Raw genomic sequence first — 57,671 nt, 5'->3', positions numbered from 1 at the left:
TTATCTGGCTCCATAATACCGCCAAATACACTCATTGGCCATAACCACGATGAAAACCAAGTATCTAAAACATCGGCATCTTGTCTTAAGTCACTTTCTTTTAAATCTGACTTACCTGATTTCTCTTTTGCCAGTTTTAATGCATCTTCTACATTAGCCGCTACAACAAAATCTTCTTGTCCGTCACCAAAATAAAATGCTGGTATTTGTTGTCCCCACCATAGTTGTCTAGAAATATTCCAATCCCGAACATTCTCCATCCAATGACGGTATGTGTTTTCAAATTTCTTTGGATGCAACTTTACATCACCACTCTCCATAACCGCTTCTAAAGCAGGTTTTGCCAAATCTTCCATTTTCAGGAACCATTGATCAGATAATTTAGGTTCAATAACAGCCTTGGTTCTTTCTGAAGTACCTACTTTATTAATATGGGTCTCGGTCTTAACCAGAATACCTAAATCTTCTAATTCTTTAGAAATCTCTTTTCTTACTACGAAACGATCTTTACCCTCGTAATGCAATCCAAAACTATTTAAGGTTGCATTATCATTAAAAATATCGATAGTTTCTAGGTTATGTTTTTCTCCTAATACTTTGTCGTTGATATCATGTGCAGGCGTTACTTTTAAACATCCTGTACCAAATTCCACATCTACATATTCATCTTCTATAATAGGAATTACTCTATTACAGATAGGAACAATTACTTTTTTACCTTTTAGATGTGTAAAACGCTCATCGTTCGGATTTATGCAAATTGCGGTATCCCCTAATATAGTTTCAGGTCTTGTGGTTGCAATGGTTACTTTTTCGTCTGATCCTTCTATAGCATAAGACAAATAATATAAAAGACCTTGTTTTTCTTCATAGATAACTTCTTCATCAGACAAGGTTGTTTGTGCTTCAGGGTCCCAATTCACCATTCTATACCCACGGTATATCAACCCTTTGTTATAGAGATCAATAAACACCTTAATAACACTATCATAACGCTCTTGATCCATGGTGAACGCAGTACGGTCCCAATCGCAAGAACAACCCAGTTTTTTCAACTGTTCTAAAATGATTCCGCCATATTCATTTGTCCAATCCCACGCATGTTTTAAAAACTCATCTCTGGTAAGATCGTTTTTATTGATGCCTTGCTCTTTTAATTTCGCAACTACCTTTGCCTCGGTTGCAATAGAGGCATGATCCGTACCTGGTACCCAACATGCATTTTTTCCTAAAAGACGGGCTCTTCTTATGAGTACATCTTGTATTGTATTGTTCAACATATGCCCCATATGCAAAATACCAGTTACGTTTGGTGGTGGTATTACGATACTATATGGTTCTCTTTCATCTGGTTCTGAGTGAAAGTAGCCGTTTTTCATCCAGTAATCATACCATTGTGATTCTGTGGCCTGCGGATTATATTTTGAAGGAATTTCCATTTTTTGGAACAGTTTTTGAATAATAATAAACTGGGTTATTAAAAATTAAAGCCGAACTGACATTCTAACGGTCATTTCAGCTAAATTTCACCCAAAGATAAATACGAAACAAAAATAAGTAACGTTAGAGTATAACAAAAGGATTTTGAGGTTGATCTGAAAAGATTTAATTTTGACATCCACCCAAAATTATAAATGATGAAAAAAATAGTACTTGTATTATTTGTTGGCTTACTAGGTTTTAGCTTAACTGCACAGGACGCAGCTGCCAAAATAGAGTTTAAATCTGAAACTGTGGATTACGGCGAAATCGCTAAAGGATCTGACGGAGTAAGAGTTTTTGAATTTACAAACACAGGAACTGCGCCACTAATTGTGAGCAAAGTAAGTTCTAGTTGTGGTTGTACAATTCCAAAAAAACCAGAAGATCCAATTTTACCAGGTAAAACAGGTGAAATTCAAGTGAAATATGATACTAATAGAGTTGGTCCTATCCGTAAAGCAATTACGGTTATTTCTAACGCTGACACTCCTACCAAGGTTTTAAAAATCAAAGGAGAAGTTCAAGCTACCACTGGTACCAAATAAAAGAACTTTTTAAAAATTAAAAGCCCAACTAAAAAGTTGGGCTTTTTTTATGCTTTACTGTTCGTCAAATAAAGGTTTTAACACAAAACTAAAGAGCAGATCGCTGTCATACCTTTCTACCAAAACCTTAATTTTTTTGTCCTTTTTAAAATTAAGCATATGCATAATCTCTTGTAATTTATATCGATGGATTCGCTTACCGTTCACTGCCAGAATGACATCGCCTTCTCGTAAGCCCGCCGAATGTGCCGGACTCCCCTGGCGTATGCCCGATACTATAATCTCTGGCACCAAACTTAACCTTGTAGCACCTTGAAGTATAATTTGCACATCGCCATACGTTTTGGCACTGCTATTTAGCACACCGTTTGTATCGGTAATTCGTTCTGAAACATAACGCATACCCGCATGCTGCAAATCAATACCGCTAATATTGTATTGAAATAGTTTACCGAAATTGGCGTTCTTGGTCATTATCAATTTTTCATTTCTATAATCGAATACCACATTAAAACGCTTTATCACCTCACCGCCCAAGCTTCCGTTTCTACCTCCAAAGTCAGAAATTGTAGTGAACGTCTCCATATCAGGAAAAGCCGCCTTTGCATCACTCAGCACAAAATCTGCAATCTTTAAATGACTGATTTTTGTTCGCTTCCCAAAAATATCACCAGCCAACCCTTTTCCTAAAAAATCTTGATAATGCTTTTCGGGCAATTGAATTCTTTCATCTTCAAATAGCCATACTGCATCGCTACTACCCGTATCCATTAACATTTTTACAGGTATTTCCTCATCCTTACTTATCATCACAAATGCATCTACATATGCCTTCTTTCTAATAACCGACATATCTACAACTCTAGAATTCTTAGATTTTTTGTACCTATAAAGTTCAGGGTCATGAAATTTTATGGTTTGCTTTACATAGTTTATATCAACTACAAAATCTCTAAATAGATTATATCCAATTATACCATGCACAGGCACACCAAGGCTTGGCGAGAAGTTAATACCAGCATCCATTACTACATAAATGTTTTGGGAAGTATTCTTGACATTACCTAACTGCACAAAATTTCCGGTAGATTTTAATGCATTGATTGGGTCTCCCTTCCCTAGCCCATTAATTGTAATTTCGGTTACATTATTTAATTGAATAGAATCTTGATCCGCCAAATTGAATAAAATTGGAGTGCCAACACCAGAATCTAACACAAAAGATAACTCCGTGCCATTGACTTCAATAGGTATGACCATGAGATTATTAATCAATTGAAACTTGACTTTGTGAAATTTCTTTCCTGCTGGCAAATAGTACTTTTGTGCCATTCCTGAAAAGGATAAACAACAACACAAAAGAATCAATAGCATCCTATATGTACGTAACATAATCTATATGAATTAGTTAACCCTTTTTAAGATACTGAATAATTTGTTATTAAACCTAAATTTAACACTATGGGCAAATCCAAATAAAAGCTTAATTACTTTGTAAGAACCATAATCATTTATCACTTTTGTGAAAAATTCAAATAATATGCCATCTGTATCAAATAAGGGGCTTACCATGCCTCAATCACCTATAAGAAAGTTAGTTCCGTTTGCTGAAAATGCAAAAAAGAGAGGAGTTAATGTCATTCATTTGAACATAGGGCAACCAGATATTAAGACTCCGCAGCAAGCTTTAGACGCTGTGAAAAATAATGATATAAATGTATTGGAATACAGCCGTACCGAAGGTTCTGAGACCTTTAGGACCAAAATTGCGCAGTACTACCTTAAAAACGACATTCAAGTAAGCCCTACAGATATCATTGTTACTACCGGTGGATCAGAAGCCTTGTCTTTTGCAATGAACACCATTGCAGATACAGATGATGAAATCATCATCCCTGAACCTTTTTACGCCAATTACAACGGATTTGCTACTGCATGTGGCGTAACCGTAGTACCTGTAGTTTCTAAATTAGAAGATAATTTTGCACTACCTCCTATTGAGGATTTCGAAAAACTAATTACACCTAAAACCAAGGCTATATTAATATGTAACCCTGGTAACCCTACAGGATATTTATATAGCAAGGAAGAAATTCAAAAATTAGCTACCCTAGTTAAAAAACACAACATTTATCTAGTTGCAGATGAAGTATACAGAGAATTCACATATGACAATAAAACCCATGCTTCCATTTTAAAAGAAGAAGGATTGGAGGAACATGCTATAGTTATAGATTCGGTTTCTAAAAGATATAGTATGTGTGGCGCTAGAATTGGATACTTGGTATCAAAGAACAAAGAGTTTATTGCTACGGCAATGAAATTTGCACAGGCTAGACTATCACCACCTACATATGCGCAAATTGCAAGTGAAGCGGCTTTGGATACACCAGATAGCTATTTTACTGAAGTAAAGACGGAATATGTTGCAAGAAGGAATCTGCTTATTGCGGAATTAGAAAAAATTGAAGGTATTAAAATTGCTAAACCGCAAGGTGCTTTTTACTGTATAGCAGAACTACCTATTAAAGATGCCGATCACTTTGCTCAATGGTTGCTAGAGGAATTTAACATAGACAATGAAACTGTTATGGTAGCACCCGCAGCAGGGTTTTACGCTACAGAAGGACTAGGCAAAAATCAAATTAGAATTGCATATGTTCTTGACCAAGATAGTTTAAAAAGAGCTGTTCAAATTTTAAAAGAAGCACTTAAAAGTTACAAAGGTTAATGATCGTACATGAACACTTTTCCCTAAAAAACTATAATACTTTTGGTATTGATGCTACAGCAAGATTCTTTGTTGAAGTTACATCTATTGAAGAATTACAGGATATTCTTGGTAATCATGATTATGACAGAAAAATCATTATAGGTGGCGGTAGCAATATGCTGCTTTCAGATTATATTGAAGCATTGTTTATTCATGTAGATTTAAAGGGAAAGAAAATTGTATCAGAATCTGCCAACAGCGCACAAGTGAAGGTGATGGCAGGCGAAAACTGGCATGATATGGTCATGTGGACCCTTGAAAATAATTTTGGAGGACTGGAGAACATGTCCTTAATACCTGGAAATACCGGTACCGCACCTATTCAAAATATTGGCGCATATGGTGTTGAATTAAAAGATTGTTTTGTTAGTTGTGAAGCGATTAGAATAGAAGACCAAGAATTAATTACCTTAACCAAAGAGGAATGTAAATTTGGCTACAGAGATTCATTTTTTAAAAATGAAGGAAAAGATCAATTTGTAATTACGTCGGTAACTTTTTCCTTTACCAAAAAAAACCACAAAATTAACTCTGGCTACGGAGCAATTGAACAACAATTAGAAAAAGAAGCGATAACCAACCCTACTATAAAAGATATTTCCAATGCGGTTATTGCTATTAGACAAAGTAAACTACCTGACCCAAAAGTTTTAGGTAATAGTGGTAGCTTCTTTAAAAATCCGATAGTTGATAAAGAAGTATTTGAAGAATTTACGCGTAAAAACCCTGAAGCTCCTTTTTATAAAGTTTCAGATGAATTTTATAAAATTCCGGCAGGTTGGCTAATTGAGCAATGCGGATTTAAAGGAAAACGTTTTGGTGATGCAGGTGTTCACAAAAATCAAGCTTTAGTACTTGTAAATTATGACAATGCAACCGGAAAAGATATTTTAGATCTAGCAGCAAATATTATTGATGCCGTAAAAACAAAGTTTCATATTGAAATAAGTCCTGAGGTTAATTTAATAAAATAACCCCTGTAAAAATTACAGGGGTTATTACCAAACCAAACCAACCAAAAACAAAGTGGGCAGTTACCAGCTGACCACTTATTCAATATATATTTTTAGAAAACGCTTCCTTAACAATCAATTTTATAATTTAGCGTTTAATCATATACGGTTCAATGTTAGCATTTGGATGTCCATCATAAAAAAATATGTACATCTTTTAAATTATGAGCACTCTATTAGAAAACCATATTGTTGAATTACTACAGGAAAGAAACGAAAAAGCGATTTCTCTCTTGTACGATAATTATGCCGACACCCTATTAGGTGTTGCTAATAAGGTAGTGCGTGATCCTGACCTAGCACAAGATGTTGTTCAAGAATCTTTTGTGAAGATTTGGAAAAAAGCTGACTCTTATGACCCTAAGAAAGCGAAACTGTTTACTTGGCTTTTTAGAATTACACGTAACACTGCCATTGACAAATTAAGAAGTGTCAACACAAAATCAGATAAAGAAATCCAAATAGACGTTTCTGACGTATATACTTTAGGCGTAGAAAGTACAAGGCCAGAGTTAATGGATGTAAGAGAACATCTAGATAAAATTGAAGATAAATATCAAATTGTTTTAGAAGCTCTTTTCTTTCAAGGCATGACCCAACAAGAAGCTAGTGATGAGTTGGATATACCTTTAGGAACTATTAAATCTAGACTTAAAATTGGATTACGCGAATTAGGCAAAATCTATGGCCCAGCCGTAGTTGCCATGTTATTAAATTTCGTATTATGAAAGACAAAATAAGAATTTTCCTTGATTCTGATTTATTAGAAAAGTATCTTTTGGGTACAACTACCGAATTGGAAAGCCTTCAGGTAGAGCGCTATATTGCCATGTACCCAGAGGTTAGGGAAACATATAGCGAATTACAGAATAATCTTGAAATCTTCGCTAAACTACATGCTATCGAAGCACCACAAGGTTTAAAGGATAAAATCAACTCTAGAATAAAAGCTGAACGTAAGGGCAGAAAAAGATTCTATAGTTATGCCATTGCAGCAAGTATTACCGCTATCATGTTCATAGGTATCTCTACTTTTTTCTGGAATCAAAACCAGAGTTTACAAGAAGAGAACAGCGTTGTTAGCAATAAAATAAAATTGCTTGAAGAGAACATGAAAGAGCAGTTAGAAGATGTACGTAATCAGTTCATTGTTCTAAACAATCCACAAACTAAAAAGTACAATGTTAAGGGGAATCAGAAAGCTAAAGATTTGAAAGCTGTGGCCTATATAAACCCTGTTAAAAAATTATCATATATCAATGTGAGCAAATTACCTCATATTCCAGAAAGCCAATGTTTTCAAATGTGGGCAGAGGTTAACGGTAAAATGATAAACTTAGGTATTATCGAAGAAGCTGGCGATCAAGAAAAGTTGTTGGCATTACCATACGCTGAAAATGCCGTTGGTTATATTACCATAGAACAAAAAGGTGGTAACCAAGCCCCTAATGTAGAAAATATAGTAGCGAACATAGCATACTAAGCTTTCGCACATAAAGTATTCTTAAAGCCCCATTTTTGGGGCTTTATTTTTTATCTTTGTTTAAAATTTAGCACATGAAACTAGTATTATTGACCATTGGGCTGTTAGCATTGGCTTTTGCAGGTATTGCAATTAAAATATGGTCTAAAAAAGATGGGGAATTTGCAGGAACTTGCGCAAGCCAAAGTCCTTTTTTAAATCAAGACGGACAAGCTTGTGGTATGTGCGGTAAAATGCCGAACGAACAAGATTGTAAAAAAGATTTAATCTCAGAATAAGCTTAGTACTTAATCAAAAACTTACGCTTACCAAAATTAATATTTGAATAACAGAGACACTTTAGAAGAAACAATCATTAAAGCGAAGCAAGGCAAACAGATTGCCTTTAGTCGTTTGTTAGATATGTTTTGGAACGATGTTTATGGATTTCAATTAAAGCGCACGGAAAATGAAAACGATTCTGAAGATATAACCATTCAGACATTTTCAAAGGCGTTCGATAAGATAAATACCTATAACGAGTCTTACGTATTTAAAACTTGGCTAATAGCCATTTCAAAGAATATACATATTGATCTGGTTAGAAAGCGTAAAAAGAATTTGTTAGATTCTAGCAGCAATTCTGATGCTATTACCAGCGCTTTAGACGCTTCGCCTTCTATGGAAGATCAATTGATACAAGAACAGAATTTAGCCGATTTACTCAGGGATATTAAGAAACTAAAGCCCCATTACCAAGCAGTCATCAACCTAAGGTATTTTAATGAGTTAAGCTATGCTGATATTGCCACACAATTAAACGAGCCCATAAACAGTGTCAAAGTAAAACTTCTAAGGGCTAAAAAATTACTTTCAGAAATTATCAAGGAACGAAAGTAATCAACAAACGAATAGTAAATTTCTCATTATTTAGAACTCATTTGTGTAGGATGTAATTCTACTTTACCCACACTTTATTAGTTCGTATATTTGTAATAAAATTGAAAGCATGTCTACAGTTTTAAAAGAAAATGTTGCTCCACCAAAAGGCAAACCGAAATGGCTAAGGGTAAAATTACCTACAGGTAAAAAATACACTCAACTTAGAGGTTTGGTAGATAAGTATGACCTACATACTATTTGCACCAGCGGAAGTTGCCCTAATATGGGGGAATGCTGGGGAGAAGGTACAGCAACTTTTATGATATTAGGTAATGTATGCACCAGATCATGTGGTTTTTGCGGCGTTAAAACCGGAAGACCAGAGAACGTTGACTGGGCAGAACCTGAAAAAGTAGCTAGATCCATAAAAATTATGGGTATTAAGCATGCTGTTATTACTTCTGTAGATAGAGATGACCTTAAAGATATGGGGTCTATCATTTGGGCAGAAACCGTAAAGGCCATACGCAGAATGAACCCAACTACTACTCTAGAGACTTTAATTCCCGATTTTCAAGGTATAGAAAAGCATTTAGATAGAATTGTTGCTGTTTCTCCTGAAGTTGTTTCTCACAACATGGAAACTGTTAAAAGACTAACTAGAGAGGTGCGTATACAAGCAAAATACGAACGTAGCCTAGAAGCCTTGAACTACTTGAAAAAACAAGGTATCAACAGAACCAAATCTGGTATTATGCTAGGTCTTGGTGAACATGAAGATGAAGTAATTACTACGTTGGCAGATTTGCGAAATGCAGATGTTGATGTTGTAACTATAGGTCAGTACTTACAGCCATCTAAAAAACATCTTCCTGTTAAAGAGTTTATTACTCCTGAGCAGTTTAAGAAATATGAAGATATAGGTCTTGAAATGGGTTTTAGACATGTTGAAAGTGGTGCCTTGGTGAGATCTTCTTACAAGGCACACAAGCATATTCTATAAAAATTCAAGAACATACTTCTTGCTACTACGCTAACATAATTGGATGGTTCTAATTTATTGGAATTATCCGTATTAACTGAACACATTCATCAGCAACCAATGCAAAAACTAAACATAGGCATTAATGGTTTTGGAAGAATAGGTAGAACGCTATTTCGACTTATGCAAGCACATGAAAATTTAAATGTGGTTGCCATTAATGACTTGGCAGATACCCGTACTCTTTCGCATCTATTAAAATATGATAGTATTCACGGTACTTCTCCGCTTAATATCTCTCATGACAATAAGCACATTATAGTTAATGATAAAGCCATAGCACTATTTAATGAATCTCATCCGTCTAAAATAAATTGGTCTTCTTCTGCAGTTGATTTAGTTGTTGAATGTACCGGTAAATTCAAGGACAGGGAAGCCTTATCTTTCCATCTTAAAAATGGTGCCAAAAAAGTCATTTTGTCCGTGCCGCCTACTGAAGATGATATTAAAATGATTGTCTTTGGCATTAATGAAAATACCTTGACCACATCTGACGATATTATATCTAATGCATCATGTACTACGAACAATGCTGCACCCATGATAAAAATAGTCAATGACCTATGTGGTATTGAGCAGGCATATATTACAACCATACATTCTTATACTACAGATCAAAGTTTGCATGATCAACCGCATAGAGACTTAAGAAGAGCACGAGCAGCATCACAATCTATAGTACCTACTACAACCGGAGCGGCAAAAGCATTGACCAAAATATTTCCTGAGCTAGCAGATACTATTGGTGGTTGTGGCATTAGAGTTCCTGTACCAAATGGCTCATTAACAGACATTACGCTTAATGTAAAAAGAGAAACAAGTATTGAAGAAATAAACTCTACTTTTGAAAAAGCGTCTAAAAACCAGTTTAAAAATATAGTACATTATACTAACGACCCAATAGTTTCCATTGATATAAACAATAGTTGTTATTCTTGTACGTTTGATTCTTTGATGACCTCTGTAATAGGAAAAATGGTTAAAATTATTGGCTGGTACGATAACGAAACCGGTTATAGCAGTAGAATCATTGATTTGATTAATTTTATAAGTACTAAAAATTATATTTGAAGATTTTATTTTTAAATAAAGCACTTAAAATTTTGCTAGTCCCCATTCTAATTTTGGCGGCTACCACCAACCTATACCCACAGAACACGGTTGCACAGAAAGATATACAACCCTATTTTGACCAAGCTAGAAAATTCAGAAATCAAGATAAAATCGACCTTGCTTTAGAAACACTTAATACAGCCGCAAACGAAGCCGAAAAAAGCGAAGATGTAAAAGGTCTTATCGATAGCCTTCACGAACTAGCATTATTGTATTTAAAAATAGATAAAGAAGGGGACACCGAATTTTATTGGGATCGCGCAAGTGTTCTGCTGAAAGACATTGAATACCCTTACGGCGACGGTATGCATAAATATATAGAGGCTATTCTTTTACATAGAAGTAATAGAAACTTTCAAGCGCTGTTTATGCTTAACGAAGCCAAACAGCTAAATAACGACCGTAATTTTTACAATAATTTATTATTGACAGAAGCAAAAGTATATCTCAGTTTAGAGAAATATGATAGCGCTACAAAAAACTTGAATTCACTTATTGTAAATACCGATCAATACGAAAAAGAATATCTTACTACGCAAGCCTATTTAACACTTGCTGAATTAAATTTAAAAAACGATAATTTATCCGAAGCTGCCAAAAATGGTGAAAATGCGTTGGCTCTCGCTCTTGATAATGGATTTTTAGAAGACATTAAAAAATCAAACACCTTATTATCATCTGTTTACGAGAAACTTGGTCTTTATCAGAAATCACTAGTAAATACTCAAAATCTGGTGAAATTAAAAGATTCCATATTTAATATCGATAAAAATATTATTGAAGCTAAAACAGCTGATAAAATAAGGGATGATTACAAAACGGAGGAGATTGCACGCCAAGAAAAGAAAATAGAAGAACTTACAGAATCTCAAAACAGATCTGAACTTACGGCGATTTTAACTTCTGCATTTTTAATTATTATTTCATTACTGGCAGTTACATTATATAGAAATAACCAGATAAAATTAAAAACCAACGATCTTTTACAGACCAAGAACAAAGAGCTACAAATTGCTCGTGATGGTGCCGTACAGGCAATGGAAGCAAAAACAAACTTTCTGTCTACCGTAAGTCATGAACTTAGAACTCCGCTATATGCGGTTACTGGGCTTACCCATCTACTGCTTGAGGAAAATCCTGAAGAGCACCAGAAAGAACATTTAAAGGCATTAAAATTCTCAGGTGATTATCTTCTTAATTTCATTAATGACATTTTACACATCAACAAAATTGATGCGAATAAATTAGAACCCCTGAACATGGAGTTCAACCTTAACAAGGTTATTAACGAGGTTATCAATTCTCTTGGTCAAAGTGCCAAAACCAATAAAACCAACCTGATTTTAGAATACGATTCAAATATACCAAATAGCTTATTGAGCGATCCATTGAAACTCTCTCAAATTTTCATGAATTTAATTGGTAATTCTATCAAGTTCACCAAAGGAGGCGAGGTAAAGGTCATTGTAAAATTATTGAACAAAGTAGAAGATGATATCACCATCTATTTTGAAGTTAAAGATAATGGCATCGGTATCTCAAAAGAGAAGCAAAAAAGTATTTTTGAAGGTTTTGAACAAGGCTCTATTCAAATTAATAGAGAATATGGTGGTACCGGTCTAGGTCTTACTATTGTTAAAAGTTTATTGAGCTTATTTGAAAGCAAAATTGAGCTTGAGAGTGAATTGGGCGAGGGAAGCTCTTTCTTCTTTGAAGTTAAAATGAAGAGTCTTGAAAGTGAATCAGAAGATGTATCATTTGAGATTACGCCTAAAGATTATGACTTTAAAGGGTTACACTTGTTAATTGTTGAAGACAATAAAATTAACCAAGTCATCACCAAAAAAATGCTTTCTAAACGAGATATGACCAGTGATATAGCCAATAATGGTCATGAGGCAGTAACAGCCGCTCAAGAAAATGTATACGATGCTATACTAATGGATATTCATATGCCAGGTATTAGTGGTGAGGAAGCTACTATACAAATTAGAAAGTTCAATCAAGACACACCTATAATTGCATTAACGGCTATTTCTTTAGATGATAGCTTAGAAAGTTTTTATGCCGCAGGTTGTGATGATGTGGTTACTAAACCTTTTAAACCAGATGTTTTTTACCAAAAGATAGGTGAGAATATTTTTGATAAAAGAGCTAAGAAATCGTTGTAATAAATTTTAATAATTCATTCTTCATGAGTTCGCCGGTATTATCAAAAAACTCATGTTTTACCTCTATATAACTTAAGCTCGTTAGCTTAGTTTCTAAACGCACGAAATCCTTCTCTGTAGTAAGAATACATTCTTTTTCTTTTAAAATATCGATTTCTTGATCTGTAAAGAAATGGTGGTCTTTGTATTTTAAATGCTCAAACGTAATTCCTTCCGAATTTAAAAACTTTACTAACGGAGCAGGATTGGCAATACCGGTTACCAAAGTCACATTTTTTTCTTTCAGCGTATCTAAAGTCAAGATATCACCCTTTAGTTCTTTATTATAAGACAAATAGCTGAACAATACTTTTTGATGGGGTTTAGGATGTATACTTTTCCTAATCTTGTTTTTTTCTGATGGCGACAAGTTAGCAGGGCATTTAGTTACTATAATTACATCTGCCCTACCCGCCTCTCTTTTTGAGTCTCTTAAATCTCCCGTTGGCAGGTACCAATCTTTTGTATACAAATTATCATAGGAAGTCAACAAAATTGAAAACCCGGCTTTTACTTTTCTATGTTGAAAAGCATCATCGAGCAATATAACATCTAGATCAATCAATTTCTCCAGCTGACTAATTCCGTTTCTTCTATCCGCATCAACTGCAACAGTAATTTTAGGGAATTTGGTTTTTATCTGAAATGGTTCATCACCCAATTCTTCAACAGTGGTTTGTTCATTTGACAGCAAAAATCCTTCTGACTTCCTTTTATAGCCTCTACTTAAAATAGCGACATTATAATTCTCAGAAAGCTCCCGTATCAATAGCTCGATCATTGGCGTCTTACCTGTACCGCCTACACTTAGGTTACCTACACAAATAGTTTTTACGGCAAATGATCGAGAAGAGAAAATACCCATATCATACAAGCGATTTCTAAGAAAGACAATCAGTCCGTAAATTAATGAAATAGGAAAAAGAAGTTTTCGTAACACCTGCATTAGAACGAAATTATAATAATTTATCTTTGAATATCTTATTTTCTTATAAAATGACCGTAAAAGACATTACCCTAATATTAGAAGAATTTGCCCCATTAACTTATGCCGAAGATTTTGACAATGTAGGTTTACTAGTTGGTAACGCTTCAAATGAAGTAAGCGGAGTATTAGTTACATTAGACACTTTAGAAAATGTGGTAGAAGAAGCCATTGCTAAAAAGTGTAACATGATCGTTAGCTTTCACCCAATTATTTTTGGTGGATTGAAGAAAATAACGGGAAAAAATTACGTGGAGCGTGTAGTTATCAAAGCAATCAAAAACGATATTGCCATCTATTCTAACCACACGGCACTTGACAATGCAAAAGAAGGCGTAAACGCAAAAATTTGCGAAGTACTTGGACTTTCTAATACCAAAATACTACTTCCTCAAAAAAATACGATTAAAAAATTGACCACCTATATCCCTAAAGATAATTTAGAAGTGGTAAAAAATGCCATGTTCAAAGCTGGTGCCGGTAACATAGGAAACTATTCTGACTGTAGTTTCACTATTGAAGGTAATGGTACTTATAAAGCAAATGAAGATGCCAACCCTACCAAGGGAAGCATTGGTACCAAGCATACTGAAAGTGAAATAATGTTTACATGTGTTTTTGGCAAGAATGAGGAATCTGCCGTCATCAAAGCATTATTGTCATCTCACCCGTACGAAGAGGTGGCTTATGACGTACAAACGATAGAAAATACCAACCAACATATTGGTATGGGAATGATAGGTGAATTGAACAAAGAGGTTACGGAAACCGAATTTCTTGAACATTTAAAGCTTAAAATGAACGCCAAAGTGGTACGTCATTCCAAATTTTTAAATAAACCGATTAAAAAAGTAGTAGTACTGGGAGGAAGTGGTTCTTTTGCCATTAGTGCTGCCAAAGCGGCCGGAGCAGACGTATTTGTTACTGCAGACCTTAAATATCACCAATTTTACGAGGCTGAAAACCAAATAGTTTTGGCAGATATAGGACACTTTGAAACTGAGCAGTTTACAAAAAACCTTTTAGTTGATTATCTTACGAAAAAAATTCCTAATTTTGCAATCCATTTATCGGAAAGTATAACAAATCCCATCAATTATTTTTAATATGGCAAAAAAAGAAGATTCGTCTGTAGAAGCAAAGTTAAGAGCATTATATGATTTGCAATTAATTGATTCTAGGGTTGATGAAATAAGGAACGTTCGCGGTGAACTTCCTTTAGAAGTAGAAGACTTGGAAGATGAAGTCCTAGGCCTAAAAACGAGAATGGATAAACTTAAAACTGATTTAGAGAATATCAATTTCGAAATCGGTGCTAAGAAGAACCTTATTGAAGAAGCAAAGACTTTAATTAAAAAATACGGCGAGCAACAAAAGAATGTTCGTAACAGTAGAGAATTTAATTCTATCAGTAAAGAATTGGAATTTCAAGAATTGGAAATTCAATTAGCTGAAAAGAACATTAAAGAATTCAAAGCTCAAATAGATCAAAAGAAATCTGTTATTTCTGAAACTAAAGAACGTTTATCTGAACGTGAGGCTCACCTTAAGCATAAGAAAAGCGAATTGAACGCTATTCTTGCTGAAACTGAGAAAGAAGAAAAAGCGTTATTAGAAGAGTCTATTAAATTTCAAGATAAAATTGAAGAGCGTTTGGTAAAGGCATATGCACGTATTCGTAACAATGTTAAGAATGGTTTAGCTGTTGTGCCAATTGAAAGAGGTGCTTCTGGTGGTTCTTTCTTTACTATTCCACCTCAGGTACAGGTTGAAATTGCTTCAAGAAAGAAGATTATTACCGATGAGCATAGTGGTCGTATTTTAGTTGACCCTACCCTTGCTGAAGAAGAAAGTGAAAAAATGCAAAAAATGTTCGCTAAATTATAATAGCAAACATCTTACATATATTAAAAAAGCCATCTTTTAAAGATGGCTTTTTTTGTTTACATTCATGACTATGAAATCTTTAAAAATCCTTTTAATTTTTATAATGATGTCTAGTCTTAATATAGAAGCTCAAGATTTATCGGAATATAAATGGAAGAACAGAATAGTAGTTCTTTACGAAACTGAAAATAATATTGCCGAAGTAAAATCTGCCTTAGAAACTATTGAAAGTAATGCTTCAAAAATTAATGAAAGGGATATTATTGTTTTCACCTATAAAGACAGTGTATTATATACTTTGGAAGGTAAAGCGACTGTTATTAAAAAATCCAGCACATTACCAAAATCCTATAATGGCTATATATTAATTGGAAAAGATGGCGGCATTAAAGCCAAAAGCCCCTATCCTTTTAAAATACAACAGCTGACTGACTTAATTGATAGTATGCCCATGCGCAGAAGCGAAATAAAGTCCAATAAGTAATTACCCCAGTAATTTGAGCATTAGCTCTTCTACTTCTTTACTATCCCATTTTTCGGCTATACCTGGTGTGCTCATGACTTTTTTCATAATCTCTTCCTGAGCATCTCCTTCTGCCAGTGCTTCTGCATAGGGTCTATTTGAAAATGTAACTCTACTATAAGCAGGAATCCATTTCTCTGGATGTTTTGCCGCAAAGTGTTTTTCGATTTTCTTTTGTAACAAGAAATTGACATCTGCAGTTTTACTGCTCATTTCTACAAAGTTGCGATAACTTAGCTCTGCAATAGCATCAGCGTTTGGCTTGCGCCTTTCTTGATAGATTTCAAAAATACGCTGCCAGTCATCACCTAACTCCTGTATAATCTGATCTAAGACATAAATATCCTCAAACCCAGCATTCATGCCTTGACCATAAAAAGGTACTACAGCATGCGCAGAATCGCCCACAAGGGCTACTTTATCCCAATAGGTCCAAGGGTAACACTTCATAGTTACCATGGCACTTGTAGGGTTCTTAAAAAAGTCTCCGGTTAAATTTTCTATATCATCCATTACATTAGGGAAGTACGTATTGAAAAAATGTACCGCATCCTTTTTTGTCTTCAGACTATCAAAAGAAACATCACCTTCAAATGGCATAAATAAGGTACAGGTAAAACTGCCATCTAAATTTGGCATTGCTATGAACATAAACTTACCACGTGGCCAAATATGGAATGAGTGCTTATCTAATTTATGTGAACCATCCGCATTTGCAGGTATAGTCAATTCTTTATATCCTACATCAATAAAATCTTGCGAATAGTCAAATCTACTTCGCCTTTGCATTTTATGACGTACTCTTGAAAAAGCACCGTCGCATCCAAATACCAAATCAAAAGGGTATTCTATCCACTCCCCTTTTTCGCTTTCTCCCGTATAAACTTTTGCTTCTGGCAAATTAATATCCCAGACTTTTTCCTCAAAACGAAACTCTACTCCGTTCTTTTCAGCAAGATCGATCATTCGCCTATTAAGCACACCACGCGATATTGACCAAATGGCCTCACCGTCTTTACCATATTTTTGAAAATACTGCTCTTTTCCAATAACGTGCATCGCCCTTTTATCTAAGGGTATGGCTATCTCCTTTATTTCTTCTTCTATACCAACCGCCTTCAAGGCATTCCACCCCCTATTACTCATGGCAAGGTTGATGGATCGACCAGAAAATTCAACATTTCTAATATCTGGTCTGCGATCGAAAACGGTAATTTGATGTCCGTACCTCTTAAGGTAAATGGCCAGTAAAGATCCTACTAAGCCTGAGCCAATAATGGCAATATTCTTTTTTTCTTGCGTCATGTACATGGCTTTAAGCCAACATTAATTCAATGTTAAAAATAGGAAATTATGCCCTCATTTCTTGTATAAACAGATAAACTAAGCAAATCATTTATGTTATTGAGTTCATATCTGTTTAATTTTTAATTATTTTTGTTAAACAAAATTAACAATTTGAAACATTTTAGTAAAGAAGAGCTAGGTAAAATGCCTAGTAGATACAGAGCTCATTTAATCAATAGTTGTACCGGTTACAAATCTGCCAACTTATTAGGTTCTAAATCTGAGATGGGAATTAGTAATTTGGCTATTTTCAATTCGGTGGTTCATATTGGTAGTACACCACCTATGCTAGGGTTTATTCTTAGACCTTTAACCGTTAAAAGAAATACCTATGCCAACTTTAAAGAAAGCGGATTCTTCACCGTCAATCAGGTAAACGAATCTATCATAAAAGACGCGCATCATACTGCGGCCAGTTATGATGAAGATATTTCAGAGTTTTCAAAAACCAAATTAACCGAAACTTATTTAGATAATTTTCAAGCTCCGTACGTAAAAGAGAGTGCAATAAAATTGGGGTGCAGCTATGTAAACGAATATGAAATTAAAGAGAATGGTTGCCTACTGATAATCGGTGCTATTGAGCATGTCTATTTACCAGACGATATTTTACAAAATGACGGTTGGTTGCAATTAGATAAGGCCCAGACTGTCGCCATTAATGGATTGGATGCTTATGCCTTACCTCAGCTTTTAGCAAGATTCGCATATGCAAAACCAGATGAACCCAGTAAATCTATATAATAGTGGCTCATAAAAAAGTAAACCTGCAAACAAAAATTTGCGCAACGTGTAATAAACCATTTTCATGGCGTAAAAAGTGGGAACGCAATTGGGACGATGTAAAGTACTGCGGAGAAAAATGTAGACGAAATAAATTGAAAACAGCAATTCATGAATAATCTAATTTGGTTTAGAAACGACTTAAGGGTGCAAGACAACTCTTCATTAACTGAAGCAATGAAAGGGTCTAATGTTATTGGCTTTTACTGTTTTGAATCTAAATTTTTTGAAACCGATGAATTCGGATTTAAAAGTACTGAAAAGTATAGGGCAAAATTTTTAATTGAGACTGTTCAGCAATTAAAACAGGAACTTGAAAAAATCAATATACCGCTATTTATTTTTCACGGTAATTCAGCAGATTACTTACCAGATTTAATTCGAAATCATTGCATCAATTCTATTTTCTTACAAAAAGAATGGACTAGAGATGAACAGGTTATACTAAACAATGTAAAGAAGAGCTTAGATCCCAATATAAATATTCACGAAGTATATGATCAATTTTTATTTCACCCAGATGATATTCCTTATGATGATTTTAGTTCGATTCCTAATGTCTTTACCACCTTTAGAAAAAAGTGCGAATCAAACTCCAAAGTAAGACCAATTACCACCTTACCTAATAAAATGCCTAGTGAAAATTTAATTGACACTAAGACCAAAATCCCTACTTTAAACGATTTAGGTTTAGATAATTATACTAACCATATAAATACCGCATTCCCCTTCAAAGGCGGAGAATTAGAGGCGTTAAAACGAATACAGAACTACTTTTGGGAAACGAAAAAATTGAGCTTTTACAAGAAAACCAGAAACGGATTAATTGGTACGGATTACAGTTCAAAACTATCTGCTTGGCTGGCTAACGGTAGTATATCTCCAAGAACCATATACTGGGAAATAAAGAATTACGAAAAGGAAGTTGTAAAAAACCAAGATACCTATTGGTTAATTTTCGAATTGATTTGGAGGGATTATTTTAAGTATATATCCCTTAAACATCAAGATGCAATTTTTAAATTAGGCGGTATACTAAATAGTACCTACGATCCTAAAACCAATGATAAAGCCAAACATACTTGGATCAATGGTTTAACTAAAGAACCTTTTGTAAATGCCAATATGAAAGAACTATTAGAAACCGGATGGATGAGCAATAGAGGGCGACAAAACGTAGCTAGTTTTTGGTCTAAAGAATTAGAACAAGATTGGCGAATTGGTGCCGCCTATTTTGAAAGTATGTTAATTGATTATGATGTGCATAGTAATTGGGGGAATTGGATGTACAACAGCGGAGTGGGAAATGACCCTAGAAACCGAAAATTCAATATTAAAAGCCAAGCTGAACGGTATGATGCTGCCGGTAAATATCAACTGTTGTGGTTACAAGAAACATTGTTCTAATCACAACTTCCAAAAAGACACGAAATAATGAAAATAGTACGCTTAATATTAGGTGATCAATTAAATCAAAATCACTCTTGGTTCTCAACCGTAAATGACGACATTACCTATGTAATAGCTGAAATGAGACAAGAAACCGATTATGTAAAACACCATATTCAAAAAGTGGTCGCTATCTTTTTAGCTATGCGAAGTTTCAGAGACGACCTTTCTCAAAAAGGGCATCGATTTATCTATTACAAACTAAACGATAAAAACAACCCTCAAGATTTAGCACAGTTAATATTGAACACTATCAAAGAAACAAATGCTGAAAAATTTGAATATCAGTTACCAGACGAATATAGACTTGATCAACAATTGCAAAAAATTTGCAGTTCGTTGACCATAGACACCGATAGTTTTGATACCGAACATTTTTATACCACTAGATATGAGTTAAAAGATTTCTATACCGGCAAAAAGCAAATGGTTATGGAAAGTTTTTATAGGATGATGCGGAAAAAACATGGTATTCTGGTGACTAATGACCAGCCTGAAGGTGGTAAATGGAACTATGACCAGAGCAACAGAAATAAATGGAAGGGCAAAACACCCATACCTAAAGAAAAAGAGTTTTCTAAAAATGTAGATGAAATAGTTCAAATGTTGCATGATAAAAATGTTGAAACGTTCGGCTATATAGATGCTTCAGAATTTCCATGGCCGGTGACAAGACAAGAATGCTTTAGTACGTTAGATTATTTCTGCAATGAACTACTACCACATTTTGGTGACTACCAAGATGCCATGCATACAGATGAGAAGTTTCTTTTTCACTCACGCCTATCATTTGCAATGAATGCTAAGATATTAGCACCAAATGAAGTTATCAATACTGTCTTAGACCATTTTTACGATAAATCAAATGATATAAACATATCTCAAGTTGAAGGTTTTGTTCGGCAAATTTTAGGTTGGAGAGAGTATATGAGGGGTATTTATTGGAAAGAAATGCCCAAATACAAAGAACTGAATACATTAAACAATACCAATAAATTACCTGAATTTTTTTGGACAGGTGACACCAAAATGAAATGTTTAAAAAAAGCTATTGGTCAAAGTTTAGATGCCTCTTATGCTCATCATATACAGCGCCTTATGGTTATCGGTAATTTTTCTTTATTGACCCAAATAGACCCCGATGAAGTTGATAAATGGTATCTAGGTGTTTACATAGATGCTATTGAATGGGTTGAAATCACCAATACTAGAGGTATGAGCCAGTTTGCAGATGGTGGTATTGTTGCAACTAAACCATATGTTAGCAGCGCTAACTACATTAACAAAATGAGTAATTACTGCAGTGGTTGCCATTATAGCCACACCAAAAAAATTGGTGAAAAAGCATGTCCTTTCAACTCGTTGTATTGGAATTTTCTGTCTGATAAAAAAGAACATTTCAAAGACAATCAACGTATGAATATGATGATGGCCCTTTTAAATAAAATGGATGGAAACAAACTAGCTGAAATTCAAGAAAGAGCTGCCGAAATAATTAAAAACCCCGATGCATTTTAATAATTATTTAAACTAAAATTTACACTATAAAACGTTCTAATCTATAGTTTTGAAGCGTAAATAAATTGAACATTCCGCGAGAGCGCCTATATAAAGAAAACACCTTTTCAATAAACTGAAAAGGTGTTTTTATTTACTATTGACCTATAGCAGTTTTACACCATTTTTGACTCATTTTCTAAAGTCTAAAATCATCCCTTATCAGTTGAATATGTTGATTTTATCGATAAAATGCAAACCATGGATTCTATATATCTTTCACAACAATTTTAACAGTCTACAACAATTAAGAATTAAGTGTTAATTGTACTATTAATTGATCCTCTGTACTTTCCTATATACATATTTAAGTATAAAATATTGAATATCAATTAATTACATAAATTTACATTTTAAACCGTGTAAGCATCTTAACTTATATGAAAGAAATGACTTACAAATTAAACACCACACATTATCACCTCTTCACAACAACTATTAAATATTCAGAATGTATCAACGTTATTTTGCCAACGTATGTTCATCGACGAATATCACCGTGTGGACTATAAAATTGAGTTATTGAACAGAAAGATCCTAATTTTGTAATAGAATTAGATCCCAAATCTGTTCTAAAATCTTTCTTAACCTGCTAGCCAATAATGTTTTGCATACAACTTGCAATCATTTTTGATAGGGTTAAGAATTAATCTTAAGAATTAAACTTAACCATTATTATGAAGTCAAATTACACTTCTAACAACATCATCAATCTTTACAGAGAATCAGTTCCTGTACTTTCTACTACCGGAATACATGAAATATTAGATAACTCATCTTGTTTCAATCACGTTTTCTGTACTTCAAATAAAGATGAATTTGTTCGTTTCGCTGACCGCTCTAATATTAGTACTTACAATATGCTGAATTTCCACCATAGTTCTTCTACAATTATACTGAAGAAAGACTATTCTGTTTTCTCAAATCATACATTTTCAAATAACCTAAAGAACCTATAATGAAAAATTCAACGTTCATAAAATCGACATTGTTTTTATTTGTCATGTGGTTCTTTATTGGATCTGCAAATGTAATGGCACAAACTTTTTCAGTTTCAGATGCAAGTGCTGACGAAGGATCTGACATGACTTTCACTGTTACCTCTAGTACACCACTTACCGGTAACTATACTTTTGATATAGCTTATACTTCTGGAACTGCAATAGCTGCAGATTATAACGGACCTACTTCGGTAACCCTTGGCTTTTTATTAAGTACGAGTAGAACATTTACAGTTGAAGCTCTAAATGATGACTGGGTAGAAGATACCCAACAAGAATTTACGTTGACCCTAAGTGACCCTTCCGGTACTTATTCATTTTCAGACGATACCGCAACCGGTACCGTAATCGATACCGATGTAGCATATGTTACAGGCGGCAATTACGACATTGCGGAGGGTGATGAAATACAGTATGTTTTAAGATTATCTACTGGTACAAATTCTGGTGGACAACAATATGTTGGTATTGAAGATGCCTATAATGTTGATTTTTCTACAGAAACGAACCCTACCTCTACGAGCCCGGCAACAGATGGCTCTGATTTTAATTCTTTTACCACTACCGTTACTTTTCCTGCTGGATCTGTCGCTGGGACTGAAATAGTTATACCAATACCAACAATTAACAATACTATAGTTGAACCTTCTGAAGAATTTAATGGAGTTAAGTCTAGAAATGCGGCAGAGGATACAAAGTATGGCACTTCCCCATCTAGGGTGAGTATCAATACCGAACGTTCTGCATTACGTATTCATGATAACGATATTGCTACCATTAATTTAAGTAATACCACAGAATTAGAATCTGTTGGTAATGCTAGAATTACATTCACATTAAACGGTGAGGTTCAAGATAATTTTAGAATTGATTACGATACTTCGGAAAACTCGGCGAAAAAGGATTTGGATTATGACGAAACAGATGGATTTTTTAATTTTAATGGGTCAAATCTTCAAAACTTTTCTCGAAATTTTAGCATAATCGATGATGCAATTATTGAACCTACAGAGTTTTTCACCGTAGTTCCTTCTTATACTCCAGCTGCTAATGCAATGACCAATTATGTGCCACAGAATATCGTTTTCGTTGCTGGCGAAGGTCGTATCACAATTACCGATGATGACTTGGATACTGATTTTGATGGTGTTAATGACTTAGTTGATGAAGATGATGATAATGATGGTATTACCGATGTTAACGAAGGTAGCGGAGATGCTGATGGTGATTCGATCATCGATAGCCTAGATTCCGATTCTGATAATGACGGTTGCCCAGATGCTGTAGAAGCAGGCCATACAGACCCAGATGACGATGGTTATTTAGGTACTTCTCCTTTATCTGTTGCTGATGGTACTGTTGATGCTTCTACCGGTCGAGTGATCGGTCAAGGTGGTTATACTGGTACCGATAGTAAAGTAACAACAGCTTTTCAAAACGTTAGTATCTCCTCTCAACCTACTGATGTAGTAGCTAATTTAGGTGAAACCGTTACATATACAACAGCTGTAAACGGTACGGCACTAACCTACCAATGGGATGTTAGTACTGATAATGGTACTACTTGGAATCCTTTATCTAACGGCGGCGTATATTCTGGTGCTACCACAACAACGTTGACCCTTACCAATATTACTACGACCGAAAGCGGAAATCAATATCGTTTTAGTGCTTTTGATAGTGAAAACCTATGTACACCATATACCTATTCTAATGCTGTAGATTTATTTATTAGACCAAATGTTACCATTGCAGATGCTACAATTGATGAAGGTAACGATCTTATTTTTGCCGTTAGTCTTTCTCATACCGTTAATGAAGTAGTAAGCTTCAATTTAACGTACGTAGACAACTCTACTACAAATACAGATTATACGGCATTACCCAGTTTTTCAATACCAAGCAATACCCTAAACACAAGCATAGCGATACCTGCTTTAGATGATAACACTATTGAAGTGGATGAAAATTTTACGTTAGGTATGACCAACGGATCTTCAAATGCAGGAGATATTACGGACACCGCTATTGGAACTATTAAAAATATAAATACACCTTCTGCCGGTGACGGTATTTCAATTGCTGGTTTTTCAGTGGAAGAAGATATTCCTACCACAAGCTTTGCTGTAACCTATACCGGGCCAACTGTTCAAGACCCTTTTACTATAGATTATGTCATTACCGATATTAGTACAACAAATGGTTCTGACTACAATATTGCAACGGGACAAATTAGCTTCCCGGCAAATACCGAAAGTAATGATATTGTTTACTTAACCGTTGCCATTACAGATGATACCCTTGTAGAAGGTGACGAAAGCTTTAGCATAGCGTTGACCACTATTTCAAATACAGATTTATCTATTGTAAACGCTAACGCAACCGGAGTTATAGAAGACAACGATACTAATGCTTCAACAGGTTTATCGGTTGCAGATTTTTCAATAAACGAAGATCTTGGTACCGCTAACTTTGTAGTTACTTATAGTGGTGGAAATGTAAAAGATGCTTTTAATGCAGATTACACCATAACCAATGGTTCCGCAATAAGAGATTTAGATTACACAGTTTCTTCTATGACAGGCAATGTTGCCTTCCCTGCCGGTACAATTGAAGGTAATTCTCAAAATATAGCGATAACTCTTTTACCAGACGATATTATTGAAGGTGATGAAAACTTAACTATTCAATTATCAAATTCATCTACCCCATTAATAAATTTGGTTGATCCAGATGCTGTCGGCACTATTACAGATCAAGATTTAAAGACGCCAGCTACAGGTTTATCCGTTGCAGATTTAAATGTGGATGAAAACGTAGGTACTGCCAATTTTGCAGTTACTTATGAAGGTGCAACTGTTCAGGATGAATTTACAGTAGATTATGCCATTACAGATGGTACAGCAACAAGCGGAGATGATTATAGAGGCAACACACAACTTACCGGTAACATTACGTTTCCTGCTGGTACAATAGACGGGCAAGTTATTGACGTGAGTTTTATAGTAGAAGACGATACTTTTATAGAGGGTGATGAAACCCTTAATGTTGAATTATCCAACCTTTCTACAACTCTAATTAATTTAGTGGATGGTACTGCTATTGCAACTATTATAGATAATGATATAAAAACAACCTCAACTGGTTTGAGTGTATCAGATTTTAATGTAAATGAAAATGTAGGTACTACCACATTTACCGTAACTTATGACGGTGCAGATGTTCAGGATGAATTTACGGTAGATTATGCCATTACAGATGGTACAGCTTCTGAAGGTAAGGACTATACCACAACGCCATCTACATTATTAAACGGACAATTAACTTTTGCCCCAAATACAGAAGATGGTGACAGCCAATCTGTAACTGTTGACATTTTGGAAGATAGTTTTATTGAAGCTACGGAAGATTTGAACATTCAGCTTTCAAACTTATCTACAGCTTTAATCAACATTGTAGAACCAACAGGTACGGGTGCAATTACCGATAATGACAATACTGCTACAAGCGGGATAGATTTTCAAAATTTAACCGTTACCGTTGCAGAAGGCGATACTAACGGTACTGTAAATGCAACATTCATTGTAGAATTCATTGGTGCGATTGATACTGGCGAAACTATTGAAGTAGACTATTTTGTAAATAATGGTTCTGCAAATAACGCTACGGATTTCAATCCTAACCCAACAATCGAAACCTTAACTTTTACAGATACTCAAAAAACACAAAATATTGTTGTTCCAATCATTAGTGATGATGTAATTGAAAATGAAGAAGATTTCTTTGTAGACTTAGTTGCGATACGTTCTAATGTTGGTATTAATTTATTGAACAACCAAGCTAGAGGGGTTATTACCGATGATGACGGCGGTGCTGTTTCGGTAACCGGTTTTAGTATTATCGAACAAACGAACGGCATTAATTTCGATGTAACCTATTCGGGCGATAGATTAAACGGTGGTTTTGACTTAGAGTATGCCATAATTGATATTTCTACTACTGTTACCGATGATTATACATTGAACACGGCCCCTTTAACTACAGGAGAATTAAGTTTTACCGGTGTTGATACCGAGGTACGTACGGTTCAAATTAATGTAGTAGGTGATGATTTCATTGAAGATAATGAAAATTTGCGAATTGTTATTTCTAATCCGCATAATGACGCTGACCCATCAGTATCCTCAAAAATAAGTATTACTAATGATGAAGCCATAGGTACTATTACAAATGATGATACGGGTACAATTGAAGTAACCGGTTTTTCTGAAGATGAAATTAGTACTACTACCAATTTTGATGTTATCTACTCAGGTGACCCTGTAAATGGTGGTTTTACCGCCACTTACGAAATAACCGATAATACCACTACAGCAGGCAGTGATTATTCGGCTACCTATACCGGTACACTTAACTTTACAGGTGCGGCAACAGATACCATACAAGTTCCTGTAACTATAATTCAAGATGCAATAATTGAGGGAGATGAAACTTTAAGGCTTACCATAACCTCAATTTCACCAAGTATAATTACCGCAACCAACCCTACAGGTATTGGTACCATTAGGGATATTGACCATTTACCTACCGCAGTTGATGATTCGTTTGTAGTTTTCCAAAATCAAGCATCCGCTAATATTACGGTATTGGACAATGATGATTATGGTTTTGATGGTCCTGCAGCAACCAATCCTTTACAAGTGGTCAACAACCCTATTAACGGAACGGTAACGTTAAGGGATAATGGAACTCCTGGCGATTTTACAGACGATTATTTTGAATATCAACCGAGTGCTTCATTTAATGGTAATGACTCTTTCAGATATAAAATAGTAGATTCAAATGGATCTGAAGATGAAGCTGTAGTCAACATATTCGTAAACGACACCAACCTTAAAAAGGATTTCGAAATTCGCTATTCTGGTAGTATTAATGGAGATTTTACCATGATCGCCAATAATGTATTATCAAGAAATTCTACCGGAAACTACAATGGAGAAGCCGGTAACCATGATTTTAACGATAATGTATTTGTAGATATAGATTCTGACCCAACCACTTTTAATTCTACAAGTGCAAATTTAGCCAACCCAGAGCCTAGCTTAAGTTGTTTAAATATTAAGAAGGCTTACTTATATTGGGCCGCGGCAGATAAAGAATATGATGGTACTACTGGTGGTGGTGCAACTGAACCTTCTTGGAACTATGACCAAGTAAAATTAATGCTACCCGGACAATCTTCTTATTCAACTGTTTCTGCCGATGAGGTAATTTACAGAGGCCGTAATGATCATTTTCAAAATGACCCATACGTTTGTATAAAAGATATTACAGATGATATCAATGCACTATCTACTCCTTTTGGTTCTTACCAAGTAGGTAACGTAAAAGCAACGGAAATGGATTTACGTTCGCACGGTATTGCAAACATTACCGGTACATCTGGTGGCTGGCAAATAGTGTTCGTTTATGAAAATGTTTCTTTAGATCCAAAAAACATTACACTATATGATGGTTACGTTCACACTTTTGCATCTAACGGTGCAGGTGAAACTGAATTTAACTTTAGTGGTTTTGAAACTATTCCTAGCGGTATTATCAATGCCGATGTAATGCTAGGTGCTTTAGAAGGGGACCGTGACCTTACTGGTGACCAACTATTGATATATGATACCTCTAATAACTGGTCTAAACTATCGACTACGCTAAGAGATGAAGATAATTTCTTCAATAGCCGTATTACTATTGACGGATTCGATTATACGGATAGAAATGCCGCAAGTACCAACACCTTAGGTTTTGATGCTACTGTCTTTCCTTTAACCAATACTACAAATAGATATATAGATAACGACCAAACTTTTGCCCGTTTTAAAATTACTACAGATCAAGAATCATACGGTCTGTATTTAATGGGGCTAAGCGTAGATGTATATAAGCCAAGTCTAGGTGCTTTGAGTTTAACTGCGAATACCACAGGACCATCAAACGCAGGTGATATTGTGCCATTAACTTTAAACGTTACAAATATTGGTAATGATGACATTCAAGATCTTGAAATCACCACGGTTTTACCGGCTGAGGCTAATTTCTCTAGTGTAGGCACCTTACCAACAGGAATTACACATTCTTATGATCCTGTAACTAAAACATTGACATTTACAGCTCAAAACGGTTTAACCGATATGGGCGATAACTACGACCTTGATTTTAATATAGAAATTATTGAAGCTTGCTATTTCCTTGAAACTGCATGTACTGCAAGTTTTGAACTACAAGCTACTGCCACATATAGTGGTGTTATTAATGGCGATCCAATTACTACCAATAGTTCTTCTTCTACAGATTCTTGTGGTATCGGTACACATACACCTACCATTATAGATGTTGAACAACCTGCACAAGTAAACTGGTCTACAGCGCCTAATGCTTTAGACAGAACAATTTCCTGTGATAATATAGCAGCTCTTAACAACGCAAACTCTCTAGCGCCATCTGCAGCTTCTTGTAATTTCACTTTAGATAAAATAGCGGGTTCTTTCGTACAATCTGGTGCTTGCCCAACAGAAGGCACATATACCAACACATGGACGTTTACAGATGCTTGTGGTAGAGTAAGTGAGACTTACACGCAGGTTATTACCATAGAAGACGATGAAGCTCCGACTTTTAACGAGTCATTACCGCAAGATTCTTACGCTGCTCATGATAACATTCCTGTGGCACCTGTACTTTCTGCTAATGACAACTGTGATTCTAATTCTACGGTTACATTTTCTGAAACTTTTGATGGTGATAATACAAGTACTGATTATACAATTATTAGAACATGGACTACTAATGATTGTGCCGGCAACAGTACAAGTCATACACAATATATTTACGTAAGTGAAAATGGTAACCCGATAGGAATTCAAATATCCGATATTATCGTTAATGAAGATGCTGGTACGGCAATACTCGAAATCACCAATACAGGTACGGTTTCTGGCGGATTCACCGTAAACTACGCTACCGCAGATGATTCTGCCATAGAAACCGATGACTACGTTTCAATTAGTAGTTCAGTTTCGTTTGCCGGTACAAATAATGAGATAAGAGAAGTAACCATTACCATCAATGATGATGATATTATAGAGACTACAGAGCAATTCTTTGTTCGCCTTACTGCTGGTACCAATACGCCTACTATTAATGATAACGAGGGAATTATTAGTATTACCGATAATGATAACGTGCCCGGCAGCACAGGTGTTTCTTTTGCCAATAACCCAGTTATTGTTACTGAAGGCACTAATAGTTTCGCAAGATTTACGGTAACTTTTACTGGTAATATCGCACCAGATCAAACAGTTACCGTGGACTATAATACTGATGATGATTCTGCCATAGAACCAGGTGATTATACCTCTTCTACGGGTATGGTTTCATTTAACAGTACAACAAATTCCTTGAACATAGATGTTCCGATTTTCGATGATACTATTATTGAACCATCAGAAGATTTCACCATTACATTGTCTAACATTCAATCTAATATCAATGTTGGGTTCTTAGACGAGCAAACAACAAACACTGCTACCGGAACAATTATCGACAATGATAATATTGCCGGCACAGGTATTTCTTTTGCTGATAATAACGTCATAGTTACAGAAGGCACAGATACATTTGCCAGATTCACCGTTACTTTCACCGGTACTATTGCACCAGGTGAAACCGTAACTGTTGATTACGCTACTGCAGATGATTCTGCGGATAATCCTGATGACTATACAGAAACCGTAGGTACAATCAGCTTTGATGAAAACACAAGCTCAATTGATATTGATGTACCTATAATAGATGACACCTTTATAGAGAATACGGAAGTTTTTGAATTAACACTATCAAATGTACAATCAAATATTGGAGTTGGCTTTGTAGATCAACAATCTACAAACACTGCTACAGGTACCATTAATGATGATGATAACTTAGCCGGTACTGGTATTTCATTTCAGAATGATGATATTATTGTTAGTGAAGCAGATGGTACGGCAACTATAAATGTGATGCTAACAGGAAAAGTGCAAGGAGGAATAAGCTTAGATTACACTACCAACAATGACTCTGCAATAGAACCTGGCGATTACCAAACAACATCCGGAACCTTAAACTTTACCGGAACTAGCGATACGGAAATACTACCAATCACAGTTCCAATAGAAGATGACGACATCATAGAAAACTTAGAAAGTTTATTTGTAGATCTTTCTAACTTCTCTAACAGTCTGGTAAACATCAATGACGACCAAGGTACGATCAGTATTACAGATAATGATAACATACCAGGAACTACAGGTATATCTATAGTTCAGACAGATGTAATAGTTACAGAGGGACCTGGAGTTACAGCTATTTTTGACGTAACCCTAAGTGGTGATTTCGCCGCTGGTTTTGATGTGGATTTCTCTACCGCTTTTGATAGTGCAACCGCCTCAGATTTCAATGCCATTACAAATGGAACTATTTCTTTTGACGGAAACGACAATGAAGTAAAACAGATAGCAGTAACCATCTTAAACGATGATATACTAGAGCCACAAGAAGCATATACGGTTACACTTAACAGTACTACCAATCCGCTTGTGCCAATTAATAACGCAACGGCAAATGGCATCATTAATGATGACGATGCTCCAAATGTCGGTGAGGGTATTGCTGTGGCAGATTTCAGCGTATTGGAAGACGTTGCAGGTGGAACTACAGATTTCGTAATTACCTACACCGGCCCTACTGTACAAGATGAATTTACGGTAGACTTTACCGTAACCGAAGGTACGGCAATTGAAGGGGATGACTATACCGTTGTTGTGGCTTCAGGGAACGTAACATTCCCTGCAGGTACTGCAACCACAAATACACAAGAGGTTCAGGTGACTATCATAAATGATAATTTAATCGAGCCTAATGAAGACTTAACAATAACTTTGACCGGCATTTCTACTTCATTGATAAGTATTGTAGATGGTTTTGCTACGGGTGTTATTCTTAATGATGACAATGCACAACCTGGAGACGGGGTAGCGTTTACACAACTTACTGTTTCTGAACTAGAAGGCGATAGCGCTGCAGATGCAACCGAAATAGTATTTGAAGTAACGTATACAGGGGTTATACCCGCTGGAGAGACCGTAACGGTAGAATATATTACCAATATAGGTTCTGCAGATGCTGCCGACTTTACTCCGGTAAATGGTACACTAGATTTTACAGATACCACAAGCTCACAGACAATTACTATTGAGGTGACCGAAGATACCTTTATTGAAGCCGATGAAGATTTCTCTGTGGTTCTCTCTAACCTAACTACCGCTAACGGTTTTGTTACTGGTTTTGTTGACGGAGACACCTCAAATACAGCTACAGGTATCATTCTAAACGATGATAATGCACTACCGGGCGACGGGGTTTCGTTTACACAAGTTGATGTTTCCGAATTAGAAGGTAATACGGCTGCCGATGCTACCGAAATCAATTTTGAAGTAACCTATACAGGAGCTATACCTGCAGGGGAAACCGTAACAGTTGAATATACGACCAATGTAGGATCTGCTGATGCTGCGGACTTTACACCTATAAATGGTACGGTAGACTTTACAGATACCGTAAACTCTCAGACAATTACAGTTGAGGTAACGGAAGAAACCGTTATTGAAGCTGATGAAGACTTTACAGTGGTACTTTCTAACATTACTACCGATAATGGCTTTGTTACCGGTTTCGTAGATGGCAATCCTACAAATACTGCTACTGGTGTAATTATTAACGATGATAATGCACAGCCAGGCGATGGGGTTTCTTTCACCCAGCTTACTGTTTCTGAACTTGAAGGTGATACAACTGCAGATGCTACTGAAATTACTTTTGAGGTAACCTATACAGGTGTTATTCCTGCAGGTGAAACCGTAACGGTAGAATATACTACCAACGTTGGTTCTGCAGATAATGCCGATTTTACTCCGGTAAATGGTACGGTTACTTTTACAGAGAACGTAAAATCACAGACTATAACTGTTGATATCACTGAAGAAACCGTTATTGAAGCTGATGAGAACTTTACCGTTGTACTTTCGAACCTTACTACTGACAATGGTTTTGTTACAGGTTTTATAGATGGCGACACTACGAACACTGCGGTAGGAATCATTCTTAACGATGATAATTCACTACCAGGTGATGGTATTTCATTTACACAACTTACCGTTTCAGAACAGGAAGGTGATGTTGCCGCAGATGCTACCGAAATTACTTTTGAGGTAACCTACACAGGCGTTATTCCTGCAGGTGAAACCGTAACGGTAGAATACAACACCAATATAGGCTCTGCAGATTTGGCAGACTTTACTCCGGTAAATGGTACACTAGATTTTACTGATACCGTTAGCTCACAGACAATTACTATTGAAGTTAACGAAGAAACGATTATTGAAGCCGACGAAGACTTTACGGTGGTACTTTCTAATATAACTACCGATAATGGTTTTGTTACAGGTTTTGTAGATGGTGACACCACCAATACTGCGACGGGTATTATACTTAATGATGATAATGCTCTACCGGGCGACGGGGTTTCATTTACACAACTTACCGTTTCTGAACAGGAAGGTGATACAACTGCCGATGCTACTGAAATCACTTTTGAAGTAACCTATACAGGTGTTATTCCTGCAGGTGAAACCGTAACGGTAGAATATACTACCAATGTAGGTTCTGCTGATGCTGCCGACTTTACACCTATAAATGGTACGGTAGACTTTACAGATACCACAAGCTCACAGACGATTACTATTGAAGTTACCGAAGAAACGATCATTGAAGCCGATGAGGACTTCACAGTTGTTCTTTCGAACTTAACTACCGATAATGGTTTCGTGACTGGTTTTGTAGATGGTAATACGACCAATACTGCAACCGGTGTTATTTTAAATGATGATAATGCATTACCTGGTGATGGAGTCGAGTTTACGCAACTTACCGTTTCTGAACTAGAAGGCGATACAACTGCCGATGCTACTGAAATCACTTTTGAAGTAACCTATACAGGTGTTATTCCTGCAGGTGAAACGGTAACCGTAGAATATACCACCAACTTAGGTTCTGCAGATAATGCCGATTTTACTCCGGTAAATGGTACGGTTACTTTTACAGAGAACGTAAAATCACAGACTCTAACTGTTGATATCACTGAAGAAACCGTTATTGAAGCTGATGAGAACTTTACCGTGGTACTTTCAAATCTGACTACCGATAATGGTTTTGTTACAGGTTTTGTTGATGGCAACACTACGAATACTGCGACGGGTATTATACTTAATGATGATAATGCACTACCGGGCGACGGGGTTTCATTTACACAACTTACCGTTTCTGAACAGGAAGGTGATGTTGCTGCAGATGCTACTGAAATCACTTTTGAAGTAACCTATACAGGTGTTATTCCTGCAGGTGAAACGGTAACCGTAGAATATACTACCAACGTTGGTTCTGCAGATGCAGCCGACTTTACCCCGGTAAATGGTACATTAGATTTTACAGATACCACAAGCTCACAGACGATTACTATTGAAGTTACCGAAGAAACGATCATTGAAGCCGATGAGGACTTTACAGTTGTTCTTTCGAACTTAACTACTGATAATGGTTTCGTGACTGGTTTTGTAGATGGTAATACGACCAATACTGCAACCGGTATTATTTTAAATGATGATACATCAGATGCTAGCGAAGGTATTTCCGTGGCCGACTTTACCGTTACCGAAAATATCATTGGCGGTATAGCTAATTTTGTGATTACTTATACAGGATTAACCATACAGGATGAATTTACCGTAGACTTTACGGTAACTGATGGTTCTGCTATTTCTCCTGATGATTACACAGTTGTTATTGCTTCTGGTAATGTAACATTCCCTGCGGGCACAACTAATAATGACACACAAGTTGTAGAAGTGACCATTATAGATGACCCTGTATTGGAATTCAGCGAAGATTTGAATATTACGTTGGGTGCCATATCTCATTCGTTGGTAAATATGATTGATGATAGCGCCGTTGGTACTATTACGGATAACGACTTGCCAGACGCGAATGAAGGTATTTCTGTTGCTGATTTTACGGTAGCCGAAGATATTTTTGGCGGTATAACTAATTTTGTAATATCGTACACAGGTCCTGCCGTTCAAGATGAATTTACGGTCGACTTTACCGTAACCGATGGTTCGGCGATTTCTCCTGATGATTACACTGTTGTTATTGCCTCTGGTAATGTAACATTCCTTGCAGGTACAACTGATTCAGATACACAGAATGTAGCGATTACCATAGTTGATGATGAGCTTATAGAATTTAGTGAAGACCTTACCATTACGCTAGGTGCTATATCTCATCCACTTGTTAATATGATTGATGATACGGCTACGGGTACTATAACAGATAACGATGCCGACCCAACTTTGTATGGTGTAGAGTTCGATATTACTTCAATAAATGTAAACGAAGATGCGGGTACCGTTTCTATTGATGTTGTGCTCAATGCAGATGTTCAAGATGAGTTTACGGTAGAATACTATACTGTAGACGTAACTACTACAGACGGTAGTGATTACACCGGTGTTCCTCAAGATACGCAGACATTAACATTTGGCGGTACAAATAGTAATACACAGACCATCGTAATTCCTATTACAGACGATGAGTTAATTGAATTTACTGAAAACTTCAATATTATACTTGAAGATATCTCGTCACCGATTGTTGGCATTCTTACAAATGATACGGCTACGGTAAATATTTTAGATAACGATGCCGACCCATCATTGTATGGTGTACAATTCGACACTACTTCCGTTACGGTGAACGAAGATGCAGGTACGGTAACCTTAAATGTTGTGCTTAATGCAGATGTGCAAGATGAATTTACTGTTGAATATTATACTATTGATGGATCTACTGTAGATGGAATGGATTATACCGGTGTTCCTCGTAATACGCAGACATTGACATTTGGTGGTACAAACCCGAATACGCAAACTATTGTAATTCCTATTATTGATGATATCATCATTGAAGATCCTGAAACGTTCAATGTAATTCTTGAGAACATTTCAAGTCCGATCGTGGGTATATTGCCCGATAATATCGCTACCGTTACCATAATCGATAATGACGGTAACGAGGGCTGGCCAACAGATATTACAATTGAAGCTTGTGATGAAATACCTGATGCTTTTGTAATTAATTCCGATAGCGATTGTGCTATCACGGTAGATTATACCGAGTTAGTTGAAGGTCAAGATGACGAGTGTGCTACCGAGTATACTATTACCAGAACATGGACCATTACGGATTGTGTCGGTAACGTGCGTACACATACACAGGCAATTACAATCGAAGATACTGTCGCACCGACCTTCAATGAAACGCTACCTCAAGATATGACCGTTGAGTGTAATATGGTGCCAGATGCATCTACACTTACCGCTACGGACTCTTGTGAGCCTAATATTGATGTGGTCTTTGAAGAAACGATTACCAATGACGAAAACTGTGCTTTAGGGTATACGGTTACCAGAACATGGACGGCTACCGATTGCGCAGGTAATATGGTAGAACATACCCAGGTTATTACAGTAGAGCCAACAGGTCCTATAATGAGCCAACCTTATGAAGAAGAGATAACCATAATTTGTGGTGATGATATTCCTGAAGCGCCAGAGATGAGCTTTACAGGTGGCTGTGGAGACTTTGATGTGATTTATAATGAAGAAACGCAACAAGCTGATGATTCTGATGATTACATGATCATTAGAACTTGGAACGTTACCGATTCTTGTGGAAACACTGCTGATTTTGAACAGATCGTTTTTGTGCTACAACCTCAATTACAAGAGATAACGATCAATATCTGTATTGAAGAGGAGCCTATAGATTTATTGAACTATCTGCCAGAAGATTTTGACAGCAATGGTACATTCATGATCTTGGAAGGCGATGTAGTTTTAGAAGGAAATTACTTTGACCCTATGGACCACGAGCCAGGTGAATACAAAATTGCCTACAGTTCTACTGAAGGTACTTGTAAATACTATGTCGACTTTACTGTTATAGTTGATACGGAATGTGTACCATGTGGCAGAGGTGATATTGAAATTTCTAAAGCGGTTACAGCAAATGGAGATGGTGTTAACGACTTCTTTGAAATTACAGGAGTGGAGTATTGTGCCTTTAGTTTTGATGTAATGATATTTAACCGTTGGGGAACTAAAATTGCCGAAGTTAAAGATTACCAAAACGATTGGGGCGGTGAGTCTCCAGACGGTTCTTTCGGGCAATCTGGAATGTTACCTACAGGTACTTATTATTACATTATTACTGCAACAGATAAGAATACCGGTACCATTTTAGAACCGTTCAATGGTTATATCTATCTGGGTACGAATTAAAAATTACATACATATTTCTTTTAGAAAGCCTCACCTTAAATATGGTGAGGCTTCTCTATAAACGATAAGATTGGTCGCTTTACTTAAAGAGGATTTTCAGTACTTTTTAAAATAACAAAACCCAATGTTATACATACAAATAAGCAATTGTGAGTACCCATAAATGGGTAACCCAATTCATTTGTAATTTTCAATATAAATCACATAATCAAACAAAGATCATTACTGTTACATTTTATAGCTAGCCAGTATAATGTATTTGGCTGTAGTACCTTTCTTCTCAACTTTCAACATAATTAAATGGTATGATTAGCTTTAATTCAAAAAGGAATACAATGAATTATCGATAAAAGTTGCATAAAACCCGATATTTAAATTACTCCTTTCATTTCACATCAAATTCAACTGCTTTTGCAACAAATATTAGAATTCGACCAATAACGAGGCTAATTTTGTATGTAATAAAGATTCTTTAGTCTTTAGATAAATCATTTGTTTAGAAAAGAATATGATAAAATTTCTACCTACCATTGCTTTTCTATTTCTAAGTATATCTTTATCTGCACAATTAGATTTAACCTTAGCGCAATCGGAGTCTATTTGCTCATCTGACGGTAGCATAACCGCAACGGCAAATGGTGGAACGCAACCCTACCAATACAGTATTGTTAGTGGACCTGAAACTAGAGGGTTTCAAAGCGCTGAAACTTTTCTTGCTTTACAACCAGGTAATTATTCTGTAGAAGTTAGGGACGCGACTTTCGCTACAGTTTCTGCGAATATTACGGTTACCGGTAATTATGTTCTTCCTAATTTAAATGTAAATATTACCAACCCCTCTTGTTCCGGTAGTTCAAATGGTCAGGTCATTCTTACGGGAAGTAATGGTAATCATATCGCTACTTCGGCTTTTCCAACCTATAAATACCGTATTGTAGACTTAAGTACCAGCCCGCAAACCGTACTTCAAGAGCAAAATTCAGATACTTTTACAGGACTCTCTGAAGGCACCTATACTTTTCAAATTAAAGATGACTGCCAAAATACGGTTAGCGAAACAATAACTCTAACAGCTCCTTCTATCACTTCATTAAATAGTGCGATTAATTTTATTGAAAAAGCAGCTTGTGATACTTACGAAGTGGAATATGCACCATTTGGTCGAGGAGTATCACCTCATCAAATTACGGTTACCGATGATGCAACAGGTACTGTAATTTTTTCAAGTTCAATAGATACTAGCAATGGGGTTTCTTATAGTCTTGGTACAAACTATAATTTTGGAAATGGTTATACAGCAAACATAGTCGACGCTTGCGGTCAAACTGAAACCAAGAACTTTACGTATACACCCGATATTGATATGTGGAGTCAGAAAGCATTTGATTGCTCTGGCGAAACTGCGTTTTTTGTATTTGCCTCATTGACGAATTCGAGTTCTCAGGAAAAAAGTATTTTGGTGCCAGCGACTCTTACGCTAACCAACCAAGCAGATGCTAGCGATGTGCTTGTATACACTTTTACAGACCCTAACGACCTTGAGGCAGAAATTCGTGAAGCCGATATTCAACTTGGTAGTACCTATGATGCTATTTTACAAGATAGTTGTTCATATACCATGAATACCGCGCTTACATTTACACCAGTTCCAGTAACTACATTTGAAGCGAATGTACGACCAGAACGCGGGTGTATGGACGGTACTACAGGTATGGGTTTCCATGTTAGAAACGGTGGAACTAATTATGGCAGGGTTACAATATTATCGGGCCCTGCAAGCTTTACATCTGAAAGTGGTGTGGTTACCAACTACAGCTACCCGAGAGTATTTGTGAACCCTAATGGAAGTTCTGTTTATCCAGAAGCTTTTCCACCGGGAATATACGAAGCAGAAATTACAGACGGTTGTGAGACGGGTATTGAAACTTTTGAAATTTTACCTTCACAGACAGTTCAACATGATTTTAGTTTAGATTTTTTACAAGGTTGCGGTAATTCCAATTCTCTAATCATCAATCCTAACGTTATCAGTAACATCAATAATACGTTCTATACCAATGTTACCATAACTAATTTAGATACGGGCAACTCGGTGTTTCGTGAGAGTATATTCTTTTTCACTGAAGGAACTCCGGTTACGGTACCCAATCTACCAGCAGGCAACTACCAACTGAATCTTGAATTTCAGAGCGGCGGTGAATGTACTTCTGGCCGTGCTTTTACGTGTGCTTGCGAACCCCAAACAAGAAATATAACTATACCTACATACGTATCTACTTCGTTTGATAATATTGTAGGTTACCTATGTACAGAAGGGTCGGGCGTTATTTTTGCAGAAGGGTCTAACGGTATTGCACCTTATCAATATGAAATAATAGATTCATCGGTTCCATCAAATATAGGACGTACTTCAACTGATGGTATTTTTACCGCAACAGATGAAGGCACTTACACCGTGAGAATAAGCGATAGTTGTGGCAACTCAGCTGATGGCGCTTTTGAAGTGGTCCCCTATTTACCTAACCTAGTTGCCAATTGCCAAAGTTCAGGTACACGTGTTACATTAACAGCAAACCCGGTTACCAATGCTATCTTTACCTGGATCGACGATTCTGGCAATATGGTTCAACAAGGTACTAGTAACGAACTTGTTTTTGACCCTTTTGATGCTTCCCAAGGCGGAGAGTACACCTTGCAAGTTGAAGCACCGGGCTTGAATTGTACTATTTTCGATGGTAACATTACCGTACCGGATATACCTTGCAGCTCTAACATTGATGTAAGTAAAACTGTTGAAACCGGTCCAATATATAATAGTACAACCAATGAATATACCGTAACCTATAGAATTACGGCAGAAAACACTGGCGGTCTCTCGGGTTCATACGATGTCATAGATACGTTCATTTTAGGTGATGGTTTTTCTTTAGTAAATGCAACTTTAGCTTATGGAAATGAAACTGATGGCGTTGACGGTACCATTATAAGTCCGTTTGTAAGTGGCAACCAAATAATTACCGGTGAATCTATTGCCGGACTGAGATCAGAAAGTTGGTTAGTAACTGCACTATTTACTTTAGATAAAAATTTATACGACCCCACCCAAAATTGTACAAATGGCGGTGGTCTTGGAAATCAAATAACTGTTACAGGTGATTCCGATACTTCTAATAATATAGCTTGTGTAACTGTTGATTTTGGAAATCTTGAAATTACGAAAGACGGAGTATATGTTGATACTGACGCGAACGGTCTTGCCAATATCGGTGATGAAGTCGATTATACTTTTATTATAACCAATACCGGTAATGTTCCTATTTCAAACTTAGTAGTTTCAGACCCATTATTAGGAGGTACAATTGCCGGTCCAGCTTTTGGCGACACAGACTCTGACGGGCAATTAGACACTACAGAAATTTGGAGTTATACTGCAACGTATTCCATAAGCCAGACCGACATAGATAATGGGCAGGTAAACAATTTGGCAACAGTAACCGGCGAGGACACTAGTGGTAACATCATCACGAATACCTCAACAGATCCAACTCCTTGTACTACATGTACACCGCCCCCTTCATGTACAGATTGTACGTTAACCGAATTACCGGGTAACCCTAGCTATGCCATTAACGATTCTTCTACAACAGAAGGCAACGATAATGTTTTTACAATTACAGCATCAAACTCTATTGACCAAGACATTGTTTTTAACCTAACATATATAAATAATACGACCACTAACACCGATTATAGTGGTTCTAATACGATTACACTCTTAGCCAACACATCTTCGGTAACTTTTAATGTTGCTGCGTTTGATGATAATCTAATTGAGCGCACCGAAACGCATGAAGTTCAAATTTCTTATACATCAGGTGGTTCAGTCAACATCACGGACGATATCGGTATAGGAGAAATTCTTGATAACGATGCCGACCCAACTTTAAATAGTGTTCAATTCGACACTACTTCTATTACGGTAAATGAAGACGCTGGTACGGTTACCTTGAATGTGGTTCTTAATGCAGATGTGCAAGATGAATTTACGGTAGAATTCTATACGGTAGACGGTTCTGCCACAAACGCTAGTGATTACACGGGTGTACCACGTAACTCGCAGACATTGACATTTGGCGGTACCAATTCTAACACTCAGCCAATAGTAATTCCTATAATAGACGATATCCTTATCGAAGAACCAGAAACGTTCAATATAATTCTTGAGAACATTTCGAGTCCGATCGTAGGTATTTTATCCGATAATATCGCTACCGTTACCATAATCGATAATGACGGTGACGAGGGCTGGCCAACAGATATTACCATTGAAGCTTGTGATGAAATACCCGATGCTTTCGTAATTACTTCCGATAGCGATTGTGCTATCACGGTAGATTATACCGAGTTAGTTGAAGGTCAAGATGACGAGTGTGCTACCGAGTATACTATTACCAGAACATGGACCATTACGGATTGTGTCGGTAATGTGCGTACACATGCACAGGTAATTACAATCGAAGATACGGTTGCACCGACCTTCAATGAAACGCTAACTCAAGATATGACCGTTGAGTGTAATATGGTGCCAGATGCATCTACACTTACCGCTACGGACTCTTGTGAGCCTAATATTGATGTGGTCTTTGAAGAAACGATCACCAATGACGAAAACTGTGCCCTAGGCTATACGGTTACCAGAACTTGGACCGCTGCCGATTGCGCAGGTAATATGGTAGAACATACCCAGGTTATTACAGTAGAGCCTATTGAACCCATTACGAGTTTGACTTATGAAGAAGAAATCACCATTATTTGTGGCGATGATATTCCCGAAGCACCAGAAATGGTATTCACGGGTGGCTGTGGAGACTTTGATGTGATTTATAATGAAGAAACGCAACAAGCTGATGATTCTGATGATTACATGATCATTAGAACTTGGAACGTTACCGATTCGTGTGGAAACACTGCTGATTTTGAACAGATCGTTTTTGTGCTACAACCTCAATTACAAGAGATAACGATCAATATCTGTATTGAAGAGGAGCCTATAGATTTATTGAACTATCTGCCAGAAGATTTTGACAGCAATGGTACATTCATGATCTTGGAAGGCGATGTAGTTTTAGAAGGAAATTACTTTGACCCTATGGACCACGAGCCAGGTGAATACAAAATTACCTACAGTTCTACTGAAGGTACTTGTAAATACTATGTCGACTTTACCGTTATAGTTGATACGCAGTGTGTACCATGTGGTAGAGTTGATATAGAAATTTCTAAAGCGGTTACCGCAAATGGAGATGGTGTTAACGACTTCTTTGAAATTACAGTGACCGAGAATTGTGCCTTAAGTTTTGATGTAATGATATTTAACCGATGGGGCGTACTGATTTTTGAAATGAAAGATTACCAAAACGATTGGGGAGGTGAATCTCCCAATGGTTCTTTCGGTTCATCTGAAATCTTACCTACAGGTACCTACTATTATATTATAATGGCTACCAACAAAAGTACCGATACAGAATTAGAACCATTTAGCGGATACATTTATTTAGCGACTTAATATAATCTACACTTGTCAGTAAATTGCCTTTTCAATATGAATAGGCATTTTTTATTTCAGGTAAGAATTTACTGCATATAACCTTCCTTAAAAAGTCCATATTTAATTCATCCGATAAATACCCCTATTGAACGAATATGATGTTTCAGAACGAATAATACGGGGTGTCAACCGTTAATTTTTAAATACTTAAGACCAGTCTTTAAATTTGTATATAATAAGATAACCTACTTATTCATTAACAAATAGCCTTAAAAAGCTAAACCCTAATTATAACCATGAAAAAAGCTAATCTACTCTTAGCCGTTCTACTTTTAACAGGTGCCTTTGTAAGCGCACAGCAGTTACCGCAGTTTACACAGTATATGTACAACACTATTTCTGTAAACCCAGCTTATGCGGGTAGTAGAGAAACTTTGAATGCAACCGTTTTGCATAGAAACCAATGGGCGGGTCTAGAAGGTAACCCAAGAACCAGTACACTATCTATTCATTCTCCAATGAAAAACGAAAGAGTCGGTATCGGTGTATCTTATATCAATGATAAACTAGGTTTTGAAAGTACCAACTATTTCTATGGAGATTTCTCATATACCGTTCCGGTGAGTCCACAGGTAAAAATGCGTTTCGGACTTAAAGGTGGTTTTACTAGTTATAATCTAGAAAACCCTGATCCTAACGATCAGTTTTTCAATGCTAATTTTAATAGTATCAACCCTAACTTTGGTGCCGGTTTTTACATTGGTTCCAATAAATGGTATGCTGGTATATCCTCACCAAGAATACTGAACACAGATGTAAACGATGGTGAGTTTGAAGCTATAGAACGTAACAGTTACTATGCTATTGGTGGTATGGTGTTCGACCTTTCTGAAACTACCAAGTTTAAACCTACCGTTATTACAAAATTCACTAATGGTGCACCGGCTACATACGATTTTACCATTAACTTTTTATTCAATGAAAAGTTTTGGATCGGTACTTCTTACCGAGTGAACGACGCATCGAATTTTGGTGCTATGATGGACTACCAGGTATCAAGAGATTTTAGAGTTGGTTACGCTTACGATCTGCCTACTTCAGCGGTAAGACCTTACACTGGTGGTACACACGAAGTTATATTGATCTATGAGCTTTTCAAAAAGGTTTTAGGTCCTGTTAAGTCTCCTAGATACTTCTAATAATTTAAAATCGATACGATGAAAAATTATAAAAATATTGTGGTATTGATGATGCTTTTACTAATAGCTCAATTATCTATTGCTCAAGTAGCATCACAAAAAAAAGCAGATTATTATTTCAGCAAATTCTCATATTCATTGGCAATACCAGAATATGAAAGAATGGTTGAAACAGATTTCAATGCAGAATACGCCCATCAGCAATTAGCGGAATGCTATTTACTAATACGTGACTACAAAAAGTCTATTCCTCATTTTAGTGCCGTAATCAATAACGCAACATTACCTACTGATTATTACTTTAAATATGCTATGGCCTTATACGCCAATGGAGATTTAGAAGAGTCTGAAGCTTGGTTAAAAAAATATAAGAAATACAATAAGAACGATTCTCGCGTAAAACGGTTTTTAAAAGATGGCAACTTAGCTTCTGTTGTATTTAACAGTAGACAACGTTATGAAGTGGAACCCGTTGCTTTCAATTCTACGGATAGTGATTTTGGTGTGTATAGATTTATGGGAAACTTGTACTTCAGCTCTTCAAGAAGAGATGTGGTTACAGGTGAAAGTTATGGGTGGAACGATGAACCCTGGTTAGATCTTTTTGCTGTTCAAGAAGACAATTCTATGTCTGAACCTAAACGCGTAAAAGGGGATATCAATACAAAATATCATGAAAGCTCTGTAGCCTTTTCTACAGATTACAAGAATGATACAATTATGTATTTTACCCGTAATAACTTCTATGACAAAAAAGCTGGGTACGGAGTATCAAATGAAATTAATCTAAAAATTTATACCGCTAAATTGATTGATGGCAAGTGGGAAGAAAACAGTCACCTTAGGGTTAATAGTGACTACTATTCCACCGGGCATCCGTCTGTGAATCTTGCGAGAACACGCATTTATTTTGCATCGGATAGACCTGGTGGTTATGGTGGCACCGACATTTACTATGCTGAAATTCATGAGCGCGGTGGTATACAAGAACCTATTAATGCCGGACCTATTGTGAATACAGAAGGTAATGAAATGTTCCCTTTCATTAATGAAGAAGGCAAATTGTTCTTCAGTTCTGATGGTCATGTTGGTTTTGGTCAATTAGACGTTTTCTCAACCATTTCCAATGAAGACAGCGAGGTTATCGACATTATCAATTTAGGTACTCCTATCAATAGTTCTAGTGATGATTTTGCGTATTACGGTCTACCAAACGGATTGGATGGTTACGTAAGCTCTAACCGAGAAGGTGGTGTTGGTAGTGATGATATTTACAAATTTAAATTCACCCCTGCTTTAGATGTTGAAGGTTATGTTGTAGATGGTGTAAACAACCAAATGTTAGATAGTGTTAAAGTAACCTTATATGATCAAGTAACAAATACATTGGTTGCACAGACCACTACTGATGAAAATGGGTACTACAGATTTCCTGTCAATAGAAAGACCGCTTACATGATCGAGGCCGTACGTAAAACACACCCTCATAAAAATGTATTTTTCAATACATCAAAGACGCCAAAGGCACAAAAGATAATGAGACAAGATATTGTTCTTGAACCTGTACTTGACCTTAAATTATTAGCGGGGCTCAATAAAATATATTTCGATTTCAATAAAAGTAATATTAGACCAGATGCGGCAAGAGAGCTGGACAAAGTGGTACGTGTAATGAACAACACCTACCCAGATATGATAATTAAACTAGAAGCACACACCGATCCCGTTGGTAGCCATAGCTACAATGACAACTTATCTGAAAGCAGGGCTAAATCTACTTATGAGTACTTAATTGCAAACGGAGTTTCTAAGGACAGAATTGTATCTTATAAAGGCTTTGGTAAACGTATGCCAATTAATCATTGTACTAGTAAAGAAGATTGTACCCCAGAAGAATTGGAGTTGAACAGAAGAACGGAATTCCCAATATTACAGATTAAAAAAGGTGTATTGGCATCTAAATGATTTTTTTAAGCATACCTCATAAATTCAACAACAACCTTGTCTTTTTAAGATAAGACCGGATAGTATTTTTTTATTCAAAATTAACTACCAACCACAAAAAAGTCCTTTACCATTTTGGTAAAGGACTTTTAAATTTTAATAGCTTTTGTAATCTATTCCATTATACCGTCAACGATACCATATTTAATAGACTCTTCTGCATTCATCCAATAATCTCTATCGAAATCTTTTAACACCTTGTCAAAATCTTGACCACAGTTATCTGCTAATATTTGTGCACTTAACTCTTTGGTCTTAATAATTTCTCTAGCCTGTATTTCAATATTAGAAGCCTGACCTCTTGCGCCACCACTTGGTTGGTGAATCATTACCTGTGCATGTGGCTGAATAAATCGTCTACCTTTTTTACCCACCGATAATAAAATAGAACCCATTGATGCCGCCAAACCTGTACAGATTGTAGAAACCGGACTCTTTAAGGCTTTTATAGTATCATACATTGCAAAACCAGAAGTAACATAACCACCAGGACTATTAATATATAGTTGTATTTCTTTATTGTTCTGCATATCTAGATATAACAACCTGTCAATTACATGTTTTGCAGAATCGTCATCAACCATACCCCATAGAAAGACTTTTCTTTCCTCCAGCATTTTTTCATCTATGGCTTCCTGAATTTTTCCTTTTTTAGCACTCATATTTTAAGTTTATTTATCTCTAACAAAATTAATGAATTAAATCATAAACACGATTAGCAATAATCCTTTAGATTATCACCAAACCTGTTTCTACAAATTAAAAAACGCTAATATTCGTTTAGGATTGTTCTTCTACGGTAACTGTTTTCTCTACCACCTTTTTAATTGGGATAACTACTTTACCGGTTTTCGTTTTTAATATCATTGAAATATTGTCGATACCTATTACCGTACCTTGTAAATCTCCGATTTTTACCTTATCCCCTACCTCATAAATCTTTCTTGAGTAAAAGGTTCTTAGCAAATCACCCACAATTTCTCGTGACCCTAAACCTAACGCTAGAGCTATAGCCAATAAAAATGCACCTAATACAATTGTAAAGTTATTAGTGATTATCTGTGTATCTATGCCCGCTTGGTTTAATGCAGTAATACTAACAAATATGATAATTAGGTAAAATAATACGTTACCTAAAAGCTTACCACCACCTAAACCTATAGAGTCAAATACCTTGACTATAGTTTCTTTTATAGTTTTGGCCAAAAACAGACCTATCATAAAAATGATCATCGCTGATAACAATATCGGTAAGTACCTTAAAAGGTTAGCAATTTCGGTCGATATAATGGTTAAGCCCATAATATCGGATGCAACAATTATAAACACCAACCATAAAAGCACTTTTATAAAAGTGACGATTATTTTAGGTAAGTCTATTTTGATATCGGCATCTCCAAATAATTTTGCTTCATTAATTTTTTCAGAAGCTTTATCTAATTTGATCGCTTTAAATATTCGTTTTAATATGAAGGTGACCACCTTAATGATGATCCACCCAAAAATAATTACGATAAATGCCCCGAATATACCTGGCAATGCAGAAGCAATATCCTTGAATATATTACTTAAAGATTCAAAGGTGAGGTCTTTCCACTTATCAACTGTTTCCATATAACTGTTCTACTTTATTTTTATTCGCTTTTAGATTTTGTGTTTAGCATACCTTCAATAATAGAGGCAAAACTACCTGTGAACAAATGAGACAACTCCATTATCAACTTAGCCGTAGCAACGTCTTCCATAACTTTTTTACGTAGCTCTGGCGGAACATCTTTAAGATCTCCTTGTAAGTTTTTAAATGGATTTTTGTCCTGTTCTAACATTAAGGTAGGGTTTTATACATTTCCGTTACTTTCGCTTTTGCTCTTTTGAGCCTCATTTTAATCGCACTTGATTTTAATTCTAAAATATCTTCCAGTTCTTTAATAGATGCACCATCTTGATATTTTAATAGCAATATCGATTTATCCTCAGGGGCTATAAGCTCTAGGGCTTTCTTAAGTTTATCCACTTGCATTTCAAGCAACAAATTATCTGTCACCTCTACCGGAACATCTTCATGTGTTTCAAACTTAACCGAATTATCATTTATTTTTCGTTCCTTATTTCTATTCACGTAATTAACGCAGAAATTATAGGTAAAAGAATATAACCAGGTAGAAAATTTTGAATTTCCTTTGAACGAACCCAATTTTACATAAAGCATTAGAAAAATATCTTGGGTCAAGTCTTCTGCCTCTTTATTAGATTTGGCAAAACCCAAACACTTATTGTAAACCAATTTCGAGTACCTATCATAGAGCACACCAAAGAGCATAGAGTCATTGTTAGCAACAATGCGTTCTACTAACTCTAAATCGGTATATTCTTCCTTCTTACCACCAGAAACCGATTTTCCACTGAATTGGTTTCCGATAATAATAAAACATAGCTTTTTAAGAAATGTCACTTTGATAGATGGTTTACAAAAAATAAAAGTAGGTTAAAGATACTGTAATTGATATATTTACTTGAAAATCTGCCGAAAATGAAAAAAACAATTATTCTTTCCGTTCTTATATCAAGCGTTTTTACAGCATGTAAAACCGACCAAAAAAAGCCTAAAATTGCTGTTGCCGAAGATACGCAATTGACAGTTCTTGAAAAAATCGCAAATGCGAACGGTTTTGAAAACTGGAAAAATGTAGAAAGTATTAAATTCACTTTCAATGTAGATCGTGAAGATGAGCACTTTGAACGTACCTGGTTATGGGAAACGGCACCTAACAATGTAACCATGATGACCAGACAAGATACCATTACATACAATAGAAAATCTGTGGACAGTACTATGACCGCGACCGATGGCGGATTTGTAAATGATAAGTTTTGGTTATTGGCACCATATCAATTGGTATGGGACCAAAATAGTTTTACCCACAAGCTTACAGAAAATGTAGAAGCGCCAATAAGCAAAGCTACCATGCATAAATTGACTACAGTCTACAATAATGAAGGCGGTTATACACCTGGTGATGCCTATGATTATTATTTTGGTGATGATTATATTATTAAGGAATGGGTGTATAGAAAAGAAAATCAATCTGAACCTAATATGACGACCACTTGGGAAGACTATAAAACCCTAAACGGGTTGCACATTAGTATGATGCACAAAAGACCTGATGCTGATTTCTCTCTTTTCTTTACAGGTGTTGAGGTAAAATAATTAGGTACGGAGTTTGATATTGTTCAGAATTAACTAACCAATTATGAAATTATCGCTTTTCACATTACTTCTTTTTTCATTTTTCAGCTATTCCCAATACAGTATTAGCGCTATTGTCTTGGATAGTGCAGATAATACACCATTAGAATTTGTTGGCGTTTACAATAGTAAAGATCACACGATGACCAATGCAGATGGGCGTTTTCAGTTCTCATCATCATTAGATTCCGTTACAATTTACAGAGTTGGCTATGATAAATTAAACACCACTTTTCAAAAAGTGGGAGATACTATTCACCTCAACAAAAGTGTATTAGAATTAAACGAAGTTACCGTAACTAATGAAAAAACGCTATGGCAAAAGGTTGGAGATTCTGTGAGATCAAACTACCCTATTTATCCTTATAAAGAGAAATTTTTGTTAAGAGGCGTACTACGGTATAATGGTGAAATTACCCGCATACAAGATTTACAAGGAAAGTTGGAAAGGAGAACACTTCTATACACTAAAGAGATTGATCCCGATAAAAAGGACTTCAAAGTAGAGTTAACTAATATGCGTAAAGTTGGTTTAGTTAAAGATGAAAAGAAAGTATATTTCATTTTTGAAACTTTTTACCAACTATTCATGAATTTCACCCCTATAAATGCTACGGGTGATGCTTTTGATTTAACAGAATCTACTTTCGAGAATGGAGATAAAATAAATTTAAGTTTTCATACGAAACCTGAGTTTGACAATGAAAAAGTTGTTGGTTACTATATAATCAACAAAGAAGACCACGCCATAGAGCGAATTTTAATGGAAATTGATTTTAAGAACAATCCATACAAGGAAGATGGTAAAACTAGATACAGAACTGTCTCGGTAAAAAAAGAAATGTCACTTAATAAATCATTGAACACTAACAAATACTACATATCGTCAGCAAAATATGATGTCAAGGTTGAATTGACCGATGAGCAAAATTCATATACCTCATACTACGATGTTTCATTTATTCTAACCACATCTGACAACGAAGGTGATTTTGAAGTCAAGAAAAACGTGAGCACATCAAAAGACTTATTCAAGATAAACTACCCGTACGACCAAAGTTATTGGAATGCACAAAACCAATTGCTTTTAACTGATGAGATGCTAGAATTTATTGAGAAAATACAAGATCCCGCCAGCGAATTTAAAATCAAGAGTAATATTAAAAATTAGGAAAAGCTAAGCCTTTCTTCGCTTTAACAAAAGTGTAAATAATAGTATAAGAAATGCACAAACAAGCAATACCACAAAGCTTCTAGTTAAACTGTAATTCTCAGCCAAAAAACCCAAAATCGGTGGCGCACATAAAAAACCCGCATAACCCGTACCTGCAATAAATGCAATGCCTTTAGAAGATTCAATTCCTTTTACATTCCCTCCTATTCTAAAAACTTCGGGTACCATTACAGAGAAACCTAATCCGTTCAAGGTGAAACCAATAATACTTAAAGTCATGTCTGACGAAAGCACTAAAAAATAACCTAGTATCGCGAAAACAGCTCCTAAAGCCACAATTTTCACCGACCCGATTTTATCACTAATACCATCACCTAAAAACCTACCTAAGGTCATGGTAATTTGAAAACCCAAAAATCCGATTCCCCATAAAGCTTCCGGAGCTAATGCTACTTCCTTAAGATACAATCCGCTCCAATCCACTATAGCTCCTTCGCTACCCATTGCTATAAATGAAATTAGACCAAGTAACAATAATGGCTTTAAAAGCCCTAAGCTAAATGATTCATTCTCAATTTGCTCCGCTATTTCCGAAAAATACTGACTCCTAAATTTCAAATTAACCAATACTACCAACAAGACGGCAAGTGACATGTGTAAAACGGGACTTGATAATGGACCAATTAAAAAACTACCCAACCCTGCCAATACTCCACCTAGACTAAAAAAACCATGAGAAGCCGCCATAAACTTTACCTTGTCTTTTTTTTCAATCTCGGTTACCAAAGTATTCATAGCGATATCGGTAATACCGTTTGCCGCTCCAAAAAAAAATAATGCCACCATCAACACATAATAATCAGGTGCTAATAAGGGCAGCATAGCCGCGGTACAGCTCATCATTACACCGTAAAAAGTAACCTTACCTACACCAAACTTATTGACAATACCAGAAGCAAATGGAAATACGGTAAACACTCCCAATGCCAAAAAGAAAATAGCTATACCTAATTCAGATTTACTAATTTCTAAAGCATCTTTTACTGTAGGTATATAGATTGCCCATGTACCAAATAGAATATTTATACTAGCGAAAACCCACGAGGGACCAAAGTATCTAGCATTCCCTAAAATTAATCGTAATGATTTCATTTAGTATTGGTTGTTGGTTACTTCGGCTACGCTCAGCACAAGTGTCCGTTAACTATTAAAAAAATCTATTTTCTATTCTCTAAATTCTATATTCTAAAAATCTATAAAATCTAATTTGCAAGTACCCCTGCTTTTAATATCTGACCAAAACGATACATATCTTCATAGGTGGAATAGAAAGGCGCCGGTGCTAAACGGATTACGTTAGGCTCTCGCCAATCGGTCACCACGCCATTATCCATTAGATAATTGAACAAAGCTTTTCCTTGTCCGTGTAAGAATACAGACAGTTGACAACCTCTATCTTTGGGAGTGATAATTTCAAAAGAGCTATCTACTTCTTTATCTATTTCATGTAAAATGAACTCCAGATACGAAACAATTAACTTTCTCTTTTCTATCAGCTTTTGCATCCCCACTTCTTCAAACATGGTCAGTGATGCTAGATATGGTGCTACAGATAAAATAGGCGCATTACTTATTTGCCAGGCATCAGCGTTTTCCATGGGTTCGAATTCTGGCTTCATAAGAAAACGGGTTTCCTTCTTCGTTCCCCACCATCCTTCAAAACGTTGTATGTCTTTTTTGTTCAAGTGTCTCTTGTTTACAAAAATTCCCGATGCATTACCCGGACCGCTATTCATATACTTATAACTACACCAAGATGCAAAATCGGCACCCCAGTCATGTAATTTTAATTCCACATTACCAACGGCATGCGCCAAATCCCAACCTACGTTGGCACCAACGGCTTTTCCGGCTTTTGTTATGGTTTCCATATCCATCACTTGCCCGTTGTAATAATTGACCCCACCTATTAACACAAGAGCCAACTCATCACCCAATTCTTCAATTTTCGCTAATATATCTTCTGTTCTCCAATGATGTTCTCCTTCACGCTTTTTAATTTCTACGACAGTTTCTTCTGAATTTAAACCGTGAAAGCGAACCTGACTTTGAAACATATATTGATCACTGGGGAAAGCCTTTTCCTCACATAGAATCTTAAATCTCTTTTTTGTGGGATTGTAAAATGAAACCATCAACAAATGAAGATTTACGGTCAAGGTATTCATTACCGATACCTCTTCTGGTAGTGCACCAACCACTTTTGCCAAAGGTGCCGCCAAGCGCTCATGATAATCCCACCAAGGTTTTTCAGCATAGAAGTGACCTTCTACGGCTAGTTCTGCCCAATCTTTCATCACCTCATCCACAAAAGCCTTTGTTCGTTTTGGTTGCAGACCTAATGAGTTTCCTGTAAAATAGATAACTTCTTCCCCTTTAATTTTAGGAAAAATGAACTCATCTCTATATGCTTTTAAGTTGTCTTGCGCATCTAAAGACTGTGCAAACGCCAACGTATTTTTAAATTCCATAGCTAATTTTGTATAAAAGTAATCATAAGCCTATAATTCTATAGACTCTATTCAATATTTGGGTACTACGATTCTGTTCTTAAGCGCATTTCTATCATATGCCTTTTAAATCCTTTTTTCTCATAAGCTCTAATAGCAGGATCATTATCATTGTACACATGCAACCGTATCTCAGTTAATCCTGCTTTTGTTGACCAATCTTGCAGGGCACTTACTATTTTACCATTTATACCCTTACCCCTATAATCCGGTTCGGTATACATGAATCCAAAGTAAGCATATGTTTCATGATCTAGGTAATGTCTAGCCGGTTTTTCCAAGGCATAGCCAGTTGCTACAATTTTATCTCGGTCACAAGCAACCATAACTGTTGCCCTAGGGTTTTCCATTAACATGTCTAAATTATAATAAGTTACGTCGCTACTTCTAATAGTCGGGTCCATCGGGCGTTCTGCTTTCACAACTTCCTGCTCATGTTGTAACAAAACAGGTATATCACTTTTTACCGCTTCTCTAATCGTAATTTCAGTATTCATCGCTCTACTCTTTTTCAGTCCTTTAAATTAAGGCTTAAAACCCTATTTTTGCAAAAAGAAACGCATGCATTTTCTATCACCTCTTTTAGAAAACTATTTAGCCGATAATTCACAAGCTGAACCTAAATTATTACAGGAGCTTACACGTGAAACGCATTTAAAAGTCATACAACCACGTATGCTTACAGGGCATTTTCAAGGTCGTGTGCTTAGTTTGCTTTCTAAATTGATGAATCCCACCAATATTCTTGAAATTGGCACTTATACCGGGTATTCTGCTTTATGCCTGGCAGAAGGCTTACAGAAAAACGGACAATTACATACCATAGATGTCAATGCAGAACTAGAACAAATTCAGCGTTCCTTTTTTGACCGAAGCGATTACGGTTCTCAGATTATTCAGCACGTAGGCAATGCATTGGATATCATCCCAAAAATGGACATTACTTTTGACCTTATTTTTATTGATGCAGAAAAAAAACAGTATGATAAATACTTAGAGGCCGTTTTACCTAAAACCAAACCTGGATCTGTTATTCTTTCTGATAATGTATTGTGGTCAGGAAAAGTAGTTGAACCGTTAGACCCTAAGGATGTTACTACAAAAGTATTGTTGGATTACAATAAGAAACTAAGTGAACACCCACTTTTAGAGACCGTTCTACTGCCTATACGTGACGGCCTGACCTTAAGTAGGGTAAAATAAGCAGACAATATAACCTATAGAACAGCCAAGCTGATACGATACCTACCACAGCACCCACCATTAGATCAATGGGGAAATGTACACCTACATACACCCTGCTCATAGCAAATAACAGGGGCCATATATAAAATAGGTACACCCATTTAAATTTATGCCTTAGAAAAAGCACCGTCAAAGTGATAATCGAAAAAGATAATGATGCGTGACCCGAGAAAAAACTGAAGCCAGACGGACTACGTAATATGCGAATTAAAGTATTTAGTTCTTCATCATTATTGGGGCGTAGTCGTGCAACCACATGTTTTGTTAAATCGGTAATGGTAGCTACAAAAGCCGCCATGACCAAAATGGTCAAAATCATGGTTAGAGCCTCACGTTTTGGAAACTTAAAAAAGAAAAGAAAAACGATAAGGGCAAAAAGCGGAATCCATGGAGGATATTTGGTTACAGTTGACCAAAACGCATCATACTGCTCAATACCAAGACTGTTTAGATAGACAAAGGCATCTCGATCCCATTGTAGAATGTCATCTAACATAGCAGTTTACTTTCGCTTGATACTGCCCGTTACCTCATTGATATTTTTACTAACGTCATTAATTTGTTTCTTGACGTCACTACCTAAACCAGAGCTAATGTCTTTTTTCATATCGTCGATATCTTTTTTGATATCGGTCACAAAACTAGTATCTATACCCTGCTTGTCAGCACTCTTCTGAATTTCTTGTTTAATATCTTCGGTAGCATCTTTAAGTTGACGCATACCTTTACCCAAACCCTTGGCAATACCCGGAATTTTGTCCGCACCAAAAACCATCACTACGATAAACATAATGAAGAAAATTTCAGCGCCACTAATAAATAATGAATACATAGCAATCATACTACAAATATAAACAAGTTTAGTATCGAAATTAAAAAAGCCCCGTAGTTATACGAGGCTTTTAACAATAATTATTTTCTTAATTATTTTCCTTTTACTCCATTCTTCATTTTATCGAAATCGCTCTCTTGCTCTTTCTTAGGCCAGCTATTGTTCGTTGTATCAATATCCGCCGTTTCCATTTTTGGATCAATGTTAATTCCTGTCAACTCAGAAGTAGATGAAATTACCATACTTACCTCTTTGCTATTCTTTCTCCAAATTTCTGGAGGGTAGGTAACATTCTTAACTGAACCGTCTGCGTACGTATATTCAACGATCAATGGCATTGGTAAGCCACCTGGGCTGTTATATGTTACTTCATAGAAGAACTTAGGTTCTTTTATCGCCGCTCTCTCTGCCGCTGTCATATTATCCATCATAAACTCTTTTAAAGTTTTAGATGTTTCAGACGGCAAGTTATTTTTCAATTCAGGTGAAACCATAGCTGCATCATCATATTCCTCTAAATATACCATTGGTGGTAGATTAGATTCTGGAATACCACGCTCTGCTAAATACGCTTTCATTTTTTTGTTCGGCTGATCGCTAACATAGTATTTCTTAATATCCTTTACGGCCATATCTACATAATCCGTAGTGTAGAACCATCCTCTCCAATACCAATCTAAATCAACGGCAGATGCATCTTCCATTGTTCTAAAGAAATCTTCTGGTGTTGGGTGCTTAAATTTCCAACGGTGAGAGTATGTTTTAAAAGCATGATCAAACAACTCACGCCCCATAACCGTTTCTCTTAATATATTCAAAGCTGTTGCCGGCTTACCATATGCGTTTGGCCCTAATTGAAATACATTCTCCGGATTTGACATAATCGGAGAAATCGTACTTTGATCTCCGCTCATGTAAGGTACGATCTTTGCAGGGTCACCTCTTCTTGATGGGTATTTATCATTTGGCGCTATTGCCGCAGGGAAAGCTTCACCAAATTCTTGCTCTGCCATGTATTGCATAAAGGTATCTAAACCTTCATCCATCCATCCCCATTGACGTTCGTCTGAGTTTACGATCATTGGAAAGAAGTTATGACCTACTTCATGAATAATTACACTGATCATACCGTATTTAGTTCTATCAGAGTAGCTACCATCTTTGTTTGGTCTACCGTAGTTCCAGCAAATCATAGGGTATTCCATACCTTGACGCTTAGCGTGTACAGAAATCGCCTTAGGATAAGGGTAATCAAAAGTGTGCGATGAATATGATTTCAACGTGTGCGCAACTGCCTTAGTCGAATACTCTTCCCATAAAGGGTTACCTTCCTTAGGGTACATAGAAACAGCCATTACATCTCTGTTTCCTAATTTAACAGCTTGCATGTCCCAAATAAACTTTCTTGAGGTTGCAAAGCCAAAATCACGAACATTTTCAGCCTTTAGCTTCCAAGTTTTTGTTTTCTCTGAAAATCCTTTTTCAGCTGCTTCCGCTTCTGCTTGAGTAACGATGATAACAGGCTTGTCATAAGATTTTTTAGCCTTTTCATAACGGCTCATCATTTCTTTACTATAGACTTCTTTTCTATTTTGAAGTACACCTGTACCATCTAATATATGATCTGCAGGCACCGTAATATTTACTTCATAGTCACCAAATGGAAGTGCGAATTCGCCATTACCCCAAAATTGGTGGTTCTGCCATCCTTCTACATCGTTGTATACTGCCATTCTAGGAAAAAACTGGGCAATTACATATGCTCTATTTCCATCTTCCTCAAAAAACTCATAACCAGATCTAGCTCTATTTACAGTGTGATCAGGTATGTTATAATTCCACTTTACATCAAAAGAATATTTATCTCCACTTTTAAGCGGTGTTGGTAAATCTACACGCATCATTGTAAAGTTGATCGTAAATGGCAATGCTTTACCAGAAGCATCTTTTACATAGTCTATATTAAACCCACCATCGAAGGATTCGGTCATATAATTACCAACGAATTTTTCAGGAGAATCCCCAAAAGAAATTCCACTACCGTTCTTTAACTTCGCTTTAGAATCTTTTTCTCTTACATTTTGATCCAACTGCACCCATAAATACTCTAGATCATCTGGAGAATTATTGGTGTACGTAATGGTTTCTTCACCAAACAATTTAGCGTTCTTATCGTCTAAACGAATATCCATTACATAATCTGCCTGCTGCTGATAATAATCAGGACCAGGCGCACCTGATGCAGACCTATACGTATTCGGCGTAGCGAACTCCTCATACAATTGTTTAAACTTGCTCTGGTTGTAGTGCCCAGGCTCCTTTTCTTTGGTGACAGCTTCTTGTGCAAAAGATACTGCTGCGAAAAGGAATAAAACAGACGCAAAAGCGTACTTTACTCTTATCATTTCTTAGTTATTTAGTACTGGAAAATTAAAGTTTTTATAGCGATATCTTAAAGTATGTTACAAATTTAACATTCCTTTAATACGTGATTTTATAAGCACGTGGCTCTTTTTCTTGCCATTTACCTTCATATGCACCACATTCTGCTGATCGTCATATATATCGGTTAAAACCTCGTTGGTTATGCCTATTTGCTTTAAGGTCTTTAATGGCACATTCGGTACTTCTAAATAACAAATGACCATATCAGAATCGTACTTATGACCAATAAAATCGTACGTAACGGTCTTACCATTGATCTCTACCAAGAATTTGGTGCGTAGGTATTTTTCCAAAAACTCCTTATCTACCGAAGATTCTTCGTCAGTACCTAATACCGCAGGGTAGCCATAGCGTTCTTTTAGTACGGTATTCATATCATCTATAAACACACGGGTAATGATCTGTACGGCTTCATCTTTCTCAGCATAATCAACATTGGTAACACTTATGTAAAATTTATGTGCCCCGGTGAAAGCAAAAAGTGGAAGTAATAAAAAAAGAAATACCGGTTTTAATATTTTCATAGTGTTTTGTTTCATGACCATAGTACAAACCATATACCAAATTTATGGTGTTTAATCTAAAGAATTATTTTCTCTGTACAGTAAACTCTTTCGTCGCAAGTATTCCCAAATTTCTAATTCATTATGGGTATCTACCACTTCTTGAAACCTAGGATCTACTTCGCAGTAATATAAGAAGTCGTCTATTTTACCCTTGGGGATCGATAATTGTTTTACATACGCACTATCCGCGTAAAATTCTCTTACCCGCTCTGTTCTATTGTACATCTTATTACGCTCTACCCTTTTCTTCAGCATTTTGGTACGCCCGCTTATAGCATTGATCAAGGGGTCAAAACTT

At 36.1% G+C, this 57,671-nt stretch carries 41 protein-coding genes (2 of these 41 cut by a window edge); 25 read left to right on the top strand and 16 right to left on the bottom strand.

Translation table 11 applies throughout. From position 1 onward, the window contains the following. Window positions 1-1,439: the 5' portion of a valine--tRNA ligase gene (locus tag SJY30_RS00475; RefSeq protein WP_396633683.1), read on the bottom strand. Its footprint begins 1,192 nt before the window's first position; 1,439 of the gene's 2,631 nt are visible here — the first part of the coding sequence; the start codon lies at window positions 1,437-1,439; its stop codon lies off the left edge, out of view. 195 nt (window positions 1,440-1,634) lie between these two features. On the opposite strand from SJY30_RS00475, the gene SJY30_RS00470 reads away from it, so the two are divergent. Then, complete coding sequence (locus SJY30_RS00470; RefSeq protein ID WP_084135100.1) at window positions 1,635-2,027, top strand: DUF1573 domain-containing protein; 393 nt, start codon at window positions 1,635-1,637, stop codon at window positions 2,025-2,027. 54 nt (window positions 2,028-2,081) lie between these two features. Here the strand turns inward: SJY30_RS00470 and SJY30_RS00465 are convergent, their stop codons facing one another. Further along, window positions 2,082-3,359, bottom strand: a complete 1,278-nt coding sequence (locus SJY30_RS00465; protein WP_396633682.1) for an aspartyl protease family protein — start codon at window positions 3,357-3,359, stop codon at window positions 2,082-2,084. 208 nt (window positions 3,360-3,567) lie between these two features. Between SJY30_RS00465 and SJY30_RS00460 the strand changes: the two genes are divergently transcribed. The 9 genes from SJY30_RS00460 to SJY30_RS00420 all read left to right on the top strand — a co-directional run bounded on the left by SJY30_RS00460 (window position 3,568) and on the right by SJY30_RS00420 (window position 12,483). Next, complete coding sequence (locus tag SJY30_RS00460; protein ID WP_396633681.1) at window positions 3,568-4,758, top strand: pyridoxal phosphate-dependent aminotransferase; 1,191 nt, start codon at window positions 3,568-3,570, stop codon at window positions 4,756-4,758. Further along, a complete protein-coding gene (gene murB, locus SJY30_RS00455; RefSeq protein ID WP_396633680.1) occupies window positions 4,758-5,774 on the top strand; it encodes a UDP-N-acetylmuramate dehydrogenase in 1,017 nt (338 codons plus the stop codon). Before SJY30_RS00460 ends, murB begins: the two co-directional genes overlap by 1 nt. Before the next feature lie 203 nt (window positions 5,775-5,977). After that, window positions 5,978-6,541 carry an RNA polymerase sigma factor gene (locus SJY30_RS00450; RefSeq protein ID WP_036156031.1) on the top strand — a complete coding sequence of 188 codons (564 nt, stop codon included), beginning with the start codon at window positions 5,978-5,980 and terminating at the stop codon, window positions 6,539-6,541. Continuing rightward, window positions 6,538-7,296, top strand: a complete 759-nt coding sequence (locus tag SJY30_RS00445; protein ID WP_396633679.1) for an anti-sigma factor domain-containing protein — start codon at window positions 6,538-6,540, stop codon at window positions 7,294-7,296. The genes SJY30_RS00450 and SJY30_RS00445 overlap by 4 nt, the downstream gene beginning before the upstream one ends. A gap of 74 nt (window positions 7,297-7,370) precedes the next feature. Then, window positions 7,371-7,574: a hypothetical protein gene (locus tag SJY30_RS00440; protein WP_036156035.1), complete on the top strand. Its 204-nt coding sequence runs from the start codon at window positions 7,371-7,373 to the stop codon at window positions 7,572-7,574. A gap of 43 nt (window positions 7,575-7,617) precedes the next feature. Then, a complete protein-coding gene (locus tag SJY30_RS00435) occupies window positions 7,618-8,175 on the top strand; it encodes an RNA polymerase sigma factor (protein WP_396633678.1) in 558 nt (185 codons plus the stop codon). 109 nt (window positions 8,176-8,284) lie between these two features. Beyond that, entirely contained in the window at window positions 8,285-9,160 is an 876-nt protein-coding gene (gene lipA / locus SJY30_RS00430) for a lipoyl synthase (RefSeq protein WP_036156039.1), read from the top strand. 99 nt (window positions 9,161-9,259) lie between these two features. After that, window positions 9,260-10,270: a type I glyceraldehyde-3-phosphate dehydrogenase gene (gene gap, locus SJY30_RS00425; protein WP_396633677.1), complete on the top strand. Its 1,011-nt coding sequence runs from the start codon at window positions 9,260-9,262 to the stop codon at window positions 10,268-10,270. After that, window positions 10,267-12,483: an ATP-binding protein gene (locus tag SJY30_RS00420; RefSeq protein ID WP_396633676.1), complete on the top strand. Its 2,217-nt coding sequence runs from the start codon at window positions 10,267-10,269 to the stop codon at window positions 12,481-12,483. Before gap ends, SJY30_RS00420 begins: the two co-directional genes overlap by 4 nt. Here SJY30_RS00420 and lpxK read toward each other — a convergent pair. Continuing rightward, a complete protein-coding gene (gene lpxK, locus SJY30_RS00415; RefSeq protein WP_396633675.1) occupies window positions 12,467-13,468 on the bottom strand; it encodes a tetraacyldisaccharide 4'-kinase in 1,002 nt (333 codons plus the stop codon). The two genes, SJY30_RS00420 and lpxK, sit on opposite strands and share 17 nt — an antisense overlap. 50 nt (window positions 13,469-13,518) lie before the next feature. Here lpxK and SJY30_RS00410 point away from each other — a divergent pair, with 50 nt between their 5' ends. The 3 genes from SJY30_RS00410 to SJY30_RS00400 all read left to right on the top strand — a co-directional run bounded on the left by SJY30_RS00410 (window position 13,519) and on the right by SJY30_RS00400 (window position 15,878). Continuing rightward, window positions 13,519-14,613 carry a Nif3-like dinuclear metal center hexameric protein gene (locus tag SJY30_RS00410; RefSeq protein ID WP_396635292.1) on the top strand — a complete coding sequence of 365 codons (1,095 nt, stop codon included), beginning with the start codon at window positions 13,519-13,521 and terminating at the stop codon, window positions 14,611-14,613. Between the two features lies 1 nt (window position 14,614). Then, window positions 14,615-15,394, top strand: coding sequence for a zinc ribbon domain-containing protein (locus SJY30_RS00405; protein WP_036156050.1), 780 nt, complete (start codon window positions 14,615-14,617; stop codon window positions 15,392-15,394). A 103-nt stretch (window positions 15,395-15,497) separates the two neighbouring features. Further along, on the top strand, window positions 15,498-15,878 hold the full coding sequence (locus tag SJY30_RS00400) for a DUF4174 domain-containing protein (protein ID WP_396633674.1): 381 nt from the start codon (window positions 15,498-15,500) through the stop codon (window positions 15,876-15,878). On the opposite strand, the gene SJY30_RS00395 is transcribed toward SJY30_RS00400, so the two are convergent. Next, complete coding sequence (locus SJY30_RS00395; protein ID WP_396633673.1) at window positions 15,879-17,222, bottom strand: FAD-dependent oxidoreductase; 1,344 nt, start codon at window positions 17,220-17,222, stop codon at window positions 15,879-15,881. A gap of 153 nt (window positions 17,223-17,375) precedes the next feature. Between SJY30_RS00395 and SJY30_RS00390 the strand changes: the two genes are divergently transcribed. From SJY30_RS00390 to SJY30_RS00350, 9 genes are all read left to right on the top strand, one after another. Continuing rightward, the gene (locus tag SJY30_RS00390; RefSeq protein ID WP_396633672.1) at window positions 17,376-18,008 is read left to right on the top strand and encodes a flavin reductase family protein; all 633 of its coding nucleotides are present in this window, start codon (window positions 17,376-17,378) and stop codon (window positions 18,006-18,008) included. Window positions 18,009-18,010: 2 nt separating this feature from the next. Further along, window positions 18,011-18,166: a DUF2256 domain-containing protein gene (locus SJY30_RS00385; protein ID WP_396633671.1), complete on the top strand. Its 156-nt coding sequence runs from the start codon at window positions 18,011-18,013 to the stop codon at window positions 18,164-18,166. Further along, window positions 18,159-19,454 (top strand): DASH family cryptochrome, encoded by a 1,296-nt coding sequence (locus SJY30_RS00380; protein WP_396633670.1) that lies wholly within the window; start codon window positions 18,159-18,161, stop codon window positions 19,452-19,454. The genes SJY30_RS00385 and SJY30_RS00380 overlap by 8 nt, the downstream gene beginning before the upstream one ends. Window positions 19,455-19,481: 27 nt before the next feature. Then, the gene (locus SJY30_RS00375; RefSeq protein WP_396633669.1) at window positions 19,482-21,014 is read left to right on the top strand and encodes a cryptochrome/photolyase family protein; all 1,533 of its coding nucleotides are present in this window, start codon (window positions 19,482-19,484) and stop codon (window positions 21,012-21,014) included. A 716-nt stretch (window positions 21,015-21,730) separates the two neighbouring features. Beyond that, window positions 21,731-22,012 (top strand): hypothetical protein, encoded by a 282-nt coding sequence (locus SJY30_RS00370; RefSeq protein ID WP_396633668.1) that lies wholly within the window; start codon window positions 21,731-21,733, stop codon window positions 22,010-22,012. After that, the gene (locus tag SJY30_RS00365) at window positions 22,012-36,540 is read left to right on the top strand and encodes a Calx-beta domain-containing protein (protein WP_396633667.1); all 14,529 of its coding nucleotides are present in this window, start codon (window positions 22,012-22,014) and stop codon (window positions 36,538-36,540) included. Before SJY30_RS00370 ends, SJY30_RS00365 begins: the two co-directional genes overlap by 1 nt. Window positions 36,541-37,048: 508 nt before the next feature. After that, complete coding sequence (locus SJY30_RS00360; RefSeq protein ID WP_396633666.1) at window positions 37,049-42,106, top strand: gliding motility-associated C-terminal domain-containing protein; 5,058 nt, start codon at window positions 37,049-37,051, stop codon at window positions 42,104-42,106. Window positions 42,107-42,384: 278 nt separating this feature from the next. Continuing rightward, a complete protein-coding gene (locus SJY30_RS00355) occupies window positions 42,385-43,287 on the top strand; it encodes a type IX secretion system membrane protein PorP/SprF (protein ID WP_396633665.1) in 903 nt (300 codons plus the stop codon). A gap of 18 nt (window positions 43,288-43,305) precedes the next feature. Continuing rightward, window positions 43,306-45,252 carry an OmpA family protein gene (locus SJY30_RS00350; RefSeq protein ID WP_396633664.1) on the top strand — a complete coding sequence of 649 codons (1,947 nt, stop codon included), beginning with the start codon at window positions 43,306-43,308 and terminating at the stop codon, window positions 45,250-45,252. A 152-nt stretch (window positions 45,253-45,404) separates the two neighbouring features. On the opposite strand, the gene SJY30_RS00345 is transcribed toward SJY30_RS00350, so the two are convergent. From SJY30_RS00345 to SJY30_RS00330, 4 genes are all read right to left on the bottom strand, one after another. Continuing rightward, complete coding sequence (locus SJY30_RS00345) at window positions 45,405-45,953, bottom strand: ClpP family protease (RefSeq protein WP_036156068.1); 549 nt, start codon at window positions 45,951-45,953, stop codon at window positions 45,405-45,407. Window positions 45,954-46,071: 118 nt separating this feature from the next. Further along, on the bottom strand, window positions 46,072-46,905 hold the full coding sequence (locus tag SJY30_RS00340) for a mechanosensitive ion channel domain-containing protein (RefSeq protein WP_133674536.1): 834 nt from the start codon (window positions 46,903-46,905) through the stop codon (window positions 46,072-46,074). Between the two features lie 20 nt (window positions 46,906-46,925). Next, complete coding sequence (locus tag SJY30_RS00335) at window positions 46,926-47,117, bottom strand: hypothetical protein (protein WP_036156071.1); 192 nt, start codon at window positions 47,115-47,117, stop codon at window positions 46,926-46,928. After that, window positions 47,117-47,743 carry an RNA polymerase sigma factor gene (locus SJY30_RS00330; RefSeq protein ID WP_396633663.1) on the bottom strand — a complete coding sequence of 209 codons (627 nt, stop codon included), beginning with the start codon at window positions 47,741-47,743 and terminating at the stop codon, window positions 47,117-47,119. The genes SJY30_RS00335 and SJY30_RS00330 overlap by 1 nt, the downstream gene beginning before the upstream one ends. A gap of 78 nt (window positions 47,744-47,821) precedes the next feature. On the opposite strand from SJY30_RS00330, the gene SJY30_RS00325 reads away from it, so the two are divergent. Next, window positions 47,822-48,502 carry a hypothetical protein gene (locus SJY30_RS00325; protein WP_396633662.1) on the top strand — a complete coding sequence of 227 codons (681 nt, stop codon included), beginning with the start codon at window positions 47,822-47,824 and terminating at the stop codon, window positions 48,500-48,502. A gap of 43 nt (window positions 48,503-48,545) precedes the next feature. Further along, a complete protein-coding gene (locus SJY30_RS00320) occupies window positions 48,546-49,712 on the top strand; it encodes a hypothetical protein (RefSeq protein ID WP_396633661.1) in 1,167 nt (388 codons plus the stop codon). A 6-nt stretch (window positions 49,713-49,718) separates the two neighbouring features. Here SJY30_RS00320 and SJY30_RS00315 read toward each other — a convergent pair whose 3' ends face one another. The 3 genes from SJY30_RS00315 to SJY30_RS00305 all read right to left on the bottom strand — a co-directional run bounded on the left by SJY30_RS00315 (window position 49,719) and on the right by SJY30_RS00305 (window position 52,782). Further along, window positions 49,719-50,867 (bottom strand): MFS transporter, encoded by a 1,149-nt coding sequence (locus tag SJY30_RS00315; protein WP_396633660.1) that lies wholly within the window; start codon window positions 50,865-50,867, stop codon window positions 49,719-49,721. A 110-nt stretch (window positions 50,868-50,977) separates the two neighbouring features. Further along, on the bottom strand, window positions 50,978-52,246 hold the full coding sequence (kynU, locus tag SJY30_RS00310) for a kynureninase (protein WP_396633659.1): 1,269 nt from the start codon (window positions 52,244-52,246) through the stop codon (window positions 50,978-50,980). 65 nt (window positions 52,247-52,311) lie between these two features. Beyond that, entirely contained in the window at window positions 52,312-52,782 is a 471-nt protein-coding gene (locus tag SJY30_RS00305) for a GNAT family N-acetyltransferase (RefSeq protein WP_396633658.1), read from the bottom strand. A 64-nt stretch (window positions 52,783-52,846) separates the two neighbouring features. Here SJY30_RS00305 and SJY30_RS00300 point away from each other — a divergent pair, with 64 nt between their 5' ends. Then, window positions 52,847-53,488, top strand: a complete 642-nt coding sequence (locus SJY30_RS00300; RefSeq protein ID WP_396633657.1) for an O-methyltransferase — start codon at window positions 52,847-52,849, stop codon at window positions 53,486-53,488. On the opposite strand, the gene SJY30_RS00295 is transcribed toward SJY30_RS00300, so the two are convergent. From SJY30_RS00295 to SJY30_RS00275, 5 genes are all read right to left on the bottom strand, one after another. Then, window positions 53,451-54,026, bottom strand: a complete 576-nt coding sequence (locus SJY30_RS00295; protein WP_396633656.1) for a phosphatase PAP2 family protein — start codon at window positions 54,024-54,026, stop codon at window positions 53,451-53,453. The genes SJY30_RS00300 and SJY30_RS00295 overlap by 38 nt on opposite strands. A 6-nt stretch (window positions 54,027-54,032) precedes the next feature. After that, window positions 54,033-54,371: a twin-arginine translocase TatA/TatE family subunit gene (locus SJY30_RS00290; protein WP_396633655.1), complete on the bottom strand. Its 339-nt coding sequence runs from the start codon at window positions 54,369-54,371 to the stop codon at window positions 54,033-54,035. 83 nt (window positions 54,372-54,454) lie between these two features. Further along, window positions 54,455-56,767: a M1 family metallopeptidase gene (locus SJY30_RS00285; protein WP_396633654.1), complete on the bottom strand. Its 2,313-nt coding sequence runs from the start codon at window positions 56,765-56,767 to the stop codon at window positions 54,455-54,457. 57 nt (window positions 56,768-56,824) lie between these two features. Then, window positions 56,825-57,331, bottom strand: a complete 507-nt coding sequence (locus tag SJY30_RS00280) for a DUF6702 family protein (RefSeq protein WP_396633653.1) — start codon at window positions 57,329-57,331, stop codon at window positions 56,825-56,827. Window positions 57,332-57,382: 51 nt separating this feature from the next. After that, window positions 57,383-57,671, bottom strand: partial view of a hypothetical protein gene (locus SJY30_RS00275; protein WP_396633652.1) — the 3' portion only. 398 nt of this gene lie beyond the right edge of the window; the window shows 289 of its 687 coding nt (coding positions 399-687); the start codon falls outside the window, past its right edge; it ends in the stop codon at window positions 57,383-57,385.

The organism is Maribacter sp. R86514 (assembly GCF_044597005.1).
GTDB lineage: Bacteria > Bacteroidota > Bacteroidia > Flavobacteriales > Flavobacteriaceae > Maribacter.
This window is presented reverse-complemented; position numbering and strand designations above follow the sequence as displayed.

Bases quoted from the DNA above. Each gene is read 5' to 3' on its own strand.
- SJY30_RS00335 (WP_036156071.1), bottom strand. From the start codon at position 47,117: ATGTTAGAACAGGACAAAAATCCATTTAAAAACTTACAAGGAGATCTT.
- SJY30_RS00470 (WP_084135100.1), top strand. From the start codon at position 1,635: ATGATGAAAAAAATAGTACTTGTATTATTTGTTGGCTTACTAGGTTTT.
- SJY30_RS00465 (WP_396633682.1), bottom strand. From the start codon at position 3,359: ATGGCACAAAAGTACTATTTGCCAGCAGGAAAGAAATTTCACAAAGTC.
- SJY30_RS00290 (WP_396633655.1), bottom strand. From the start codon at position 54,371: ATGATTGCTATGTATTCATTATTTATTAGTGGCGCTGAAATTTTCTTC.
- SJY30_RS00320 (WP_396633661.1), top strand. From the start codon at position 48,546: ATGAAATTATCGCTTTTCACATTACTTCTTTTTTCATTTTTCAGCTAT.
- SJY30_RS00315 (WP_396633660.1), bottom strand. From the start codon at position 50,867: ATGAAATCATTACGATTAATTTTAGGGAATGCTAGATACTTTGGTCCC.
- SJY30_RS00285 (WP_396633654.1), bottom strand. From the start codon at position 56,767: ATGATAAGAGTAAAGTACGCTTTTGCGTCTGTTTTATTCCTTTTCGCA.
- SJY30_RS00360 (WP_396633666.1), top strand. From the start codon at position 37,049: ATGATAAAATTTCTACCTACCATTGCTTTTCTATTTCTAAGTATATCT.
- SJY30_RS00365 (WP_396633667.1), top strand. From the start codon at position 22,012: ATGAAAAATTCAACGTTCATAAAATCGACATTGTTTTTATTTGTCATG.
- SJY30_RS00400 (WP_396633674.1), top strand. From the start codon at position 15,498: ATGATGTCTAGTCTTAATATAGAAGCTCAAGATTTATCGGAATATAAA.
- lpxK (WP_396633675.1), bottom strand. From the start codon at position 13,468: ATGCAGGTGTTACGAAAACTTCTTTTTCCTATTTCATTAATTTACGGA.
- SJY30_RS00405 (WP_036156050.1), top strand. From the start codon at position 14,615: ATGGCAAAAAAAGAAGATTCGTCTGTAGAAGCAAAGTTAAGAGCATTA.
- SJY30_RS00355 (WP_396633665.1), top strand. From the start codon at position 42,385: ATGAAAAAAGCTAATCTACTCTTAGCCGTTCTACTTTTAACAGGTGCC.
- SJY30_RS00445 (WP_396633679.1), top strand. From the start codon at position 6,538: ATGAAAGACAAAATAAGAATTTTCCTTGATTCTGATTTATTAGAAAAG.
- SJY30_RS00395 (WP_396633673.1), bottom strand. From the start codon at position 17,222: ATGACGCAAGAAAAAAAGAATATTGCCATTATTGGCTCAGGCTTAGTA.
- SJY30_RS00440 (WP_036156035.1), top strand. From the start codon at position 7,371: ATGAAACTAGTATTATTGACCATTGGGCTGTTAGCATTGGCTTTTGCA.
- gap (WP_396633677.1), top strand. From the start codon at position 9,260: ATGCAAAAACTAAACATAGGCATTAATGGTTTTGGAAGAATAGGTAGA.
- SJY30_RS00305 (WP_396633658.1), bottom strand. From the start codon at position 52,782: ATGAATACTGAAATTACGATTAGAGAAGCGGTAAAAAGTGATATACCT.
- SJY30_RS00345 (WP_036156068.1), bottom strand. From the start codon at position 45,953: ATGAGTGCTAAAAAAGGAAAAATTCAGGAAGCCATAGATGAAAAAATG.
- kynU (WP_396633659.1), bottom strand. From the start codon at position 52,246: ATGGAATTTAAAAATACGTTGGCGTTTGCACAGTCTTTAGATGCGCAA.
- SJY30_RS00280 (WP_396633653.1), bottom strand. From the start codon at position 57,331: ATGAAAATATTAAAACCGGTATTTCTTTTTTTATTACTTCCACTTTTT.
- SJY30_RS00300 (WP_396633657.1), top strand. From the start codon at position 52,847: ATGCATTTTCTATCACCTCTTTTAGAAAACTATTTAGCCGATAATTCA.
- SJY30_RS00410 (WP_396635292.1), top strand. From the start codon at position 13,519: ATGACCGTAAAAGACATTACCCTAATATTAGAAGAATTTGCCCCATTA.
- SJY30_RS00340 (WP_133674536.1), bottom strand. From the start codon at position 46,905: ATGGAAACAGTTGATAAGTGGAAAGACCTCACCTTTGAATCTTTAAGT.
- SJY30_RS00325 (WP_396633662.1), top strand. From the start codon at position 47,822: ATGAAAAAAACAATTATTCTTTCCGTTCTTATATCAAGCGTTTTTACA.
- SJY30_RS00450 (WP_036156031.1), top strand. From the start codon at position 5,978: ATGAGCACTCTATTAGAAAACCATATTGTTGAATTACTACAGGAAAGA.
- SJY30_RS00380 (WP_396633670.1), top strand. From the start codon at position 18,159: ATGAATAATCTAATTTGGTTTAGAAACGACTTAAGGGTGCAAGACAAC.
- SJY30_RS00350 (WP_396633664.1), top strand. From the start codon at position 43,306: ATGAAAAATTATAAAAATATTGTGGTATTGATGATGCTTTTACTAATA.
- lipA (WP_036156039.1), top strand. From the start codon at position 8,285: ATGTCTACAGTTTTAAAAGAAAATGTTGCTCCACCAAAAGGCAAACCG.
- murB (WP_396633680.1), top strand. From the start codon at position 4,758: ATGATCGTACATGAACACTTTTCCCTAAAAAACTATAATACTTTTGGT.
- SJY30_RS00295 (WP_396633656.1), bottom strand. From the start codon at position 54,026: ATGTTAGATGACATTCTACAATGGGATCGAGATGCCTTTGTCTATCTA.
- SJY30_RS00375 (WP_396633669.1), top strand. From the start codon at position 19,482: ATGAAAATAGTACGCTTAATATTAGGTGATCAATTAAATCAAAATCAC.
- SJY30_RS00370 (WP_396633668.1), top strand. From the start codon at position 21,731: ATGAAGTCAAATTACACTTCTAACAACATCATCAATCTTTACAGAGAA.
- SJY30_RS00460 (WP_396633681.1), top strand. From the start codon at position 3,568: ATGCCATCTGTATCAAATAAGGGGCTTACCATGCCTCAATCACCTATA.